At 57.1% G+C, this 56,382-nt stretch carries 56 protein-coding genes (2 of these 56 cut by a window edge); 39 read left to right on the top strand and 17 right to left on the bottom strand.

Going from position 1 to position 56,382, the window contains the following annotated elements:
- The 7 genes from prfB to rimI all read left to right on the top strand — a co-directional run.
- Positions 1-108 (top strand): peptide chain release factor 2 gene (gene prfB / locus ELY25_RS08185; RefSeq protein WP_126950776.1); it begins 991 nt to the left of the window's first position. Within the gene, positions 1-108 belong to an annotated coding region that runs on past the window's edge; the region does not span the whole gene.
- Positions 109-142: 34 nt separating this feature from the next.
- Positions 143-1,654: a lysine--tRNA ligase gene (gene lysS, locus ELY25_RS08180; protein ID WP_126950775.1), complete on the top strand. Its 1,512-nt coding sequence runs from the start codon at positions 143-145 to the stop codon at positions 1,652-1,654.
- A gap of 63 nt (positions 1,655-1,717) precedes the next feature.
- Entirely contained in the window at positions 1,718-2,104 is a 387-nt protein-coding gene (locus tag ELY25_RS08175; protein WP_126950774.1) for a hypothetical protein, read from the top strand.
- A gap of 132 nt (positions 2,105-2,236) precedes the next feature.
- Positions 2,237-3,640: an MFS transporter gene (locus ELY25_RS08170; RefSeq protein WP_126950773.1), complete on the top strand. Its 1,404-nt coding sequence runs from the start codon at positions 2,237-2,239 to the stop codon at positions 3,638-3,640.
- 40 nt (positions 3,641-3,680) lie between these two features.
- Positions 3,681-3,989 carry a BolA family protein gene (locus tag ELY25_RS08165; protein WP_126950772.1) on the top strand — a complete coding sequence of 103 codons (309 nt, stop codon included), beginning with the start codon at positions 3,681-3,683 and terminating at the stop codon, positions 3,987-3,989.
- Positions 3,986-4,834: a hypothetical protein gene (locus ELY25_RS08160; RefSeq protein WP_126950771.1), complete on the top strand. Its 849-nt coding sequence runs from the start codon at positions 3,986-3,988 to the stop codon at positions 4,832-4,834. Before ELY25_RS08165 ends, ELY25_RS08160 begins: the two co-directional genes overlap by 4 nt.
- Positions 4,824-5,282 carry a ribosomal protein S18-alanine N-acetyltransferase gene (gene rimI / locus ELY25_RS08155; RefSeq protein ID WP_126950770.1) on the top strand — a complete coding sequence of 153 codons (459 nt, stop codon included), beginning with the start codon at positions 4,824-4,826 and terminating at the stop codon, positions 5,280-5,282. Before ELY25_RS08160 ends, rimI begins: the two co-directional genes overlap by 11 nt.
- On the opposite strand, the gene zapB is transcribed toward rimI, so the two are convergent.
- Together zapB and rsmD are read right to left on the bottom strand one after the other, a co-directional pair.
- Entirely contained in the window at positions 5,275-5,457 is a 183-nt protein-coding gene (gene zapB, locus ELY25_RS08150; protein WP_126950769.1) for a cell division protein ZapB, read from the bottom strand. The two genes, rimI and zapB, sit on opposite strands and share 8 nt — an antisense overlap.
- A gap of 94 nt (positions 5,458-5,551) precedes the next feature.
- Entirely contained in the window at positions 5,552-6,172 is a 621-nt protein-coding gene (gene rsmD / locus ELY25_RS08145) for a 16S rRNA (guanine(966)-N(2))-methyltransferase RsmD (protein WP_126950768.1), read from the bottom strand.
- Between the two features lie 90 nt (positions 6,173-6,262).
- On the opposite strand from rsmD, the gene ftsY reads away from it, so the two are divergent.
- The 4 genes from ftsY (at position 6,263) to rpoH (ending at position 10,507) form a co-directional block, all read left to right on the top strand.
- Positions 6,263-7,720 (top strand): signal recognition particle-docking protein FtsY, encoded by a 1,458-nt coding sequence (ftsY, locus tag ELY25_RS08140; RefSeq protein WP_126950767.1) that lies wholly within the window; start codon positions 6,263-6,265, stop codon positions 7,718-7,720.
- Complete coding sequence (ftsE, locus tag ELY25_RS08135; RefSeq protein ID WP_126950766.1) at positions 7,717-8,385, top strand: cell division ATP-binding protein FtsE; 669 nt, start codon at positions 7,717-7,719, stop codon at positions 8,383-8,385. The genes ftsY and ftsE overlap by 4 nt, the downstream gene beginning before the upstream one ends.
- Positions 8,382-9,431, top strand: a complete 1,050-nt coding sequence (gene ftsX, locus ELY25_RS08130; protein WP_126950765.1) for a permease-like cell division protein FtsX — start codon at positions 8,382-8,384, stop codon at positions 9,429-9,431. Before ftsE ends, ftsX begins: the two co-directional genes overlap by 4 nt.
- A gap of 209 nt (positions 9,432-9,640) precedes the next feature.
- The gene (rpoH, locus tag ELY25_RS08125; RefSeq protein ID WP_126950764.1) at positions 9,641-10,507 is read left to right on the top strand and encodes an RNA polymerase sigma factor RpoH; all 867 of its coding nucleotides are present in this window, start codon (positions 9,641-9,643) and stop codon (positions 10,505-10,507) included.
- Positions 10,508-10,587: 80 nt separating this feature from the next.
- Here rpoH and ELY25_RS08120 read toward each other — a convergent pair whose 3' ends face one another.
- The 6 genes from ELY25_RS08120 to coaBC all read right to left on the bottom strand — a co-directional run bounded on the left by ELY25_RS08120 (position 10,588) and on the right by coaBC (position 15,735).
- Positions 10,588-10,887, bottom strand: a complete 300-nt coding sequence (locus ELY25_RS08120) for a hypothetical protein (RefSeq protein WP_126950763.1) — start codon at positions 10,885-10,887, stop codon at positions 10,588-10,590.
- A gap of 73 nt (positions 10,888-10,960) precedes the next feature.
- On the bottom strand, positions 10,961-11,569 hold the full coding sequence (gene slmA / locus ELY25_RS08115) for a nucleoid occlusion factor SlmA (RefSeq protein WP_126950762.1): 609 nt from the start codon (positions 11,567-11,569) through the stop codon (positions 10,961-10,963).
- 21 nt (positions 11,570-11,590) lie between these two features.
- The gene (gene argB, locus ELY25_RS08110; RefSeq protein ID WP_126950761.1) at positions 11,591-12,490 is read right to left on the bottom strand and encodes an acetylglutamate kinase; all 900 of its coding nucleotides are present in this window, start codon (positions 12,488-12,490) and stop codon (positions 11,591-11,593) included.
- 79 nt (positions 12,491-12,569) lie between these two features.
- Positions 12,570-13,955, bottom strand: coding sequence for a phosphomannomutase/phosphoglucomutase (locus ELY25_RS08105; RefSeq protein WP_126950760.1), 1,386 nt, complete (start codon positions 13,953-13,955; stop codon positions 12,570-12,572).
- 36 nt (positions 13,956-13,991) lie between these two features.
- Positions 13,992-14,450 carry a dUTP diphosphatase gene (dut, locus tag ELY25_RS08100; RefSeq protein WP_126950759.1) on the bottom strand — a complete coding sequence of 153 codons (459 nt, stop codon included), beginning with the start codon at positions 14,448-14,450 and terminating at the stop codon, positions 13,992-13,994.
- A 34-nt stretch (positions 14,451-14,484) separates the two neighbouring features.
- On the bottom strand, positions 14,485-15,735 hold the full coding sequence (coaBC, locus tag ELY25_RS08095; protein ID WP_126950758.1) for a bifunctional phosphopantothenoylcysteine decarboxylase/phosphopantothenate--cysteine ligase CoaBC: 1,251 nt from the start codon (positions 15,733-15,735) through the stop codon (positions 14,485-14,487).
- A gap of 185 nt (positions 15,736-15,920) precedes the next feature.
- On the opposite strand from coaBC, the gene radC reads away from it, so the two are divergent.
- The 7 genes from radC to ald all read left to right on the top strand — a co-directional run bounded on the left by radC (position 15,921) and on the right by ald (position 21,319).
- Complete coding sequence (radC, locus tag ELY25_RS08090; RefSeq protein WP_126950757.1) at positions 15,921-16,595, top strand: RadC family protein; 675 nt, start codon at positions 15,921-15,923, stop codon at positions 16,593-16,595.
- 256 nt (positions 16,596-16,851) lie between these two features.
- On the top strand, positions 16,852-17,088 hold the full coding sequence (gene rpmB, locus ELY25_RS08085; protein WP_126950756.1) for a 50S ribosomal protein L28: 237 nt from the start codon (positions 16,852-16,854) through the stop codon (positions 17,086-17,088).
- A 26-nt stretch (positions 17,089-17,114) separates the two neighbouring features.
- Positions 17,115-17,270, top strand: a complete 156-nt coding sequence (gene rpmG, locus ELY25_RS08080) for a 50S ribosomal protein L33 (RefSeq protein WP_009098622.1) — start codon at positions 17,115-17,117, stop codon at positions 17,268-17,270.
- Between the two features lie 177 nt (positions 17,271-17,447).
- Positions 17,448-18,275, top strand: a complete 828-nt coding sequence (gene mutM / locus ELY25_RS08075; RefSeq protein ID WP_126950755.1) for a bifunctional DNA-formamidopyrimidine glycosylase/DNA-(apurinic or apyrimidinic site) lyase — start codon at positions 17,448-17,450, stop codon at positions 18,273-18,275.
- Between the two features lie 48 nt (positions 18,276-18,323).
- Positions 18,324-19,514, top strand: coding sequence for a class I SAM-dependent rRNA methyltransferase (locus ELY25_RS08070; protein ID WP_126950754.1), 1,191 nt, complete (start codon positions 18,324-18,326; stop codon positions 19,512-19,514).
- A 75-nt stretch (positions 19,515-19,589) separates the two neighbouring features.
- Positions 19,590-20,024, top strand: a complete 435-nt coding sequence (locus tag ELY25_RS08065; protein ID WP_126950753.1) for an acyl-CoA thioesterase — start codon at positions 19,590-19,592, stop codon at positions 20,022-20,024.
- A 176-nt stretch (positions 20,025-20,200) separates the two neighbouring features.
- Positions 20,201-21,319, top strand: a complete 1,119-nt coding sequence (ald, locus tag ELY25_RS08060) for an alanine dehydrogenase (protein ID WP_126950752.1) — start codon at positions 20,201-20,203, stop codon at positions 21,317-21,319.
- A 119-nt stretch (positions 21,320-21,438) separates the two neighbouring features.
- Here the strand turns inward: ald and ELY25_RS08055 are convergent, their stop codons facing one another.
- Positions 21,439-21,687, bottom strand: a complete 249-nt coding sequence (locus ELY25_RS08055) for a SlyX family protein (protein ID WP_126950751.1) — start codon at positions 21,685-21,687, stop codon at positions 21,439-21,441.
- A 110-nt stretch (positions 21,688-21,797) separates the two neighbouring features.
- On the opposite strand from ELY25_RS08055, the gene ELY25_RS18100 reads away from it, so the two are divergent.
- The gene (locus ELY25_RS18100) at positions 21,798-22,352 is read left to right on the top strand and encodes a cold-shock protein (protein WP_126950750.1); all 555 of its coding nucleotides are present in this window, start codon (positions 21,798-21,800) and stop codon (positions 22,350-22,352) included.
- A 121-nt stretch (positions 22,353-22,473) separates the two neighbouring features.
- On the opposite strand, the gene ELY25_RS08045 is transcribed toward ELY25_RS18100, so the two are convergent.
- The 7 genes from ELY25_RS08045 to map form a co-directional block, all read right to left on the bottom strand.
- Positions 22,474-22,863: a hypothetical protein gene (locus ELY25_RS08045; RefSeq protein WP_126950749.1), complete on the bottom strand. Its 390-nt coding sequence runs from the start codon at positions 22,861-22,863 to the stop codon at positions 22,474-22,476.
- On the bottom strand, positions 22,860-24,032 hold the full coding sequence (dapE, locus tag ELY25_RS08040) for a succinyl-diaminopimelate desuccinylase (protein ID WP_126950748.1): 1,173 nt from the start codon (positions 24,030-24,032) through the stop codon (positions 22,860-22,862). The genes ELY25_RS08045 and dapE overlap by 4 nt, the downstream gene beginning before the upstream one ends.
- A complete protein-coding gene (gene dapD, locus ELY25_RS08035) occupies positions 24,019-25,044 on the bottom strand; it encodes a 2,3,4,5-tetrahydropyridine-2,6-dicarboxylate N-succinyltransferase (protein WP_126950747.1) in 1,026 nt (341 codons plus the stop codon). The genes dapE and dapD overlap by 14 nt, the downstream gene beginning before the upstream one ends.
- 88 nt (positions 25,045-25,132) lie before the next feature.
- Positions 25,133-25,480, bottom strand: coding sequence for a Spx/MgsR family RNA polymerase-binding regulatory protein (locus tag ELY25_RS08030; RefSeq protein WP_126950746.1), 348 nt, complete (start codon positions 25,478-25,480; stop codon positions 25,133-25,135).
- Positions 25,481-25,521: 41 nt separating this feature from the next.
- Positions 25,522-26,718 carry a succinyldiaminopimelate transaminase gene (gene dapC / locus ELY25_RS08025; protein ID WP_126950745.1) on the bottom strand — a complete coding sequence of 399 codons (1,197 nt, stop codon included), beginning with the start codon at positions 26,716-26,718 and terminating at the stop codon, positions 25,522-25,524.
- 131 nt (positions 26,719-26,849) lie between these two features.
- A complete protein-coding gene (locus ELY25_RS08020; RefSeq protein ID WP_126950744.1) occupies positions 26,850-29,525 on the bottom strand; it encodes a [protein-PII] uridylyltransferase in 2,676 nt (891 codons plus the stop codon).
- Positions 29,525-30,316 (bottom strand): type I methionyl aminopeptidase, encoded by a 792-nt coding sequence (gene map, locus ELY25_RS08015; protein ID WP_126950743.1) that lies wholly within the window; start codon positions 30,314-30,316, stop codon positions 29,525-29,527. The genes ELY25_RS08020 and map overlap by 1 nt, the downstream gene beginning before the upstream one ends.
- A gap of 360 nt (positions 30,317-30,676) precedes the next feature.
- Between map and rpsB the strand changes: the two genes are divergently transcribed.
- From rpsB to tilS, 18 genes are all read left to right on the top strand, one after another.
- Positions 30,677-31,426: a 30S ribosomal protein S2 gene (rpsB, locus tag ELY25_RS08010; protein WP_126950742.1), complete on the top strand. Its 750-nt coding sequence runs from the start codon at positions 30,677-30,679 to the stop codon at positions 31,424-31,426.
- A 218-nt stretch (positions 31,427-31,644) separates the two neighbouring features.
- On the top strand, positions 31,645-32,514 hold the full coding sequence (gene tsf / locus ELY25_RS08005; RefSeq protein ID WP_126950741.1) for a translation elongation factor Ts: 870 nt from the start codon (positions 31,645-31,647) through the stop codon (positions 32,512-32,514).
- Positions 32,515-32,635: 121 nt separating this feature from the next.
- Entirely contained in the window at positions 32,636-33,412 is a 777-nt protein-coding gene (gene pyrH, locus ELY25_RS08000) for a UMP kinase (RefSeq protein ID WP_126950740.1), read from the top strand.
- Between the two features lies 1 nt (position 33,413).
- Positions 33,414-33,971, top strand: a complete 558-nt coding sequence (frr, locus tag ELY25_RS07995; RefSeq protein ID WP_126950739.1) for a ribosome recycling factor — start codon at positions 33,414-33,416, stop codon at positions 33,969-33,971.
- An 85-nt stretch (positions 33,972-34,056) separates the two neighbouring features.
- On the top strand, positions 34,057-34,848 hold the full coding sequence (gene uppS, locus ELY25_RS07990) for a polyprenyl diphosphate synthase (protein ID WP_126950738.1): 792 nt from the start codon (positions 34,057-34,059) through the stop codon (positions 34,846-34,848).
- Complete coding sequence (locus tag ELY25_RS07985; RefSeq protein WP_126950737.1) at positions 34,841-35,662, top strand: phosphatidate cytidylyltransferase; 822 nt, start codon at positions 34,841-34,843, stop codon at positions 35,660-35,662. Before uppS ends, ELY25_RS07985 begins: the two co-directional genes overlap by 8 nt.
- Positions 35,659-36,855: a 1-deoxy-D-xylulose-5-phosphate reductoisomerase gene (ispC, locus tag ELY25_RS07980; RefSeq protein WP_126950736.1), complete on the top strand. Its 1,197-nt coding sequence runs from the start codon at positions 35,659-35,661 to the stop codon at positions 36,853-36,855. Before ELY25_RS07985 ends, ispC begins: the two co-directional genes overlap by 4 nt.
- An 81-nt stretch (positions 36,856-36,936) precedes the next feature.
- A complete protein-coding gene (gene rseP / locus ELY25_RS07975; RefSeq protein WP_126950735.1) occupies positions 36,937-38,295 on the top strand; it encodes an RIP metalloprotease RseP in 1,359 nt (452 codons plus the stop codon).
- A gap of 100 nt (positions 38,296-38,395) precedes the next feature.
- Positions 38,396-40,747 (top strand): outer membrane protein assembly factor BamA, encoded by a 2,352-nt coding sequence (bamA, locus tag ELY25_RS07970; RefSeq protein WP_422822376.1) that lies wholly within the window; start codon positions 38,396-38,398, stop codon positions 40,745-40,747.
- Positions 40,748-40,807: 60 nt separating this feature from the next.
- Entirely contained in the window at positions 40,808-41,314 is a 507-nt protein-coding gene (locus tag ELY25_RS07965) for an OmpH/Skp family outer membrane protein (protein WP_126950734.1), read from the top strand.
- Positions 41,315-41,370: 56 nt separating this feature from the next.
- Positions 41,371-42,408 (top strand): UDP-3-O-(3-hydroxymyristoyl)glucosamine N-acyltransferase, encoded by a 1,038-nt coding sequence (gene lpxD, locus ELY25_RS07960; protein ID WP_126950733.1) that lies wholly within the window; start codon positions 41,371-41,373, stop codon positions 42,406-42,408.
- 134 nt (positions 42,409-42,542) lie between these two features.
- Positions 42,543-42,986 (top strand): 3-hydroxyacyl-ACP dehydratase FabZ, encoded by a 444-nt coding sequence (gene fabZ / locus ELY25_RS07955; RefSeq protein WP_126950732.1) that lies wholly within the window; start codon positions 42,543-42,545, stop codon positions 42,984-42,986.
- The gene (gene lpxA, locus ELY25_RS07950; RefSeq protein WP_126950731.1) at positions 42,983-43,750 is read left to right on the top strand and encodes an acyl-ACP--UDP-N-acetylglucosamine O-acyltransferase; all 768 of its coding nucleotides are present in this window, start codon (positions 42,983-42,985) and stop codon (positions 43,748-43,750) included. Before fabZ ends, lpxA begins: the two co-directional genes overlap by 4 nt.
- Positions 43,751-43,763: 13 nt before the next feature.
- Positions 43,764-44,936 (top strand): lipid-A-disaccharide synthase, encoded by a 1,173-nt coding sequence (lpxB, locus tag ELY25_RS07945; RefSeq protein WP_126950730.1) that lies wholly within the window; start codon positions 43,764-43,766, stop codon positions 44,934-44,936.
- Entirely contained in the window at positions 44,926-45,543 is a 618-nt protein-coding gene (rnhB, locus tag ELY25_RS07940; RefSeq protein WP_126950729.1) for a ribonuclease HII, read from the top strand. The genes lpxB and rnhB overlap by 11 nt, the downstream gene beginning before the upstream one ends.
- Positions 45,544-45,587: 44 nt before the next feature.
- Complete coding sequence (gene dnaE, locus ELY25_RS07935) at positions 45,588-49,094, top strand: DNA polymerase III subunit alpha (protein ID WP_126950728.1); 3,507 nt, start codon at positions 45,588-45,590, stop codon at positions 49,092-49,094.
- A gap of 142 nt (positions 49,095-49,236) precedes the next feature.
- Positions 49,237-50,190: an acetyl-CoA carboxylase carboxyl transferase subunit alpha gene (gene accA / locus ELY25_RS07930; protein WP_126950727.1), complete on the top strand. Its 954-nt coding sequence runs from the start codon at positions 49,237-49,239 to the stop codon at positions 50,188-50,190.
- Positions 50,171-51,451: a tRNA lysidine(34) synthetase TilS gene (tilS, locus tag ELY25_RS07925; protein ID WP_126950726.1), complete on the top strand. Its 1,281-nt coding sequence runs from the start codon at positions 50,171-50,173 to the stop codon at positions 51,449-51,451. Before accA ends, tilS begins: the two co-directional genes overlap by 20 nt.
- Before the next feature lie 18 nt (positions 51,452-51,469).
- Here tilS and ppx read toward each other — a convergent pair whose 3' ends face one another.
- A complete protein-coding gene (gene ppx, locus ELY25_RS07920; RefSeq protein WP_126950725.1) occupies positions 51,470-53,011 on the bottom strand; it encodes an exopolyphosphatase in 1,542 nt (513 codons plus the stop codon).
- A gap of 639 nt (positions 53,012-53,650) precedes the next feature.
- Here ppx and rho point away from each other — a divergent pair.
- A complete protein-coding gene (rho, locus tag ELY25_RS07915) occupies positions 53,651-54,910 on the top strand; it encodes a transcription termination factor Rho (protein ID WP_126950838.1) in 1,260 nt (419 codons plus the stop codon).
- A 42-nt stretch (positions 54,911-54,952) separates the two neighbouring features.
- Positions 54,953-56,382: the 5' portion of a 4-hydroxy-3-polyprenylbenzoate decarboxylase gene (ubiD, locus tag ELY25_RS07910; RefSeq protein ID WP_126950724.1), read on the top strand. Its footprint extends 67 nt past the window's final position; 1,430 of the gene's 1,497 nt are visible here — the first part of the coding sequence; its start codon is at positions 54,953-54,955; its stop codon lies beyond the right edge, outside the window.

Below are 56,382 nucleotides of genomic sequence, written 5' to 3'. Positions count from 1 at the left end.
CAGCGCATTAAAGATCTGCGCACCGGCGTACAGTCCAGCAACTGCGACAAGGTGCTCGACGGTGATTTAGATCAGTTTATCGTCGCCAGCCTCAAGCAAGGTTTGTAATCTCTTTAGCGTTCGAACATGAATAGGGTGCCCCATGGCTAACCAAGACGCGTCTTCTCCTGAAAACGAAAATCATCTTATTGCCGAGCGTCGTGCCAAGCTCACCGCGCGTCGTGAGCTGGCAGCAGAGCAAGGGAAGAGCGCTTTCCCGAATGACTTTCGCCGCGACAGCTTAACCGTCGAACTGCAGGACCTGTTGGGCGATAAAGACAAAGCTGAGCTTGAGGCGCTTGATCACCAGGCCTCAGTGGCGGGCCGTATCATGCGCCAGCGTGGCCCGTTTATCGTTATTCAGGACGTAGCGGGGCAGATCCAGCTGTACGTGGATAAGAAAGGCCTGCCGGAAGAGGTGCTGGGCGACGTCAAGGGTTGGGATATCGGCGATATCGTGGCGGCGCGTGGCCCGGTGCATAAATCCGGCAAGGGCGACCTGTACGTGATGATGGTCGATGCCCAGCTTTTGACCAAGAGCCTGCGTCCGCTGCCGGACAAGTTCCACGGCCTGACCGATCAGGAAGCCCGCTATCGCCAGCGTTATGTGGATCTGATCATGAACCCGCAGTCGCGTAAGGCGTTTGAGACACGGGCGGCCGTTATCAGCTCCATGCGACGTTTCTTTGAAACGCGTGGTTTCATGGAAGTGGAGACGCCCATGCTCCAGGCGATTCCCGGTGGTGCCACGGCGCGTCCGTTCGTGACCCATCACAACGCGCTGGGTATGGATATGTACCTGCGTATTGCGCCTGAGCTTTATCTGAAGCGCCTGGTGGTGGGTGGTTTTGAGAAGGTCTTCGAAATCAACCGCAACTTCCGCAACGAAGGTCTTTCCACGCGGCATAACCCTGAATTCACCATGGTCGAGTTCTACTGGGCGTATGCCGATTACAATGACCTGATGGACATGACCGAGGCCATGCTGCGTACGGCGGCCGAGGAAGTGCTGGGCACTACCACTCTTGAGTACCAGGGCGCCAGCTACGACTTCGGTCAGCCGTTCAAGCGTTTGACGCTCAAGCAGTCGATTCTGGATCACGGCGACGGGATTACCGATGTTGATCTGGATAGCCTTGATGCAGCGCGCGCGACGGCCCAGAAATTGGGCATCAAGGTCAAAGATAGCTGGGGCCTGGGCAAGATCCAGACGGAAATCTTCGAAGAAGTAGCCGAGCACAAGCTCGACCAGCCGACGTTCATTACCGAGTATCCGGCTGAAGTCAGCCCGCTTGCGCGGCGCAACGATGCCAATCCGTTCGTCACCGACCGTTTTGAGTTCTTTGTCGGCGGGCGTGAAATCGCCAACGGCTTCTCGGAGCTTAATGACGCTGAAGACCAGGCCGAGCGCTTTCGTGAACAGGCTGCCGAGAAGGACGCGGGCGACCTGGAAGCCATGTACTATGATGCGGATTACGTGCGGGCGCTTGAGTACGGCATGCCGCCCACCGCTGGCGAGGGCATCGGTATCGACCGGTTGGTGATGCTGTTTACCAACAGCGCTTCCATCCGTGATGTGTTGCTGTTTCCGGCGATGCGCCCCGAAGTAGACTAAAAATTGGTAAGGGCGCGTTTTAGCGCCCATAATGGTCAACGTTTCGACGGCGAGGAGAATCCCATGAAACTGCTTAACCGCTCCGCTCTGAGCGTCAGGCCGACCCAGCCCTTCGTGGACTGGATCAATGCGCTGGAACCCACCATGGGAGACGACGACCTGACACTGGACGACGTCGAACGTGAAAGTACCATTTACTTGATTCCTGAGATGGACACCCCGGAAGCGCTTGAAACCTTCGTGCGCGACCGTCATGTCGAAATCCTTGAAACTGAGCTGCGTGCCTGGGAAGAGGATGAACGCCAATGGCCAGAGTCTCTTGACTGGTCGCTGTTTCAGCAATTTCTACGCGTTGAGCATAGCTATCTCGCCATCGATCTGGATGATGAGACGGCACTGGAAATTTCTGATGTTGATGATGCGTTGCTGCTCGACAGCGAGCAGGACTAACGTACAGCGCTACCTAGTGCGTCCTGCCTGGCAAGCTCCTTGAGGGCTTCACGGCATGAGCGCTTGTTGACGTTAAAACCGGCTTAGGCCGGTTTTAACGCGTTAGTGGTTTCGTTTAGGAACACCCCACCCATGCGACTGTTTGAAACTCGTCCTGGTGATGACGGCTTGCCTGGGCCGGAACGTGCCTTGGCCGTGCTGGCACTGATTACCGGCACACTGATGGCGGTGGTGGATACCACCATGATCAATCTTGCCCTGCCCACCATCGCCGCGGATTTGGACGCATCGGCGTCTCGCGCGGTATGGATCACCAATATGTTTCAGGTGGTGTGTGCCGCTTTCCTGCTAGTGTTCGCCGGGATTAGCGAGCTTGTGACGCGGCGGCGCATTTACCTGTTTGGCCTGACTACCTTTATGGTAGGGGCGCTGGGCGCGGCCCTTTCCCGTAATCTGGAAATGTTGTTAGTGTTTCGCGCGCTGCAAGGCCTGGGGGCGGCCGCGACTCTGTCGATCGGTCCCTCGCTTTACCGGGCCATCTTTCCTTCGCGCCTGCTGGGTAGCGCGCTGGGGTTAAGCGCCTTGGTCGTGGCAGGTGGTTATGCCGCTGGGCCGACGCTCAGTGGGGTGACTCTTTCCTTTGTGGATTGGCCGTGGCTGTTTGCGCTCAATCTGCCGTTGGGGCTGTGCTCGCTATGGCTGGCTAACCGCGCACTGCCGCGAGACAAACCCCGCCAAGGCAGCTTTGATTTTCTGGGCGCGCTGCTCTCCATGCTGATGCTGGCAAGCTTCTTTTTGGCCATGGATGCCGTAGGACACGCAGCACCTTTCTGGCAGGTGAGTGCCTGGGTCGTTCTCTCCATCGCAAGCGGTGCTGGCTTTATTGCGCGTCAGCGTCGTGCGCCTTACCCTTTACTGCCACTGAGCGTGTTCGCAGAAAAACGCTTTACCCTAGCCGTCTCCGCCTCAGGACTTGCGTTTATCGGACAGGGTCTGACGTTTGTGGCGCTGTCGTTTTTCTACCAGGAGCAGATGGGCTTTACCCCTCTGGAAACTGCCTGGCTGTTTACGCCCTGGCCGCTGGCCATTATGTTGGTGGGGCCGCTGGCAGGTCGGCTTGCCGATCGCATCAACCCCAGCGTGCTTTCCAGTACTGGGCTTGGGCTATTGATCGTTGGACTAGTGGCGCTGGCGCTGGTGGATGAGACGATGGGCGTGGCGGAAAGCCTGTGGCGCACGGCGCTATGCGGGATCGGTTTTGGCCTGTTTCAGCCACCTAACAACCGTGAAATGATGTCGAGCCTACCGCCTGAACGCAGCGCCAACGTCTCGGGGGTGATGAGTACCGTGCGCACCGTTGGTCAGTCGATTGGTGTCGCCTTGGTGGGCGCGGCCTTGGCCCTTGGCCTGGCGATCCAGGTCACCCTGTGGCTGGGTGCGGCTACGTCCTTTCTTGCGCTGCTGGCGAGTCTTTCAAGAATGTCGTATGCCCGGCGCGCGCTCGTTGAGCGACGGGCATCGTCGGATGGCGAGTAAGCGCGTACAATAAAAACGTTGAATGTCGAGGAGAGCCTGCATGACAGTACAAGCACAAATCGAGCAGAAGTTGACGGCGCTAACGCCTGACGTACTGCGTGTGGAAAACGAAAGCCATATGCATAATGTGCCCGCCAACTCCGAAACCCATTTTAAAGTGACGCTGGTAAGCGACAGCTTTGATGGCCTGATGCCGGTTAAACGCCATCAGAAAATCTATGCCCTGCTGGCCGACGAACTGTCGGGCCCGGTGCATGCCCTGGCATTACATCTCTATACGCCGAAGGAGTGGCAGGCACGGGGCGGCGAACGCCCAGACTCCCCCAACTGCCGTGGCGGCGGCCAGTGACACCCGAGGTTGCCAGACGCCACTATCTGGACGCTATGGGTATTACCACCTGGGCATCGCGTTACCAGCTGCCTAATGCCCTGGCTACCGAAGCCTGTGAATGGGACGATACGCCGCCGGAAAAAACGCCCCCGCGTGAGCGTCTGCAAGCCCTGCTTGACGACGCGTCAGCCGCGCGTGTAGAACCCGTTAGGCAGGCTCAGGAAGCCGTGCCAGTGGCGTCACCTTCAGCAGTGCGTGCTCTGCTTGGCCAGACAGCGCAGGATGAGCTTGCCCCTAAGGCAGCAGTTGAAACAGTTGAAAAAACCGTTGAGCCAGAGCCTAATTCGCCACCTGCCGCGCCTGCCAAACCGCTGCACTTTACGCTTTCCTGCGTGTGTATCGCCAACCGCTGGCTGAGCCTGCACCCCGGTGAGATAACGCCTCAGGCGCAGCGCCTGCTTGGCAATATCTTGTACGCGTTAGGTATTGATCAGGGCACGCTACCTGACATCATGCGTTTTAAATGGCCGCCCATGGACAATGCCTTTGCCGTGGAAGAGCCGCTTGAAGAGGCCAGAGAAGGGCTTTTCGCGTTTATTGCGGGTAGCGGAAGCCGAAACCAGTGGGCGCTGGAGCGCGTTCTCTGGTGGGGGGATGAGCACGATCAGAGCGCTGCAGATACGCTGCGCGTATTGGACATTCAGGGCATACACAGTCAAACGCTGGCGCTACCGGTATGGCAAGGGCCGACGCTTGAAAGCCTGTTGCGAAATGGTGATGCCAAGCGCGACCTTTGGCCTTCATTAACCGAGTTGGCCCAACAGCGGCAGCGCCGTGACAAAGGCCAGCCAAGTGACAACTGAACTGCAGGCAAGCGACTACGCCGCGCTGGTAGCGCTTGAAGCACAGGCGCAGAGTGGCGTAAGCGATGCCTTGCTGAAAGAGGCGCTAGCCGGCGCTGAGACGGGCAGTCACAGCTGTGTTCTGGGACGTTTTCAGGAAGAGGTGCTGATAGGCTATGCGGTGCTTGTCCGCCTGCCTTTTGATGCGGAGCTTCAGGCCATTGGCGTACTGCCTGCTTGTCGTCATCAAGGTGTGGGGCGCGAACTCATACATTCGGTGCTGGCAAAGGCTAGCGAATGGCAAAGCGAGCGTGTGCTGCTTGAAGTGCGTGCAAGCAATGGGGCCGCTATCGGCCTCTATCAACGCTTGGGGTTTAGCCAGGATGGGCAGCGCAAAAACTACTACCCGGCAGTGCAAGGCGCTACCGGGCGTGAAGACGCGCTATTAATGTCGCGGGCGCTTAGCTAGCGCTGCCTTCAAACTTGCTCAGCAGGCTGTTCAGGCGACGTTCCCACTCTTCGCGTTCCTGCTTGAGCTTGGCGTTTTCATCGCGCAGCTCTTCATTTTCCAGCTTCATCATTTCCAGTGCTTCCACTGTATCGGTAACTTTCTGTTCGAGCTGATTGAACAGTTCCAGACTCATGTAAACCTCCAGGGTTAAAAAACGAACGACAGGCGTGCCAACAGGGGCGAATGAGGCGAGCGTAACGCTCGCAGGCGCTGTCGGCAAGCGCTGTTTAGGGTGTTTGTCGTTGGTAGAGCCGAGCGGTGCTTTCTCCTGCCTGGGTTTCGCGGTGTAGCTGCCAGTTAGCCGGAACGGCAGGCGTAAGGGTGCGTTCGGTCTCCAGGTAAATCATGGCATCTTTTGAGAGCCAGCCAGCCTGTTCCAGCGCGTTGCAGCAGGGGGAAGCTAGCGTCTGGTGAAAGGGCGGGTCCAGAAACACCAGGTCATAGGGGCTGGCTGGCTGGTCGAGAAACAGCAGCGCATCGCGCGGGGTAACGTACCCGCGAGTAGCCCCAAGCGTGGCCAGGTTTTGAGTAATATACGCCGCCACGGTGCTGTCACGTTCGACAAAGTCCACATGAGCGGCACCACGTGAAAGCGCTTCGATGCCTAACGCGCCGGTGCCTGCAAAAAGGTCCAGCACGCGTTGGCCGTATAGCTGCTGGCCTAACCAGTTGAACAGCGTTTCGCGTACCCGGTCCGGGGTGGGCCGAAGTCCTGGCCGGTCGAGTACGGGTAACTGGCGGCGCCGATAGTCGCCGCCGATAATACGTAACTTACCCGTCTGCCGGGAAGGCGCGCCACGGGAAGCCGATGAGCGTGAACGTGAGATAGAAGAGCGTTGTCGTGTCATATCGGGGATTGTAGCGGGCTACTTATCCAAAGTCTTGGTTGGCGGTGGTAGGATGGTCACAATGTTCACCTTTCAAGTTGGATGACAACCATGTTTGGTTTTTTCAAGCGTAAGAAAAAGCATGACTCCCAGGAGTTGCCGCAGGAGGAGTTGCGTCAAGAAGAGCCGCAGCCGGAGTCCGAAATCAAACCAGTGCCTGATGTCGATCCGGTTAAACCGGAACCCGAGATCAAGCCGGAGCCTGCTGATGAGCCCGAAATCGATCCGATTAAGCCAGAGCCCGAGATCGACCCGGAACCTGCTGATGAGCCTGAAATTGACCCGATTAAACCGGAACCCGAGATCGAGCCGGAGCCTGCCCCTGAGCCCGAAATCGATCCGATTAAACCGGAACCCGAGATCAAGCCAGAGCCTATTCCTGAGCCGGAGCTTATTCCTGAGCCAGAACCCATCCCTGAGCCGGAGCCCGTCCCAGAGCCAGAGCCTATTCCTGAGCCAGATCCTATCCCTGAGCCAGAACCCATCCCAGAGCCTGAACCCGTACAGGCACCTTCGGAGCCCAAACCAGCACTCCAAGAGAAGCCGGTGGCCGCAAAAGGTGAAAAGCAGGGCTGGTTTGCACGGATCAAGTCAGGCCTGGGCAAGACCCGCGCCAATCTGACCGACGGTATCGCCGATCTGTTTTTAGGCAAAAAGCAGATTGATGACGAGCTTCTGGAAGACCTGGAAACCCAGCTGCTGATGGCCGATGTGGGTATTGATGCCACCAGCGAGATTATCGAGCGCCTTGAAGCGCGAGTATCACGCAAGGAGCTTAATAACCCAGAAGCGCTGTACCGGGGCTTGCAGGAGGAACTTGCTTCCATGCTAGGGCCGGTGGCAACGCCGCTGGACCTGAACCGGCAGGCGGACGGCCCCTTTGTCATTTTAGTTGTCGGCGTTAACGGGGTGGGGAAAACCACCACCATCGGCAAGCTGACCCAGCGTTTTCAGCGCGAAGGTAAAAGCGTCATGCTGGCGGCCGGGGACACCTTCCGGGCGGCGGCGGTCGAGCAGCTTAAAGTGTGGGGCGAACGCAACAGCGTGCCGGTGATTGCCCAGCACACCGGTGCCGACAGCGCATCAGTGATTTATGACGCCGTGGCTGCTGCCAAAGCGCGTGGCGTGGATGTGCTGATTGCCGATACGGCGGGCCGTTTGCACAACAAGAGCCACTTGATGGAAGAGCTGAAAAAAGTCCATCGGGTGATGAAAAAAGTGGACGCCACCGCGCCCCATGAAGTCATGCTGGTACTGGATGCAGGCACCGGACAAAACGCCATTGCTCAGGCGAGCACGTTCAATGAAGCCGTGCCGGTCACGGGTATTACGCTCACCAAGCTGGATGGCACGGCAAAGGGAGGCATTATCTTTGCCCTGGCCAAGCAGCTAAAAACGCCTATCCGCTTTATTGGTGTAGGAGAGGGGCTGGATGACCTGCGTCCCTTCGAAGCCGAGGACTTTGTCAACGCCCTGTTTGACCGCCAAGGGGATGACGGCCGCGCATGATCGCTTTCGAGCACGTCGGGAAGCGCTATGGTGGCCGTTTTGAAGCCCTGGCCCATCTGGATTTTCGTGTAGAACGCGGTGAAATGGTGTTTCTGACCGGGCATTCCGGGGCAGGCAAGAGCTCATTGCTGCGCTTGATCATGCGCCTTGAAAAGCCCAGCCGCGGGCGGGTCATGGTCGCTGGGCACGATATTGCCCAGCTGCACGCAAGCCAAGTGCCGTTTTATCGCCGCCAGATAGGCGTGGTCTTTCAGGATCACCAACTGCTATTTGATCGAAGCGTGTTTCACAATGTGTCGTTGCCGCTTGAAATTCAGGGCATCGAGCCACGAGAAACGGCGCGCCGTGTGCGTGCTGCCTTGGATAAAGTTGGCTTGCTGCACCGTGAAAAGGCGCTGCCCGTGGAGCTTTCCGGCGGCGAGCAGCAGCGGGTGGGCATTGCCCGCGCGGTGGTCAACAAACCTTCGCTACTGCTTGCCGATGAGCCGACGGGAAATCTGGATCCGCAGCTCTCGGCCGACATCATGGCGCTTTTTGAAGACTTCAACCGCATCGGTACCACGGTCATGATTGCAAGCCACGACTTGGCGCTGATTGCCCGCCTGCGTCACCGCATTCTGCGCTTGCGTGAAGGGCGCCTAGTGGCCGATGAGGGAGCTGTATGAAGCCGTCAACAACGCCCAGGCGCCCCAGAGGAGCTGCGCCTAAAACGCCCAAGACGAAAAGCAAGGCGACGCCGTCACGCCAGGAGCCACCCAAGCGGCGTGGAGCCAACTCCCAGCAGGCCCGGTTTTCAAGCCGCTTGCGCGCCTGGGGGCGTCACCACCGGGCAATGAGTTGGGACAGCTTTTATCGCCTGGTACGCCATCCGGTGGGCAACCTCCTTACTATGCTCGCGATTGCGATTGCGCTGGTGCTTCCCGCCGCCTTATGGCTGACCCTGGACAGCGCCCGTTTGCTGGATGCTGAGCTGGATGAAAGCGCCACGCTTACCGTATATCTACAGCCCGCCGTAGACCCGGCTCAGGCCGAGCGTATTGAGCAGGCGGTCAGCGCGGAGCAGGCGGTGCTCGATACCCGCATGATCAGCGCTGAGCAGGGTATGGCCGAGTTTCAACGGTCGCTGGGCCTGGATGACGCGCTAGCAGGGCTTGACGATAACCCGCTGCCGGCCAGCATTGTGGTGCGACCACAAGACGTGGAACCCGCCGCCATGCAACAGCTGGCAAGCACCCTGGAAGCCCTGGCGGGGGTTGATGAAGTGCGGGTTGATTTGGCATGGGTAGAGCGGTTGCGGCATTTGGCAGCCCTTGGGCGGCGGGTAGCGCTGGCGCTTGGCGTGCTGTTTGGACTTGGGGTGCTTCTAGTCGTCGGCAACACCATTCGCCTGGCGGTGGAGAGTCGGCGCCGGGAAATTGAGGTGGTCATGCTGATTGGGGCGACTCACGCCTTTGTACGTCGGCCGTTTCTGTACAGCGGCGCTTGGTATGGCTTGGGCGGCGGGTTCCTGGCGCTGGGCCTGCTTGGGCTGGGGAATCACTGGCTATCGTTGCCTGTCGCGGCACTAGCGGCAAGTTATGGCGCCAGCTTTTCACTACCACAGTTGGATATGACTGGCGCTACAATTTTGCTATCCTGCAGCACACTACTAGGCTGGTTAGGGGCTTGGCTGGCAGTTACCCGTCATCTCACCAGCATTCGGCCACGTTAAGGATTAAATGCAGTATCCGCTAACGGTAACAATGGTTGATTACTCTGGGCGCCGTCGTAGTAGAGTTAAGAGTAGCAGACAAGCGTAACAGACCTGCATCCAAGTGAACCTTGTCAGGCAGGTAGAGTCTTAGGGATTAATTGAGGCGTATTGTGTGATTTCAACCACGTACGCCAACCACGATAGAGTGATAGGGAGACCGTTTGCATATGAGCACTAGTCTTCTACCGGTAGGACAGCTTTCTCCAGGCCATGATCTGGGCGGCTATATTCGAGCGGTTAACGGCATTTCGGTGCTGAGTGTTGAAGAAGAGCGCGAGCTTGCGTTCCGGTTGTACGATGAAGGCGACTTGGAAGCAGCGCGCCGTCTGGTACTGTCGCATCTGCGTTTTGTGGTGCATATTGCCCGCAGTTATTCAGGTTACGGGCTACCTCAGGCTGACTTGATTCAGGAAGGTAACGTTGGCTTGATGAAAGCCGTCAAGCGTTTTGACCCTAATCAAGGGGTACGCCTGGTATCGTTTGCAGTGCACTGGATCAAGGCTGAAATTCACGAGTTTGTGCTGCGTAACTGGCGAATCGTTAAAATTGCCACGACCAAAGCCCAGCGCAAGCTGTTCTTCAATTTGCGCAGTGCTAAAAAACGTCTGGCGTGGTTGAACAACGACGAAGTCGACGCCATCGCCAAGGACCTCGACGTTAAGCCGGAAGTCGTGCGTGATATGGAAGGGCGCCTTTCTGCCTATGACGCAGGCTATGATGCCTCGCCAAGCGATGACGAAGAGAGCACTTATCAGGCGCCAGCTTATTTTCTGGACGACGCTTCGGCAGACCCAGCCACGCAGCTTGAAGACAGCGATTTTGAGGAAGACTCAACGCGTCGTTTGCAGCTTGCATTGAAAGGCCTGGACGAGCGCTCGCGAGATATTCTACAGCGCCGCTGGCTGACCGATAACAAGGCCACGCTGCATGATCTGGCCGATGTTTACGGTGTCAGCGCCGAGCGTATCCGCCAGCTGGAAAAGAACGCGATGAAAAAACTGCGTCTGAAGATGGGCGATGCTTTGGCGGCTTAAACGCCATTAGCTTACAGAAAACCGGCGCTGCCAAAACACGCCGGTTTTTTATACCTGCCAGTCAGGTGTTTGACGCTGATCTATTGGCGCTTGGCAAACTGCTTCCAGAGCCAACTGCCCGGCATGGCTAACGCGACAACGGCGCATGCTACGGCAGGGGCCACGAAATCTAAAAATGAATCCAGCGACCAGTGGTTGAAAAGCCCATAAAGATACCATACCTCGTTAGGGCCTCCCCCGGCATATTCGTGCTGGGCAATCTCCCGACCTAAAAAGACCGCGACAATTAGCGAGCCCGCCACCCAGCGGCCCACAAACGGCCAAAGCAGGGCTTGAAAGAGCAGGGCAATAACGGTGTGTTCCAGGTGAGTAATATTCAAAAGCGCCTTCCTTTGGCAGATGGTCAAGATATCAAGCGGCCGACTACCCTGTCGGCCGCCTTGCAGTCGTTTTTCAGGCTGCCTGGGTTGCTTCGCGCAGTAACTGCCCGGCAAGCAGTGCCCACTGGTCTTCCCAGTACTCGGTTGGCAGGCGTTTGAAATCGCTGCGTACATATTGCGAAATGCGCCCCTCGGCCTGGGCAATCAATAGATTGGCGGCCGCTGATGCATGAATGCGGGGGCGGCGCCCTTCGCGAAGTTCGGCTTCACGAATAACCTGTCTGAGCTGCATTTCCATGCGTTCAAACAGCTGGTGGACCCGCAGGCGCAGGCGGGCGGTTTCGCCGGTCAGGACATCGCCCCCCATTACTCGGGCAAGCCCAGGGTTCTTTTCGGCAAAGCCCAGCAGCAGCGCTAGAATCTTGCCACAGCGCGCGGTGGCGTCGGGGACTTCTTCTAAAATCCGCGTAATGCGCGCAAAGAGGCTCTCTTCGATAAAATCAATCAGGCCCTCGAACATCCGCGCCTTACTGGGAAAGTGGCGATAAAGCGCTGCCTCGGAAACGCCTACCTGGCGCGCCAGTGCTGCTGTGGTGATGCGTTTTCCGCTGTCCTCTTCAAGCATCAAGGCAAGCGCCTGAAGAATCTGCTCGCGGCGGCGAGGTTTACGGTCGTCACTCATGACGTTAGCCCTCCGTCGCGGTTAGCTCGCGTCAGTGATAAGAGTACCTACCCCAGCGTTGGTGAAAATTTCCAGCAACACTGCGTGAGGAACGCGCCCATCAATAATGTGCGCACTGTTAACACCGCCTTTCACCGCGTCCAGCGCGCAGCGTATTTTGGGCAGCATCCCGCCGTAAATTGTGCCGTCGGCAATCAGCGCATCCACTTGAAGCGTACTTAGCCCGGTTAGCACTTCGCCTTCGCCGTTCATCAGGCCTGCCACGTTGGTCAGCAGCATCAGCTTTTCAGCGTTTAGCGCCTCGGCCAGCTTGCCGGCTACCAGGTCGGCATTGATGTTATAGCTATGGCCTTCGCCATCTACACCGATCGGGGCAATCACGGGAATAAAGTCGCGGGCGGCCAGCATCTCAATCAGGTCTGTCGAGATCGACTCCACTTCCCCTACATGGCCGATATCGATAATTTCGGGCGCGGTCATCTCGGGGCTTTGATGCTCAACCTTGAGCTGGCGGGCGCGTATCTGGGCGCCATCCTTGCCCGTCAGGCCAATGGCCTTGCCGCCGCTCTGATTGATCAGGTTAACGATACTCTTGTTGACCAGGCCGCCCAGCACCATTTCGACGACGTCCATGGTTTGCGAGTCGGTCACTCGCATACCGTTCACAAAGCGCGATTCAATATTCAGCTTTTCCAACAGGCTGCCGATTTGAGGCCCGCCGCCGTGAACCACTACCGGGTTGATACCCACCTCTTTCATCAGCACGATATCGCGTGCAAATGAGTTGATGAGTGTGTCTTCCGTCATTGCGTTACCGCCGTACTTGACCACGACGGTCTTGCCGGAGAACTGCTGAATATAGGGAAGCGCTTCGGAAAGCACTTCCACAACGACCTGTGGGTCGCGACTGGCTGAATTCATGGTGTTGTCCCTTGCTTACTGTTTTCTTTTATCCGGATAGTCGTGGCTAACGGCTATTGTTATGGTACCTGCCGCGTGTTTAAACCGGCGTTACAGGAATCTCAAGCGTTGGCGCAACGCGTGCAAGTGCTTTGGCAAAGCATTCCCTTATACGCGCCAAAGCCTGCCTGTCTTTCCCTTCAAAGCGCAGCACCAGGGCCGGCGTGGTGTTGGAGGCACGGCACAGGCCCCAGCCGTCGGGGTAGTCAACCCGGATACCATCCAGTGTGGTTTTGATACCTTCACCGAAGTCGCCTTCGCGGGCAAGCGCTTCTATCAGGCCAAATTTCTCTTCATCGCTTACGATTATATTGATTTCCGGGGTACTTGGATCCTGAGGAAAGCGGTCAAAAAAGGCGTCTGCATCTTCATTATAAAGTGCCAATATTTCTAACAGACGTGCGGCGGCATAAAGACCATCGTCAAAACCATACCAGCGCTCCTTGAAGAAAATATGCCCGCTCATTTCCCCACCTAGCTGAGCATCGGTTTCCTTCATGCGCGCCTTGATCAGCGAATGGCCGGTGCGCCACATTTCAGGCTCGCCACCGGCCTCGCTGATCACCCGGGCAAGGTTGCCGGTACATTTGATATCAAAGATCACGCGGGCGCCGGGGTGGCGGGTGAGCATGTCGATCGCAAATGCCATCAGTAGATGGTCGGGGTAGATCATTCGACCACGCGGGGTTACTACACCCACCCGGTCGCCGTCGCCGTCAAAGGCAAGCCCGATATCGGCGCCTGTTTCCTGCACCTTGTTGATCAGGTCCTGCAGGTTTTCAGGTTTGCCGGGGTCGGGATGATGGTTGGGGAAGTGGCCATCGATCTCGGCAAACAGGGCGATGGTCGTGACGCCCAGCTGTTCGATCAGCTGCGGCCCCAGCTCGCCTGCCACGCCGTTGCCGCAGTCTACCACCGCTTCTAGAGGCCGCTTAACGTGAACGTCACCAAGGATGCGGGCAAGGTACGCGGCACGTATGTCCAGCGAGCGAACACTGCCCTGGCCGCTGGCTAAATCATTCGACTCGATGCGCTTGAAAAGCGCTGTGATCGCATCGCCAGAAAGCGTTTCGCCAGCCAGTACGATCTTGAAGCCATTGTAATCTGGTGGGTTATGGCTGCCGGTGACCATTACACCCGAGCGGCTTTCGGGCAGGGTATGGGTGGCAAAATACAGAACTGGGGTAGGTACCATGCCTATGTCGATAACATCGCGCCCTGCGGCCATTAAGCCGCGAATCAGCGCCGCCTGCAGGGTCGGGCCGGACAGACGCCCATCGCGGGCGACAATCACGCTTTGCTCACCGCGAGCCGCCGCCTCGGTACCGATGGCGCGGCCTATCCACTCGGCGGTGGATTCACTCAATGTTTTGTCCACAATGCCGCGAACATCGTAGGCGCGAAAAATCGAAGCAGGTACGTTCATGGCTATTTCCTGTCAATACGGAGCGTTACGGCGAAATTACTGGCGGCCGGTGCTGCCAAAGCCGCCGCTGCCCCGGGTAGAGGCAGTAAACGCGTCAACGATAGAAAGCTCAGCCTGTACCACGGGCACGAGTACATATTGCGCCAGCCTCTCGAAGGGCGATAGCGTGAAAGCGCTTTGCCCGCGGTTCCAGACCGATATCATCAGCTCGCCTTGGTAGTCAGAATCGATCAGGCCTACCAGGTTGCCCAATACGATACCGTGCTTGTGACCCAGTCCTGAGCGCGGCAGGATCATGCCGGCAAGGCTTGGGTCTTCAATATAGATGGCAAGCCCTGTCCTCACGAGCTGGCATTCACCGGGCTGCAACGTCAACGGCTCGTCGAGCAGTGCGCGCAGGTCCATACCGGCCGAGCCTTCGGTGGCGTAGTGCGGCATATGGTCATGCAGGCGCTCATCAAGCACTTTGCACTGCAGGCGGGGGCGGGTCGTCATGAATGGCTCCAACATTAAACAGGTAGTTCCAACGTTAAACAGATAGTAACGCCAGCGCCTGGCGAATAATGCCCTGCGCCAGCTGATTCTTGGGTTGAGCGGGCTCGGCACGCTGTTGGGTGCCTTCGATCGTGCGCCAGAGTAGCAGCGCTGCGTTGTCGTCACTTCCAAAGCCCAGGCCCGCTTGAGAGACATCGTTGGCGACAATCATATCAAGCCCTTTACGGCTGAGCTTGTCGCGCGCATAGCGCTCGATCTGTTGGGTTTCTGCGGCAAACCCAACGACTAGCGGGCGCTTTTCAGCCGGCAGGGCTGCAACCTCGGCAATAATATCTGGGTTCTTTGTCAGCGTGAGGGTAAGCGTTTCGCTATCTTCCTGCTTTTTAAGCTTATGCTCGGCAGGGGATGCAAAGCGATAGTCGGCTACCGCCGCGCAGCCGATAAACAGCGCCGCCTCTGGCGCCAGATGCAGGGCCTCTTTATGCATCTGTGCGGCAGATTCAACGTCGATACGTGTTACGCCGTAGGGAGTGGGCAGGCTCACCGGCCCGCTGATAAGCGTGACCCGAGCTCCCTGAGCCACGGCGGCGGCGGCCAGCGCGTAGCCCATCTTTCCTGAGCTGTGGTTAGAGAGATAACGCACCGGGTCCAGCGCTTCACGGGTCGGGCCTGCGGTGATTACCACGTGGGGACCGCAGCCGGGCGCAAAGGCGCGGGCAAGGTGGTTGGCCACCGCTTCAAAGATGGTGTCGGGCTCGCTCATGCGTCCGGGGCCTACATCGCCACACGCCTGGTCGCCTGCGGCGGGGCCAATCAGTTGCCAGCCATCCTGCGCCAGCTGTGCCACGTTGCGCTGGGTCGCTGGGTGGCGCCACATGGTCTGATTCATCGCCGGTGCAATCAGCCTGGGAGCTTCACTGGCCAGGCATAGCGTGGTGAGCAGGTCATCGGCCATACCGTGAACCAGCCTGGCGATCAAATCAGCCGTCGCGGGGGCGATCAGAACGAGATCTGCCCAGCGGGCGAGTTCGATATGCCCCATGCCGGCCTCGGCTTCCGGGTCAAGGAGCGAGGTGTGCACCGGCTCGCCAGAGAGCGCCTGTAGCGTCAGCGGGGTGATAAACGCCTGGGCGCCATCGGTCATAACCACGCGTACCTCGCAGCCTGCCTGCTTGAGCAGGCGTACGATCAACGCGCTTTTATACGCCGCAATGCCCGCGCTTACGCCCAGCAAAATGCGTTTGCCGGCAAGCATCGATACCGTTGAGGGAGTGTCGGAAAGCATGGCAGGAGATCCACATGAGCGTTCTTTGGGAGCCTTACCATACCATCCAGCCTGCCCGTTTTTGTATGAAAACTGTTGTTGCCTTGTGCTTTTGATACAAATTTTAGTTTGGCATGTTGAGCTAAATAACGGGTAAGCTAGGTTTACTGAGCTTTTGGTGAGTATGGGTAAGGCGAGGAGGGTGGATGGGAATCAATCACTGGCCTGAAGGTGAGCGGCCACGGGAAAAGCTTTTAACCATGGGTGCGCAGACGCTTTCAGATGCAGAGCTGCTGGCAATTTTTCTGCGTGTGGGCGTGCAGGGACGCTCAGCGGTCGATTTGGCCCGCGACCTACTGGCGGCATTTGGAGGCCTGCGCCCACTGCTGGAAGCGGACCAGGCAAGCTTCTGTGCCGCCCACGGGTTGGGCAGCGCCAAGTTCGCGCAACTCCAGGCCACGCTTGAAATTTCCAAGCGTCATCTGGCCAGCCAACTGGCCCGGGGCAACGCGCTGACCTCGCCTGAACTGGTACGTCACTACCTGAGTTCGCAGTTGCGCCACCTGGGGCATGAGGAGTTCGCAGTAATTTTTTTAGATACGCAGCACCGAATTATTCGCTATGAATCCCTGTTTCGCGGTACCCTAGACAGCGCATCCGTTTACCCCCGCGAAGTTGCCAAGCGTGCTTTAGAACTTAGCGCTGGCGCCGTTATCCTGGCCCACAATCACCCCTCCGGTGTGGCTGAGCCAAGCGATGCTGATCGTCGTATCACCGAACGCTTGAGAGAGGCCCTTGGTCTCTTTGACGTGCGCGTACTGGATCATTTTGTGGTGGGGGATGGAGACGTGGTCTCGTTTGCCGAGCGCGGCTGGCTATAGGCAGCAAATGAAAAGCAAGCGTGTAGCGCTGGCTATTCAACGGAAATCACTCAAAAACGGCTTTTTTTAGCCTTTTTGGGCAGTTTTGCTTGCCGGTAGTTGGGTGCTCTGGTATAAAGTGCCACCTTTAAACTTGGGTTGAATAACGGATTTGGGTACAGCTAGGCGGTTAACGGCGTCGACTCCCTCTCTTCCGGTTTGCCCGACAGTTTTGAACACTCAGGCTTATACCCTGGCCAAGCGGTTGGAGGCTCTCATGTCCAAAGTATGTCAGGTTACCGGCAAGCGTCCGGTAACTGGTAATAACGTTTCACACTCCCAGCGTAAGACACGTCGTCGTTTCTTGCCGAACCTGCACACCCATCGTTTCTGGGTTGAGTCTGAAAACCGCTTCGTCAAGCTGCGCGTTTCCTCTAAGGGTATGCGTATCATTGACAAGAAAGGTATCGATACGGTTCTGGCCGATATCCGTAAGCGCGACAAGGCTATCTAAGACAGCATTTTTGGGAGAGTTAAACCATGCGCGATAAGATCAAGCTGGTGTCTAGTGCCGGTACAGGCCACTTCTACACCACTGATAAAAACAAGCGGAATACGCCGGATAAGTTCGAATTCAAGAAATACGACCCGGTGGTCCGTAAGCACGTTATCTACAAGGAAGCCAAGATCAAGTAATCGCGTAAGCGATGATGATCGGCTTCCACTGCAGGCGAGCGCCTGTTGAAAAACCCGGCCCATGCCGGGTTTTTGCATGTATGGGCTTTGCGTACGGCGGCTTTATTAAGTACCTTTTCAAGAGCTTGATGTGCCTGCTTGCCCTGCACGTACCGATATCGTTACCAGGTCCCCTTCATGCCCGAACTGCCCGAAGTCGAAACCACCAAGCGCGGCGTCGCTCCCTATCTTGAAGACCAGGAAATCACCGAGGTGCTTGTTCGCCAGCCACGGCTGCGCATTCCCGTACCTGACGATCTGGCCGAGCGCCTGATTGGCGCGCGCATCGGTACCCTGACCCGGCGCGCCAAGTATCTTCAGGTGCCGGTGCGTCAGGCAACCGGTGACGCCACGCTCTTGTGGCATCTGGGCATGTCGGGCAGCCTGCGGATTGCCCAGGTAGGCGATATTCCCAAGAAGCACGACCATATTGATGTGGTAACCGCCGGCGGCCACGTGCTGCGCTACCATGACCCCAGGCGCTTTGGCTTTGTGGATTGGCAGCTGGGTGATGGAACGGCGGATAGGCGCCTGGTTCACTTGGGTCCGGAGCCGTTTGATGAAGCCTTCAACGGCAAGTGGCTCTACCAACTGTCGCGCGGTAAACGTGTTGCGGTGAAACCCTTTCTGATGGATAACCGGGTGGTCGTCGGGGCAGGAAATATTTACGCGACCGAGGCGCTATTCATGGCGGGCATTGACCCGCGGCGTGCTGCTGGGCGTATTTCTCTGGCACGCTATGAGATGCTTGCCGCTGCTGTCAAAGAGGTGCTGGCAGCCGCCATTACTCAGGGGGGCACTACGCTGCGCGACTTTGTCAGTGGCCAGGGCGAGCCCGGCTACTTTGCCCAGCGGCTGAATGTATATGGGCGCCAAGGCCAGCCTTGCCTGCACTGTGGTGTTGAGCTTCGGCGTATTACACTGGGCCAACGTGCCAGTGTCTATTGCCCCGGCTGTCAGCGTTGAGAGCTGCCCACACCCACTTTTTTGTTGTCTACGCTTTTGGAGACTGTTGTGACCCAACGCCTGCGCTTGAATAAAAACGCCGATCGCCGCTTGAAAGCCGGCCATCTGTGGATCTACTCCAACGAAGTGGATATTAAAGAAACACCGCTGAAAAACTTTACCGCAGGCGAGGCCGCGCTGGTTGAAGCCTCCAATGGTAAGACCCTGGGAGTGGCGTATATCAACCCGCATTCGCTGATTGCCGGCCGCGTGATGTCCCGCGACCCGGAAATGCGCCTGGACCGGTCGCTGTTCGTACACCGCTTCAACCAGGCATTGGCTCTGCGCCAACGTCTTTATGCCAAGCCTTTTTATCGCCTGATTCATGGCGAGGGCGATCTGCTACCGGGGCTGGTGATTGACCGGTTTGGCGACGTACTGGTGGTACAGCTGAACACGGCGGGTATGCAGGCCTTGGCCGAAGAGATCGTGGATGCGCTTGAGAAAGTGATCAAGCCTGAAGTGATTGTCTTCCGTAATGATACCGGTGGGCGTCGTCAGGAAGGCCTGGAAGCGCATGTAGAGGTAGCAAAGGGTACGTTGCCCGATGAAGTCGTCATCGAAGAGAACGGCACGCAGTTTGTTGTACCGGTGCTTAACGGCCAGAAGACCGGCTGGTTCTTCGATCACCGTGAAAACCGCGCATGGCTTAATAACCATGTGGCTGGCAAGCGCGTACTCGACGTGTTCAGCTATATAGGCGGCTGGGGCGTTCAAGCGGCAGCAAGTGGTGCCTCTGAAGTGTTGTGTATCGATGCTTCTGGCCCGGCGCTTGAACAAGTGGCGCGTAATGCCGAGCTTAATAGTGTTCAGGAGCAGATAGCGATTGGCGAAGGCGATGCCTTTGAAGCGCTGACGGCGCTGAAAGCCGACGGCGAACAGTTTGATGTGGTAATTCTTGATCCACCTGCGTTTATCAAAAAGCGCAAGGACATTCCCAATGGCGAGCGGGCCTATGCGCGTCTGAACCGGGAAGCCATGCGCCTGCTGGGCCGCGATGGCCTGCTGCTGTCCGCATCGTGCTCCATGCACCTGGCCACAGACCGCCTGGTCGATGTGGTGCGCGGGGCAGTGCGTCATCAGGACCGTCATGGTCAGGTGATTTTCCAGGGCCACCAGGGGCCGGATCACCCGGTGCACCCGGCGATTCCGGAAACGTCTTACCTGAAAGCAATAGGCGTACGGGTATTTCGCGATTAATCCGGTGGGTGTGCCAGATATCATCGCGGCGCGATAGTGATTGGCAAGCAAGAAGTGCGGTGAAGGAGAGGATTTATGGAGTGGGCGCTACCTGATCCCTTTGTGATCGATATTCACGTTAACGAAGCGTCCATTGATGCTTACCAGCATGTGAATAACAGCGAGTACCTGCGCTGGGTCGAGCAGATCAGCTGGGCCCACTCCGAAGCCTTGGGGCTGTCTATCGAACGTTATCGCGAGCTGGACCGTGCCATGGCAGTTCATCGCCACGAGCTAGACTACCTAGCGCCGGCGTTTGACGGTGACGAACTTCAGCTTGCCACCTGGATTGTCGAGTGTGATGGCCGCTTTACCCTGACAAGGCGCTTTCAGCTAAAGCGCCTTGAAGATGGCAAGACCCTGCTAAATGCGCGTACCCGGTTTGCGTGTATCGCCCTTTCCAGCGGGCGGCCTAAAAGGTTGCCCGAGGAATATCAGGCTATTTATGGCGCAGCCCAAGTTACAGAGTGACAAAAAATGTTGAGCAAAGGGCGTTAAAACAGTAAATATTGCTTTCATGAAGCGCCTTGATAGGCGCTTTTTTTGTTTTAGTGGGGGTGGTAACGGCAGCCTCTTGCTGTGCTGTAATGCAGGAAGTGTATCGATTGAAGTGTATCGATTAATTTGCCGCAGCAGGAGACGCCGCTATGCATATTGCCGTTCCCAAGGAAATCAAGAATCACGAGTACCGCGTGGCGTTGACGCCCACCGGGGCACGTGAGCTTACTGGTCGTGGTCATACGGTGAGCGTGCAGGCAGGCGCGGGTGAAGGTGCCGGTTTTAACGATAGCGCCTATGAAGCTGCCGGGGCGCGCATTGAGGGTGATGTTAAGACGCTGTGGCAAGATGCCCAGCTGGTGTTAAAGGTCAAAGAGCCTCAGGCGGAGGAGGTGGCTCGGCTCACATCTGGGCATGTGCTGTTTACCTACCTGCACCTGGCCGCTGAAGAGACGCTGACGCGCGGGCTTATGCAAAGTGGCGCTACCTGTATTGCCTACGAAACGATTACCGATGCCCAAGGCGGGCTACCGCTACTTGCCCCAATGAGCACCGTGGCCGGGCGCATGGCCATTCAGGCGGGCGCCCATAGCTTGGAAAAAGCCCAGGGCGGCTCGGGCGTGCTGCTGCCGGGCGTGCCCGGTGTGGCGCCAGGCAAGGTAACCGTGATTGGCGGTGGCGTGGTGGGGGAAAACGCCGCCCGCATGGCCTTGGGGCTGGGGGCTGATGTAACGGTTCTGGATAAGTCGCTGGCGCGCCTGGACGTCTTGGATGACCGCTACCAGGGGCGCATTAAAACGGTTTACTCCACGGCGGATGCATTGGATCACGCCGTGCGCGAGTCCGATATGATTGTAGGCGCTGTGCTGATTCCTGGAGCCGCAGCGCCCAAGCTCATCACGCGCGCGATGCTTGCCGATATGAAGCCCGGCAGCGTGCTGGTGGATGTGGCGATTGATCAGGGCGGTTGCTTTGAAACCAGCAAGCCCACTACCCATGCAGAGCCTACCTACATGGTGGATGGCATTGTGCACTACTGTGTGGCCAACATGCCGGGAGGCGTGGCACGCACCTCAACGCTTGGATTAACCAACGCCACGCTGCCGTTTGTGCTCGCGCTTGCCGATAAGGGCTGGCGTGAGGCGCTAAGCAATGACAGCCACTTTTTACCCGGGCTTAATGTACATGCAGGAAAAATAACCTATCCTGCCGTAGCGGATGCCTTTGGGCTCGAGCGTGTTGATTCGGCGGACGTTGTAGGCGACTAGTTAATTAGCCGCCACTAGCAGCATTTTACCTCAAAGCCATTCACCACAAGGTCATCCACCACAGAGCAATGCTGCTTGATAGTAGAAAAGTGGGATGGAAAGCGTGTGGATAAATGCTTCTAATAGTGAGGGGGCACCTCGTCTTCCGGGCGGCCCAACCCCTGACTGTCACTGCTTTGCAGGGCCTGATGCTGTTCACGCAGGCGTTCGCGCATCAAGGCGCTGATCTGTTCGAGTTTTTCGAGTCGGCGTTCCTGTTGTGCAACCGCTTGATCAAGGGTATCCAACCAGTGTTCCTGGTAGGCAAGGCGGCTTTCCAGCGTTTCAAGATGTTGGGCTAGCTCAGCAGGAGAAAAGTCTTGTGTCATGGTAACATGGCAACCTTGTGTAGTATGTCCGGTACTGTTAGGAATGGGCCTGATAGTTCGGGTATTGTCCTTCGTCTGTTACCCATACAACAAGAGAGCTTTTATCATCTATGAATCCAAAAGTTGTGTTTCGCTGTTTATTGATCAGTGTATTACTAGCCGCCCCCACGCCGCTTCTGCTGGCGGGGATTATTCATTTAACCAACGCGCCCCTGGCTGAATTATGGCAGGCTGAAATAGCCATTAGCGGTGTAAGCGGTATTTATATCGCCGTTGCCTTGGGTAGTTTTATCGTTTTGTGTATTGGTACGCTGGCTTCTGCTGCGCTGGCTACGCCAGTGGTGGTAACGCCGGGTGTAGAGCGTTCAGATGCTGCACGTGTGAAAGCTGTACCTCGCCAGTCTCAACCTGTCGACGAAATGGACGATGACGAGGAAGATGTCATTGACCCCAACGACGGTCGGGAAGAGGGCGAAGTGAAGTGGTTTAATACCAACAAGGGCTACGGCTTTATTACCCGTGATAACGGCGAAGACGTGTTTGTTCACTTTCGCGCTATTCGTGGCCGCGGCCCGCGTATGCTGGCAGAAGGCCAAATCGTGCGTTACCACGTCATCAAGAATGACCGTGGTTTGCAGGCCGATGATGTGAGTATTATTGAGTAGCAGGTAGTCGCAAACAGGTAGTAGTGAATAGTACGTTCACAAGTGCATTTCTAGCGTAACCTTAATCGACCCCGCCCAGGCGGGGTCGATTGCGTTTAGCACTGCACATAGAACAGTTGAGTTAACGTCCTGAATCCGGCCATTCGATAGCGCCTTCCTTGCCGCCTGGCAGTACTTGCCAGAAACGGTCAGGGTCCGCACCCGGGTGCCAGCCGCCAAGCGAGCAGCGAATTTCCGTTTGCAGCGCTTCAGCGGCGTGCTGCGCGCACTCCTGGTCGGTCATCCACGGCGTAGTAGGGCTATCAAACCACAGGCTGGCAAAGCCGTCGGCCGCATTTTCCACCAGCAGTACGGGTACGTCTTCGCCCTGGTAGATGCCGCGCGTTTTCCATTTGCCCTTGCCTGCCGGGCTAAGCGGCGCCGCCAGGAGCACCTCAGCAAGCCAGGCATTCAGCGTATCGTGGGAAACGCTTGCGACATACACTTCGATATCCGGATAGCGCTCCATCATACGCTTACCTCGTCGGCTGTCAGCAACGCCTGAAGCGTTGCCTCGTAGATCCGGCTTAAATCATCCAGGTCACTGGCGCGTACGCGCTCGTTTACCTTGTGGATGGTGTCGTTAAGCGGGCCTAGCTCGACCACCTGAGCGCCCAGCGTGGCGATAAAGCGCCCGTCGGAGGTGCCGCCGCTGGTAGACAGCGTGGGGCGCTCACCAGTGACCGCTTCTACACCGCGGATGGCTGCATCTACCAGCTCGCCTTCTGCAGTTAAAAACGGCTCGCCATTCAGCGTCCAGTCCAACTGATACTCTAGGCCGTGTTGGTTCAGAAGGGCTTCCGTACGGGCTTTAAGCTGCTCATGAGTCACTTCTGTCGAGAAGCGGAAGTTGAATACCACCTCAACCTCACCGGGAATCACATTGGTGGCCCCGGTGCCCGCCCGCAGGTTGGAGATCTGAAAACTGGTGGCCGGGAAGAAATCGTTGCCTGCATCCCAATGCTCATTGACGAGCGCATCCAGCGCGGGCATTGCCTGGTGGATCGGGTTACGTGCCAGGTGAGGATAGGCCACATGGCCCTGAATCCCATGGATGTGCAGCACGCCGCCCAGAGAACCACGCCGGCCATTCTTGATCACATCACCCAGACGTTCAGTAGAGGAGGGCTCGCCCACGATGCAGTAATCAAGCCGCTCGTTGCGTTCGCGAAGCTGCTCGACCACGGCGCGGGTGCCATCTACCGCTGGGCCTTCCTCGTCAGACGTAATCAAAAAGGCAATACGGCCGTCGTGATCCGGGTAGCGGGCCACAAAGCGCTCAACGGCGGTCAGCATGGCAGCCAGGCTGCCTTTCATGTCCGAGGCGCCCCGCCCACAAAGCATGCCGTGCTCATCGATGCAGGGTGAAAACGGTGGGAACTTCCAACCGGTAGGCGGCCCGCTGGGCACCACATCAGTATGGCCGGCAAACGCGATGACCGGGCCGTGGTGGCCGCGTACGGCCCAGAAGTTCTGCACATCGCCAAACGGCATGGGCTCAATATGAAAACCGAGCGCGGTCAAGCGCTCGATCATGATGTCCTGGCAGCCTTCATCATCTGGCGTCACTGACGGGCGGCTGAGCAGCTCAAAGGCAAGCTGTAGCGTGGGCGACAGTGTGTCAGGCTCAGTTATGGGCATGCAGTGCCTCGTTCAGCGCGATAGCACTTTTATTGGTCAGGCACTCGACGCGGCCATTTTTAGAATTGCGGCGTAGTAGCAGATCGTTTTGGCCTGCCAGTTCGCGTGCCGCTAGGGTTTTAACCTCGTTGCCTTGGTCGTCCAGCAGGGCCACTTTGGTGCCCGCCGTCACATACAGGCCGGACTCTACCGTGCAGCGGTCGCCCAACGGAATGCCGATACCCGCATTGGCGCCGATCAGGCAGCCTTCGCCAACTTTGATAACGATATTGCCACCGCCTGAGAGCGTACCCATGGTGGAGCAACCGCCCCCAAGGTCAGATCCTTTGCCAACCATGACGCCCGCTGAAATGCGGCCTTCAATCATGCCGGGGCCTTCGGTGCCTGCGTTGAAGTTCACGAAGCCTTCATGCATCACCGTGGTGCCTTCACCTAAGTGCGCGCCTAGACGTACCCGTGCGGTATCGGCAATACGCACGCCGGTCGGCACCACGTAGTCAGTCATTTTGGGGAATTTATCCACGCAGTCGACGGACAGCGCGCGACCGGCCATTCGGGCTTTCAGGCGACGCGCAGGCAGCTCTTCGATATCGATGGCGCCTTCGTTGGTCCAGGCAATATTGCGCAGCAGGCCAAACATGCCGGTCAGATCAAGGCCGTGCGGCTTGACCAGACGATGCGAGAGCAGGTGCAGCTTAAGATATACCTCAGGGGCCGTTTGCGGCGCCTGATCGGTTTCCAAGAACATGGCTACCAGCGGTCGCTGACTGGCGGTGAGGGACTCAGCAAGCTCGGCCTGTTCAGGGTGGCCCGCGGCTTCAAGCGCCTTGGCAAGGCGAGTGCAGTCTTCCGGCAAAAAGCTGACGGCTGCATTGCCCTGCGGCGCATCAAGCGCTTCTCTGGCAGCGCTAATCAGGCTTTCCTGCGGGCTGTAGAGCGGTGCCGGGTAATAAATTTCCAGCCAGTCGCCTTGAGTGTTTTGCGTGCCAATTCCAAGCGCAAAGCTCAGCATAAAATATCATCCTATCGTTAATAGCGTCGTTAACCTGGGGTTAACGGAAGGTAGAGTCGTTACCGAAGTAAGCAAAATGAGCGTCGGGTCAGCTGCTTAGCTTATCGTAGTCGCCGGCGCGGTAGCCCACTTTCAAGGCGTCGCCGCCGGTATCCAGCAACGGGCGTTTAAGTAGCGTAGGGTGCTCCAGCAGCAGCTGGCGGGCAGAGGTGGCATTCAGGCTGTCTTTATCTTCCTGAGGAAGGTTACGCCATGTCGTGCTGCGCTTATTGACGGCGTCCTGAAGCGGTACCCGCTCCAGAATATGCTCAAGCAGCTCCGCGGATACACCATCTTTGCGTAAATCGTGGGTTTTGAAGGGCACACCGTTGTCTTCAAGCGCCTTGCGCGCCTTACGACACGTATCGCAGGTATCAATGACATAGAGTGTAAGCATGTAATCTCCATTCGAGCTGTGCGTGTCGTAAACGGTAAGCATCAACCACGTTCAATCAACCGGCGGATACGTTGGGCTGCCTCAAGCGTTGGGGCAAGTTCGGCCACCAGAGCAAGACGCAGCCGGCCCGCACCAGGGTTAATGCCCTGCGAGTCAGGGCGGCCCATCAAGCTACCGGGCAGCACGCTTACGCTCTGGTCGGTATATAGCCGCTGGGTAAACGTAATGTCATCGCCACCCGGCACGGCGGGCCATAAATAGAAGCTTGCTTCAGGCGTGGGAAAATCCATGACGGGTGCAAGCACATCGACCACCGCGCTGAATTTTTCGCGGTATGCATCACGGTTGGCTCGCACATGGGTTTCATCCTGCCAGGCGGCAATGGAAGCGTGCTGTACCGGTAGCGACATGGCGCAGCCGTGATAGGTGCGGTAACGCTTGAAGGGCGTCAGAATATCCGCATCGCCCGCGACAAAACCCGAGCGCAGGCCCGGCAGGTTGGAGCGCTTGGAAAGCGAGTGGAACACCACGCAGCGGCGGTAATCATCGCGACCAAGCTCAGCGCAAGCCTGTAACAGACCGGGCGGTGGCGCGCTTTCATCCAGGTAAAGCTCGGAGTAGCACTCGTCAGACGCAATGATGAAATCGTGCTCGTCAGCCAGCGCAATCAGCTGCTTGAACTCGCTTAATGGCGTCACCGCGCCGGTGGGATTGCCGGGCGAACAGATAAACACGATTTGCACATCACGCCAGGTATCCGGGCTGATGGCCGCGAAATTCGGCCGAAAGCCGTTTTCAGCGGTACAGTTCAAATAAACCGGTTCGCCACCGGCCAGGAGTGTCGCGCCTTCATAAATTTGATAGAACGGGTTGGGGACGGCCACCTTGGCGGGGCGGGTGCGGTCAAGCGCTGCCTGCACAAACGCAAAAATGGCTTCACGCGTGCCGTTAACCGGCAGTACCTGCCGTTCGGCATCAAGCCCTGGAAGTTTAAAGCGTCCGGTTGCCCATTGGGCCAGAGTTTCACGAAATGCCGGCAGGCCGTTGGTGGCCGGGTAGCGGGCCATTTCCAACTGGTGCTTAACCAGTGCCTCAAGTGCCGCTGGGTAGGGCGCATGCTGGGGCTCACCAATGGTCAGCGGAATATGCGCCAAATCAGAGCGCGGCGTTAACTCGGCTTTAAGCGCGGCCAGCTTCTCAAACGGATAGGGGTGAAGGGCAGAAAGATCAGAGTTCATGGCGTATCCGTTGAGAGCGTTTTGTTGAGCGTGCCCTGCCAGCGTATTAAAACGGCAGGTTTAAGGCGTCGATTATAGCAAGCCCCGGTGTGGGCTCAAACTTAAGCGCCATGCACGCTGTATTTAAGCGCTTAAACCCCTAAAACCTCAATCAACCGCTCGCGCAGCTGCTGCTGGCGCAAGGGGTCGGTTAACGGTTCGCCCGCTTTGGTCGTGATAAAGAACACGTCTTCCACGCGCTCGCCAAGCGTTGCAATCTTGGCGGTTGAGAGGGCAATATTCTGCTCCATGAAAATACGCCCGACCCGGGCCAGTAGCCCCGGCCTGTCAGGGGCGGTAAGTTCCAGCAGGGTGCGCTCGTTGGCCGGGTCCTGTTCAATCAGCACTTCGGTGGGCACCTTGAAGTGCTTTAACTGGCGCGGCGTGTGGCGGGTAACGATTTCTGGATAGTCGTCCGGGTCATCCAGCTCTTCGACAAGGTGGCTTCGCATCTCCTCGATACGGTCCGGGTCGCGGATGGGCTGACCCTGGCTATCCAGCACGATAAACGTGTTCAGCGTCCAGTTATTGTGCGAGGTAACGATGCGCGCATCGTGAATCGAGAGCCCCAGTTGCTCCATGGCGGCCGCGGTGGCGGCAAACAGATCATCCACCGAGCGGGTGTGGATAAACACCTTGGTGCCGCCTTCGGCCATATCCAGGGTGGGCGCGCTGATCAGCACCAGCGGCAAGTGCGATGCGTTATGCGCCACAATGCCCTGGGTCTGCCAGACGATTTCGCTGGGCGCATACTGCAGGAAGTAGTCTTCCCCCAATGACTCCCACAGCGTATCGATCTGGGTGCGGCCAATGCCGATGGTTTGCAGTAACGATCGGGCCTCATTGCGCGTTTCCCGCACCCAATCATCGCGGTCTGGCGGGTTTTTAAGCCCGCGGCGCAGGGCGCGTTTGGTCTCGGCGTAGAGCTGGCGCAACAGTGACGCCCGCCAGCCGTTCCATAGCGTGGGGTTGGTGGCGTTGATATCCGCAACGGTCAGCACGTACAGATAGTCGAGACGGGCTTCGTTGCGCACTATCAGCGCGAAATCACGGATCACGTCCGGGTCGCTGATATCACGCTTTTGGGCGGTCATTGACATCAACAGGTGATGCTCCACCAGCCAGCTGACAAGCTTTGTATCGTGAGTGGAGATATGGTGGCGCTGGCAAAACTGCTCTACGTCCCGAGCGCCAATTTCGGAGTGATCGCCACCCCGGCCCTTGCCAATATCGTGAAACAGGCCTGCTATCCATAAAAGATCCAGCTTGGGCAGCTGGTGAATCAGCCCGGCTGCCACCGGGAACTCATCCTTGGCATCGGGTCTGCGAAATCCGTGGAGAAACTTCAAAAGGCGCAGGGTATGGGCGTCCACCGTGTAGATGTGGAATAGGTCATGCTGCATCAGCCCTACGGCACGGCCAAACTCCGGCAGGTACTTGCCCAAAATGCCGTAGCGGTTCATGCGTCGCAGTTGGCGCGGCACGTTGCCGGGCGCGCGCAGGATTTCCATGAAGAGTCGCTGATGGTGAGGATCTTCACGGTAGTGGTCATCAATCTGATGGCGATGATCACGGATCAGGCGGATAGTATCGGCGCGTACGCCTTCAATTTCCGGATGCCGCGCCATAAGCAGGAAAAGCTCCAGCATGGCGGCAGGCTGTTCGCGAAACAGCGAGCGTGAGCGGACCTGAATATAGCCACCCATGGTTTCAAAGCGTTCGTTGAGCCCAATGGTTTCCAGCGCTTGCTTACCGCGCAGAATGACTTCATCAAAATGCTGAAGCAGCATGTCGTTAAGCCCGGCAAGTGCGGTGACATGGCGATAGTAGCGCTTCATGAACTGCTCGACGGCCAGCCGCTCGGGCGTGTCCTTGAAGCCAAACAGCTCGGCAATCGTGCGCTGGTGATCAAACAGCAGGCGGTCTTCGGCGCGGTCCGTCAGCATATGCAGGGCGTAGCGCACCTGCCATAAAAATGCCTGGCCCTGGCTTAGAATGCGCAGCTCGGCGTCATTCATAAAGCCGTTGGCCACAATATCGGCGTACTGCTCGGTGCCGAAGTGGCGCTTGGCCACCCAGCCAATCATCTGAATATCGCGCAGCCCGCCGGGCGAGCTCTTGAGATTGGGTTCAAGGTGGTATTCAGAGTTGTTGTAGCGGTAGTGGCGGGTAATCTGTTCCTGCCACTTGGCTTCAAAGAAGCGATCGGCCGGCCACACATGCTCGGCGCTCAGGCGCTCGCGCATTTTTTCCCGCAGTGCCTCTGGGCCGGCAATCAGGCGCGATTCAAGCAGGTTGGTAATTACCGTCACGTCTGCCAGCGCTTCTCGTTCGCAGTCATTCAGCGAACGCACGCTGTGGCCGATCTCAAGGCCAATATCCCATAGAAAGGTAATAAAGGCGGTGAGTGGCTCGCGATAAGCGGTGTCATCATCATCTTCAAGCAGCAGTAAGAGATCGACATCCGAGTGAGGGTGTAACTCCCCCCGGCCATAGCCGCCTACGGCAACCAGGGCAATGCCGTCATCCGGCCAGGCATGCCGCGCCCAGGCTATCGCCAGAAGTTGATCCAGGTACCAGGCCCGCCCACGCACCAGGTCGCGTATATCCGCGCCTGCCCGAAACCGGTCATCCAGGCGTGCCTGAAGCTCACGCAGCGCCGTTTTAAACGGCGCAATGGGCGAACGCGAACCGGCAAGCTCGGTGCGAAACGCCTCGAGGTCATAAAGCGACGTGTCCGGTTCGAACCGGTGATGGTGGAGGAGCATCAGTTAGTTAAAAAACTGAAGTCTTCATCGCTACGCGCGGTAAGTACTTCAACACCGGTCTCGGTGACCAGTAAGGTATGTTCCCACTGTGCTGACAGGCTCTTGTCCTTGGTGACGGCCGTCCAGCCATCGCGCAGCACCTTGGTCTTGTAGCCGCCCACGTTAATCATCGGTTCGATAGTGAAGCACATGCCCGCTTCCAGGGTGATATCGGCATTCGGTGCGTAACCATCGTAGTGCAAGATCTGAGGGTCTTCATGGAAGCCCGCGCCAATACCGTGACCGCAGAAATCGCGAACCACCGAGTAGCCGTTTCCTTCCGCGTGTTTTTGAATGACTCGGGCAAGTTCTGAAAGGCGCACGCCAGGTTTTACCAGGGCGATGCTTTTATATAGGCACTCTTGGGTAATGCGGCATAGACGTTCACCCTGAATGGTTTCGCCGATGATAAACATCATGCTGGAATCGCCGTGGTAGCCATCTGGTGTCTTGACCGTGACATCCAAATTCATGATGTCACCATTTTTGAGCTTTTTATTGAAGTCTGGAAAGCCATGGCAGACCACATGATTCAGGGAAGTACAGGTGGCGTGGGTATAGCCGTGGTAGTTAAGCGGGGCAGGGGTAGAACCCAGTTCATTGACAATATATTCATGACACAGTCGGTCGATCTCGCCGGTGCTGACGCCCGATTGTATATGAGGCGTGATCATTTCGAACACGCTGACGGCTTGGCGCCCGGCTTCGCGCATTTTCTCGATTTCTGAAGGTGTCTTGATAGGAACGTTCATGAATTCTCGATATGGGTTCAGGCTGTAGTAGTAAATAAACGTGTAACAGTAAATAGCCGTATTGAGCAGCAAATAACGATCATAACATGAGCTGCGACTTCATCTTGGCAATGATCTATGGTATAAAGCCGCGCGCTTTCCTGCAATCGCTCGCTCGCTTCTTTAACTCGAGTAGGCGATCATGGAGAGGCGAATAACCCGCAGCGCGTTCCTCTATTTGGATGTGCTGCTTAATAGCAAGCCTTGAAAACACACATGCACCGGCACATGGTCCCGGGTGCCGCTGGCCGCGTCTGACGCAGCCACCGGTCGGATCCATGGGGTGCGTGGAGGCCTAACCCGAGTTTCAGGAGTTTTACCATGTCTCACGTTAATATGCGTGACCTGCTTAAAGCAGGCGCTCACTTCGGTCACCAGACCAAATACTGGAACCCGAAGATGAGCAAGTTCATCTTCGGCGCGCGCAACAAGATTCACATCATCAACCTCGAGCACACCCTGCCGGCGCTGAACGAAGCGATCGACGTGGTCGAGAAGATGTCGGCATCCAACAACAAGATCCTGTTTGTTGGCACCAAGCGCAGCGCTAGCAAGATCATCAAAGAAGAAGCGAATCGCGTTAATCAGCCGTTCGTCAACCATCGCTGGTTGGGCGGTATGCTGACTAACTTCAAGACCATCCGTCAGTCCATCAAGCGTCTGCGCGAACTTGAAACCATGCGCGAAGACGGCACGTTCGACAAGCTGACCAAGAAAGAAGTCCTGATGGCAACTCGCGAGCAAGAGAAGCTCGAGCGTTCTATCGGTGGTATCAAGAACATGGGCGGCCTGCCGGACGCACTGTTCGTTATCGACGTTGACCACGAGCGCATCGCGATCAACGAAGCCAACAAACTGGGTATCCCGGTTATTGGTGTGGTTGATACCAACTCCAACCCCGATGGCGTTGATTATGTTATCCCGGGTAACGATGACTCCATTCGTGCTATCCAGATCTATGTGAAAGCCATTGCTGACGCATGTGGTCGCGCTAAAGAAGGTCGTCCGGACGAGTTTGTTGAAGTGACCGACGAGGCTGCTTCCGCCGAGACTGACGCTGCCGCCGAGTAAGGCTGCAGTGGGTGCGGCGGGCAGTTGGGCCGCATCGTGACAAGAGGGGGCCTATGCCCCCTTTTTCCCGCCTTGGATGAACATCCGGGTGGGCCGATTATGCCGGGCACCAGTTGCCGGCAAGCGACCTTCAAAGTGATACATGATGGTCATCTATCGTGTTTATACTCTGTAGGGCGTTTAACTCTCAGCTAGAACCATTTCCGAGGTGAATTCTCATGGCAGCTATCAGCGCCTCTCAGGTCAAGGAACTGCGCGAACGTACTGGTCTCGGCATGATGGAGTGTAAAAAAGCACTCACCGAAACCGACGGTGATATTGAAGTCGCGATCGAAAACCTGCGTAAAAATTCAGGATTAAAAGCCGCGAAGAAAGCCGATCGTATCGCTGCAGAGGGTGTTGTTGTTACCCGTGTAGCAGAAGACGGTAGCTACGGCATAATGGTTGAAATCAACTCCGAGACTGACTTTGTTGCGCGCGATGACAACTTCATTGCGTTCGCTGACAAAATCGCTGCGGCTTTCTTTGCTGCGAAAAGCGAAGATGTTGCTGCCGTTATGGCAGGCGACCTTGAAGCTGCCCGCGAGCAGCTGGTTCAGAAAATCGGCGAGAACATCGGCGTGCGTCGTGCTGTCGTTATCAACGCAGTTGACGGTGGTCTGGTTGGAGAATACGTTCACGGTGGCCGCATTGGCGTTCTGACCGTGCTTAATGGCGGTACTGCAGAAGCGGCGAAAGACGTTGCTATGCACGTAGCGGCCATTAATCCAGCGGTTGCTCACCCGGCCGATATGCCGCAAGAGCAGTTGGACCAAGAGAAAGCCATCATCCTGGGTCAGCCGGACATGGCAGGCAAGCCCGAGCAGATTGCTGAGAAAATGGTTCAAGGCCGCCTGAAGAAGTATCTGGCCGAGAACAGCCTGACCGAGCAGTCGTTCGTTAAAGACCCGAACCAGACCGTTGCTGAATTCGTTAAAGCAGCCGGTGGCGAAGTGGTTAGCTTCACGCGCTTTGAAGTGGGTGAAGGTATCGAGAAAGAAGAAGTCGACTTCGCTAAAGAAGTTATGGAACAGGCTGGCCGTCGTTAAGGTCAGACGTTTCAGTCAGAAGATGGCGTGCGCGTAAGCGCACGCCTTCGTGTATCCGGCCCCTGCTAAACGAGGGGTTGCTTCGCCCACCTGTGTCCAGGTCTGCCTCAGGAGAAATGCCATGTCACGTGATATTCAAGAGTCTACCCCCCTTGTAACCCCCAGCACGATTGGAAAGTCCAAGTCGAAATACAAGCGTATTTTGCTGAAGCTTTCCGGGGAAGCGCTGATGGGCGAACATGAATTTGGTATCGACCCTAAAGTGCTGGACCGCATGGCGCTGGAAATTGGCCAGCTGGTGGGTATCGGTGTACAGGTTGGCATCGTGATTGGTGGGGGAAACCTGTTCCGGGGAGCGGCCTTAAGTGAGGCCGGAATGGATCGGGTCACAGGCGACCACATGGGAATGCTGGCAACCGTGATGAATGCACTTGCTATGCGTGATGCGTTGGAGCGTTCCAATATACGCTCGCGGGTCATGTCAGCGATTCCCATGAGCGGTGTGGTAGAGCATTACGATCGCCGTACGGCGATCCGCTATTTAACGTCGGGCGACGTGGTACTTTTTTCAGCAGGTACGGGTAATCCTTTCTTCACGACCGACTCCGCTGCCTGTTTACGCGGCATTGAAGTTGACGTTGACGTGGTCATCAAGGCGACCAAGGTAGACGGTGTTTATGATAAGGACCCGGTGAAGCATGCAGACGCTGTAAAATACGACCAGCTCACCTACGATGATGCCCTGGACCAAAAGCTGGGCATAATGGATTTGACCGCTATCTGCCTGGTGCGTGACCATGATATGCCGGTGCGGGTATTTGATATGAACAAGCCTGGTGCCCTGCTGAATCTGGTAGTAGGGGGCAAGGAAGGCACGCTGATAGACAAAGGGGAATAACGTGATCAACGATATTAAGAAAGATGCTGAATCTCGCATGAAGAAAAGCGTTGAAGCGCTGAATGGCAACTTCAACAAGATTCGTACCGGGCGTGCACACCCAAGCATTCTGGATGCCGTCACCGTTGATTATTACGGTAGCCAGGTGCCGCTTAGCCAGGTGGCGTCGGTCAATGTTGAAGATGCGCGTACGCTTGCAGTGGCTCCTTGGGAGCAGGGCATGGTGCCTAAGGTTGAAAAGGCCATCATGACCTCTGATCTGGGTCTGAACCCGTCAAGTGCGGGTAACGTCATTCGTGTCCCTATGCCGATGCTGACGGAAGAAACCCGTAAGGGTTACATCAAGCAGGCGCGTAGCGAAGCTGAAAACGCTCGCGTGGCCGTGCGTAACGTGCGCCGCGACGCCAACGGCGATTTCAAGTCCCTGCTCAAGGATAAAGAGATCACTGAAGACGATCAGCGCCAGGGTGAAGATGAGATCCAGAAGCTGACCGACAAATATATCGCCGAGATCGACAAGGCGCTCGCTGCAAAAGAACAGGATCTGATGCAGGTATAAATTCTGCTTTTCATTTAGCCGCGGGTAGCTTGGCTGCCCGCCAGGCCTATGGCTTTATTATGACTGAGCTTTTGTGCGAGACCCCATGACGTCACCGCAGCTTCCCGAAGAACAGCCGAGCGACGCCAGCACGTCACCTTTCTTTCCAGGTGAAGTAATGCCGTCGCATGTGGCTATCATTATGGACGGCAATAACCGTTGGGCACGGGGCCGCGGGCTATCCGGTATACGTGGCCATCGCGCCGGCGTAGAAGCCGTTAGAGCGGTTATTCAGCGCGCGGCAGAGCGTCAGGTGCAGACGCTGAGCCTGTTCGCCTTTTCAAGTGAAAACTGGAAGCGTCCTGCCGCTGAAGTTAATGCGCTGATGGAGCTTTTCTTGATGGCGCTTAAACGCGAAGTCAAAAAGCTTAACGAGCGTAATATTCGGCTGACCATTATTGGCGAGCAGCGCGGTTTTTCCCACGCTATTCAAAAATATATTCATCGTGCAGAGGCGCTGACGGCTAATAACACCGGTATGCATCTAGTGATCGCTGCCAACTACGGTGGGCAGTGGGATATCGCACGTGCTGCACGGCAGTTGGCCGAGCAGGTATCGGAGGGCAAACTGCATCCTGACGATATTGACGAAGCCTGTTTTGACAAGGCAATGGGAAGTGTCGAGGTGCCACCCGTTGACCTGTGTATTCGAACAAGCGGCGAGCAGCGACTGTCTAATTTTATGCTATGGCAGCTGGCATACGCTGAACTGCATTTCTCGCCCTTGCTCTGGCCCGATTTCGGTGCCGAAGCGCTGGATGTTGCGTTAAACGATTTCTGCAAGCGCCGCCGACGCTTTGGTATGACCGACCAACAAATAGAGGCGCAAGGTGCTTAAACAGCGGATTATCACCGCAGCTTGGCTGGCACCTCTGGTGCTGGCTGGGCTGTTTGGATTGCAAGGGAGTGCATTTGCACTTTTCACCGCTTTGATGGTGCTGTTGGGTGCCTGGGAGTGGACAAACCTGGCCGGCATCATTCGACAGAATCAGCGTATTATGCTGGTCGCCGGCCTTGCCGTTGTAATGCTGTTGATGTGGCTAACCGGCGCCGCGTTTGCGGTATGGCCGTTATGGTGCGCTGCCCTTGGCTGGTTGCTTAACCTCTACTGGGTAACACAGTATCCGGATAAGGGCGCCCAGTGGCAGGCAACGCCACGCCGTCTGGCCATGGGGCTATGGGTGCTGCTGCCGTGCTGGGTAGGCTTCAATATTCTGCGCGACAGCGGCGCGGTATGGCTCTTATTTGTACTGCTGCTGGTGTGGTCGGCCGATATCGGCGCCTACTTTGCCGGGCGCCGCTTTGGCAAGCGCAAGCTGGCGCCGCGAGTCAGCCCTGGCAAGTCCTGGGAAGGTGTTATTGGCGGGCTTGTTGCCACCACGCTGCTGGCGGTTATTTTTGCCCTGGGCCAGTCGCTAACCTTCGGTATGGGTGTTGGGCTGGTGATTGTCACCATCGTCGTAACGCTCATTTCCGTGTTGGGTGATCTGCTGGAAAGCATGCTCAAGCGCTATCGGGATATCAAGGATTCAAGCCAGCTGTTGCCAGGTCACGGTGGCGTTCTGGACCGTATTGATAGCCTGACGGCGGCGATCCCGCTGTTTGCGCTGCTTTATTTGCCCGTTCTTCAGGGACAGGTACCTTCCTTATGAGCCAATCGTCCTGTCAGTGGGTTACCGTGCTTGGCTCAACCGGCTCTATCGGCATCAGCACGCTGGATGTGATTGCCCGCCACCCGTCGCGCTACCGGGTGTATGCGCTGACCGCGCATACCTCCAAAGAAGCGCTTCTGGATCAGTGCCTGGCGCATCATCCCCGTGTTGCAGTGCTTGATCGCGAAAACGATGCCGATTGGCTGCGCCGGGCCCTTGATGATGCCGGTCAGCCGACAGAGGTATTGGCGGGTCGCGAAGCGCTTTGCCAGGTTGCCCGTGAAGCCTGTGTGGATGCCGTGATGGCCGCGATTGTAGGGGCGGCCGGGCTGCTGCCTTCGCTTGCCGCCGCAGAAGCGGGCAAGCGCGTGCTCCTGGCTAATAAAGAAGCATTGGTAATGAGCGGGGCGCTGTTCATGCAGGCGGTTGAGCGCTCTGGTGCCACGCTTTTGCCCATCGATTCCGAGCATAACGCTATTTACCAGTGCCTGCCGGCGGCTCATCGTGGGGGACTTAAGCGTTACGGAGTCCGCCAGTTGCTGCTAACGGCATCGGGCGGTCCTTTTCGCACCTGGAGCGAGGTGGAGGTTGCCAATGCCTCGCCCGATCAGGCCTGCGCCCACCCTAACTGGTCGATGGGACGCAAGATTTCGGTTGATAGCGCCACCATGATGAACAAGGGCCTTGAGCTGATTGAAGCGTGCTGGCTGTTTGATGCAGCGCCCGAGCAAATTCAGGTGGTAGTTCATCCGCAGAGTGTGATTCACTCCATGGCGGCGTACATTGATGGCTCGGTCATCGCCCAGTTGGGGAATCCGGATATGCGTATCCCGATTGCCTATGGACTGGCTTGGCCCGAACGCATTGAGGCAGGTGTGGAAACCCTGGATCTGTTTCAAATCGCACAGTTGGATTTTGAAGCGCCCGATGAAACGCGTTTTCCCTGCCTGCGCCTGGCGCGTGAAGCCATGCAGAAGGGCGGCGCAGCCCCGGCCATTCTCAATGCAGCCAACGAGGTCGCTGTCGAAGCGTTTCTGGCTGAAAAGCTCAGCTTTGGAGAAATAGCCAAAGTGGTGGAGGATGTCGTGTCAAAGCCCTATGCAGGCAACGCTGATACTATCGATAACGTATTGGCAGCAGACCAGTGGGCACGCCAGCAGGCGGCACAAAGGGTCATGCAACAAGCAGGTTAGGCAATTATGTACCGAATAATGGAAGGCAAGTAGGTCGCTTAAGCATCAGCGGCTGGTGTGCATGGTGCTAAGGAGTTCATTGTGGGCCTGTTACAAAACGTTTTAGCGGTAATCGTCGTGTTGGGGTTGTTGATCACCTTCCACGAATTTGGCCACTTCTGGGTGGCGCGTCGCTGCGGCGTCAAGGTGCTGCGCTTTTCCGTCGGCTTCGGCAAGCCTCTATGGTCGACCGTGGACCGCCAGGGTACGGAGTACGCCGTGGCGGCCATTCCGCTGGGCGGCTACGTCAAGATGCTGGATGAGCGCGAAGCGCCCGTACCCGAAGATCAGCTTGACCAAGCCTTTAACCGTAAAAATGTATGGCAGCGCATTGCCATTGTCGCGGCCGGACCACTGGCAAACTTTCTGCTGGCCATCGTTGCCTACTGGGCACTGTTCGTATACGGAACAACAACGGTCGCCCCGATGGTTGGTGATGTGCTGCCCGATTCCCCGGCGGCAGAAGCAGGCCTTGCTCATGGCGATGAAATTACTGCCATCCAGAATGACCCCGTTCGCTCCTGGGAAGAGGTCAATTTAAAGCTTATCTCGATGATTGGCTTTAGCGGCACGCTGACCATCAATGCCCTCTCTGAGGGCAGCAACAGTGAACGTGCTTACGCGCTTGAAGTCGATAATTACCTAACTCGCCAGGACCCGCCGCAGCCGCTGCAGTCGTTGGGTATGACGCCATGGCAGCCAGAGTTTCCGGCCGTACTGGGGCAGGTGGTAGAGGGCGAAGCGGCGGCTAATGCAGGCCTGCAGACTGGTGATCGCATTGTTGCTATTGATGAAACCCCAGTGGCAGACTGGATGCAGTTTGTCACCATGATCCGCCGCAGCGCCGGTGAAACGCTGAGTATTACCTACCAGCGCGGTGACGAGCAGGGCGAGCTTTCGCTGACGCCAGGTAGCAATCAACTGGAGAGTGGCGGCGAGGTTGGGTACATTGGTGCAGGCGTCGAGCCTGTTTCGTGGCCTGAGTCGCTTCAGCGTGAAATTCGCTACGGACCCATTGAAGCCGTAGGGCAGGCGCTGGCTCGGACGGGTGACATGGTGCTGCTAACGGTAGATGCCATTCGCAAAATGCTGGTCGGGCTTATTTCGCCTTCCAACCTGTCAGGCCCGATTACGATTGCCCAGATTTCAGGTGATTCAGCTCGGGCAGGCGTTGAAGCGTTTGTCGGCTTTCTCGCCTATCTCTCCATCAGCCTCGGCGTGCTTAATTTATTGCCTATTCCGGTGCTCGATGGAGGGCACTTACTTTACTATTTTGTCGAAATCGTGCGTGGGCGGCCGGTCTCTGAACAAACCCAGGCAATCGGGCTACGTATTGGGCTTGCCATGGTGGGCGGCCTGATGGCGATGGCCCTGTATTTTGATCTGATGCGCCTTTGGTAATGACGCGTGTAGCGCGCAGGATGCCTTGTCATCTGCCTGCACAAATGTATATGGTGCTTATCTGGAACGATAGGCAGACCAACGCGAGCGAACTGACTGCATGAAAATCAAGACCCTTGGAATGGCGGCACTCTTGCTGGCAGGCGCCAGCGGCGCCCAGGCACAATCCTTTGATGTTTCGGACATTCGTGTGGAAGGACTACAGCGGGTATCCGCCGCCTCGGTCTTTAATGCGTTTCCTGTCAGTGCTAACGACCGGGTTAGCGAACAGCAGCTAGCGTCAGCTGCCCGCGACCTGTTTGCCACTGGCCTGTTTGAAGACGTGTCACTTGCCCGTGAAGGCGACGTCCTGGTTATCCAGGTGGTTGAACGGCCGACGATTGCCCGTCTTAACCTCACCGGTAACCAGCAGCTCAAAGAAGAGGACCTGCGCAACGGGTTGCGCGAATCCGGTCTTTCAGAAGGCCAGGTGCTGCAACTTTCAACGCTTGAAGAGATTCAGCGTGAGCTGGAAGGCGTCTATCAGTCTCAAGGACGTTACAGTGCTCGAATTTCCACCGACGTCGAGCAGATTGATGAAGGTCGCGTTCAGGTCAATATCAATATCAATGAAGGCGAAGTTGCCAAGATTCGGCAAATCAATATCGTCGGCAATGAAGACTTTGACGATGAAACACTGCGTGAAGTGTTTGAGCTAAACGACCGTCCAGGGCGTTTCTTTGGCTGGTTCTCAAGCGATGAGTATTCCCGTGAGGCACTGTCGGGTGATATCGAGCGGCTGCGCTCTTTCTACCTTGACCGTGGCTACGTCAACTTCGACGTGACCTCCACGCAGGTTTCCATCGGCCCTGAAAAGTCCGAGATCTTCGTGACGCTCAATATCGATGAAGGCAACCAGTACCGCGTAGGCAACGTGCGCTTTGCAGGCGATCTTCAGATCAATGAAAGCGAAGCGCGCGAGCTACTTGAGATCAATAGTGGCGATATCTTCTCGCGCGGGCAGGTTAACGCTTCCACTGAAGCGCTGCGTCAACGCCTGGGCGCTGAAGGGTTTGCATTTGCCGACATCCAGGGCATCCCAGAAATGGCCGGCGATGGTGAGACCGTTGATCTGGTCATCGCCGTTGACCCAGGTCAGCGTACCTACGTGCGACGTATCGAGTTCTACGGTAATACCACGACCCAGGATGAAGTGCTGCGTCGTGAAATGATCCAGATGGAAGGTGCCCCGGCATCGACCGAATCGATTACCCAGTCGCGTCAGCGCCTGGAGCGGCTTGGCTTCTTTAGCCAGGTAGAAGTGAATACCCAGCCTGTTCCCGGCGAGCCCGACCAGCTGGACGTTACCTATAACGTTGAAGAGCAACCCTCGGGCTCGGTATCGGCAAGTGTCGGTTTTTCACAAAGCGCCGGGGTTATTTACGGCGTTGGGCTTGCCCAGAACAACTTCCTGGGAACCGGTAACCGCGTCAATATTGGCGCCCAGCGCAGTGACACCTTTACCAGCGTCAACTTTGCCTTTACCGATCCTTATTGGACACTTGACGGTATTTCCCGCGGTTATAACGTGTTTTATCGTGAAACCGATTACGCCGACTCGGATATTTCTACCTATTCAACCGATGCTTACGGCGCGGGTATCAACTTTGGCTACCCGATCAGTGAGCTGTCGCGGCTGAATTTCGGGGCGAGCATCGAAGATATCTCGGTCAAAACCTATAACGATACGGCCTCGGAAATTCGCCGCTATGTTGATGATGAGGGTGAAGATGCGCAGGCCCTTAAGCTGACCGCCAGCTGGACGCGCAACAACCTTAATCGGGGAATCATGCCCACGGCCGGTAACTATCAGCGCTTGTCGCTTGAAACGGGCGTGCCGGGTAGCGATGCCGAGTACTACAAGCTGCGCGCCCGTGCCCAGCAGCTGTTCCCGATCAATGATGATGAAACCTGGGCGCTCAAGTTCAGCGGTAACCTGGGCTATGCCAATACGCTGAATTCCAACGATCCTTACCCTTTCTATGAAAATTTTTACTCGGGTGGTCTGGGCTCGGTACGTGGTTTTACCTCCAACACGCTGGGTCAGCGGACAACGCCGTCTGTTGAAGGTGGCCGCGACCGTACCCTGGGGGGTAACGTACAGGTAGAAGGTAGCGCTGAAATTATCTTCCCCATGCCGTTTGTGGAAAACCAGCGCTCCGTTCAGCCATCGCTGTTCGTAGATGCGGGTAATACCTTCCTGAGTTCCTGCTACGATGTGCTGGAAGAGGATCAGGCGCGCCAGCAGTGTAGCTCTGGCGTGGATCTGGGCGATTTGCGTTATAGTGTGGGCGTCGGTCTTTCTTGGCTAACGCCTGTCGGGCCACTGACCTTTAGCATCGCCGAGCCGCTTAACGATAAAAGCGGCGACGATACGCAGTTCTTCCAGTTCTCTCTGGGACAAACGTTCTAATATTGCGACGGAGCGCACTTGCGAGGTGCGCGCTAGCCTGAATGACAAGGAGTTGACTCGATGCGTAAACTGACAGCGGCGGCGTGCCTGTTTGGTGCAATGATTTTGCCGGCTCATGCAGCACAAGCCGCAGAAGTGGCCGTGCTGGATTGGCGGGCAGCTTTGATGAATACTCAGTCAGCCCAAACCTCACTGAGCCAGCTGGAAGGCCAGATTGGCAGCCAGCAGCGTGAAGCCCAGGGCCTGGGTAACGAGCTACAGCAGTTGCAGGAGCGCCTGCAGCGCGATGGTGAAACCATGGCGCAGTCCGAGCGCGACTCATTGATCGCCGAGCTTCAGCAAAAGGGCAGTCGTTTTGAACAGTTGCGTCGTGAAGTGATCCAGGCGCAGCAGCGTTCCGAGCAGCAGTTCCTGGAAAGTGCTGAAGCCAAGCTCGAGCAGGCGGTTGAGCAGGTGCTGGCACGCCATAATATTGACGTGCTGGTTGAGCCTCAAGGGGTGCTGCACTCGTCAGTTGATTTGCCAAACGTAACCGAAGAGGTTACGCAGATCTTTAACTCCATGTAATTCATCTTTAATGACTGCCGGTGCAGCCTTGCTGCACCACTGTTTCCTGGGCTCCCATGACGCACGCTTTGAATCACCTCACCCTTGCGGACATCGCTCGCCATTTAGGCGTTACCTTTGAAGGTGATGCCGAACAACCCATTCGCGGCCTAGCGACTCTTAAGGAGGCCAAGCCCGATCAAGTAGCTTTTCTGGCGAACCGGGCCTACCTGAAAGATTTGGCCACGACCCAGGCAGCCGCTGTACTGCTGCATCCTGAGCATGGCAAACACTGTCCGGTGCCTCGTCTGGAGACGAATAACCCTTACCTGGGCTACGCCAAACTTTCCCAGCTATTTGACCCGCTTCCTGCCCGCGATAAGCCTGGTATCCATCCAACCGCCGTTGTCGCCGACAATGTAGCGTTGGGTAAGGATGTTTCCATTCAGGCTCATGCCGTGGTGGAAGAAGGGGTAACGTTGGGAGATTACGTGGTGGTTGGCGCGGGAAGCGTCGTTGGGGCGGATAGCGTCATCGGCGAGCGCACCCGGCTGCACGCCAATGTAACTGTATGCCATGGCGTCGTAATTGGTAAGCGGGTGATCCTGCAAAGCGGCTGTGTGATTGGCGGTGATGGTTTTGGGTTTGCCCACGATGGAGAAGGCTGGCACAAGATTGCTCAGCTGGGTGGCGTTGTGCTGGGTGATGATGTTGAAGTGGGCAGTTGCTCGAGTATTGACCGTGGCGCTCTTGGCGATACGGTAATTGGCGATGACGTCAAGATCGATAGCCAAGTGCAGATCGCGCATAACGTCACTATTGGCGCCCATAGTGCGCTGGCTGGCTGTGTAGGCATTGCCGGGTCTACCAAAGTGGGCAAGCACTGCATGCTGGGCGGCGGCGTCGGCTTATCTGGCCATCTGACGATCTGTGATGGGGTTCAGGTGACGGGCATGAGTCTGGTCACCAATTCGATTCACAAGCCTGGCGTGTACTCCTCCGGTACCGGCGCCATGGGTAACACCCAGTGGCGTAAAAATGCGGTACGTTTTAAACAGCTGGACGATATCGCCAAGCGCTTGTCGCGGCTTGAAAAAAACACACGTGATACATAAAGGTCACATTATTTGCTGGGAAAGTGACTTGAGGCTTAATCACTGCGGGGTATAATCCTTTGCCCTTTGACCAGCCGGGGCGCTGGTATTTGCCTGATGATTATCAGGCGTTTTTCATTTTTGAGGTCGTTACGATGGTTATGGATATTAACGAAATTCGCGAATACTTGCCCCACCGCTATCCCTTTTTGCTGGTGGATCGAGTAACGGAATTGACCGTAGGTGAATCCATCGTTGCGTTTAAAAACGTTAGCATTAACGAACCTTTTTTCAACGGACATTTCCCTCATCATCCTATTATGCCGGGTGTGCTGGTCGTTGAAGCGCTCGCTCAGGTTTGCGGTATCCTGGGCTTTAAAACGGTCAACAAGCTGCCGGCCGATGGCTATGTTTACTATCTGGTAGGTAGTGACAATGTTCGCTTCAAGCGTCCCGTGATGCCAGGCGACAAGCTCACACTGGAAGCTAATGTAATCCGCGGCAAGCGCGGCATCTGGAAGTTTGCCTGTCGTGCGACGGTGGATGGTGAGCTTGCCTGTGAAGCGGAAATTATTTGCGCTGAGAGGAAGGTTGCTTGATACACCCTACTGCACTGATCGACCCGGCAGCCCAGCTTGCCGATGACGTTGAGGTTGGCGCCTTTAGCGTTATTGGGCCTGACGTCACGATCGGCGAAGGCTCTATCATTGGCCCGCATGTGGTGGTTAAGGGCCCCACGGTGCTGGGTAAGCGCACGCGTATTTTCCAGTTCGCCTCGGTAGGCGAGGATTGTCAGGACAAGAAGTATGCAGGCGAGCCTACCCGGCTGGTGATGGGTGACGACAACGTGGTACGCGAAGGCGTTACACTTCACCGCGGCACCGTGCAGGATCGCAGTGAAACCACTATCGGCTCGCGTAACCTGTTCATGGCGTATGTCCATGTCGGCCATGACTGTGTAATCGGCAACGACTGCATTCTCGCCAACCAGGTAACGCTTGCAGGCCATGTGACGCTAGGCGATCACGCCATTTTAGGTGGATTGTCTGCTGTGCATCAGTTCTGTCATTTTGGCGAGCATGCCATGGCAGGCGGTGGCTCAATCATTACCAAGGATACGCCCGCCTATATCATGATCAACGGTAACCCTGCCGAAGCGCGCGGGCTTAATCTGGTGGGCTTGAAGCGGCGCGGCTTTAGCCGTGAGGCCATCAATGCGCTCAGTGCTTCCTACAAGCTGGTCTATCGCCAGGGGTTAACGGTAGAGCAGGCGCTTGAAGAGATGCGCACACGCTTTGATCTAGACGAAGTGGCCCATTTTGCCGCCTCTATCGAGCGTTCAACCCGCGGTATTACCCGCTAAGCATGTTTTCCTTATGACGTTGAAGCGCGTTTATCTCGTCGCAGGCGAGCTTTCGGGAGATATTCTCGGGGCTGGCCTGATGCGTGCACTAAAGGCGCGCCATTCACAGGTTGAGTTTCGGGGCATCGGCGGCCCGCGCATGATAGCTGAAGGCATGGAGAGCCGCTTTCCGCTCGAAACGCTTTCTGTGATGGGGCTTGTCGAGGTAATCAAACACCTGCCCGAACTGGTGAGCGTGCGCCGCACGCTGCGTCGCGAAGCGCTTGCTTGGCAACCCGATATCATGGTGGGCATTGATGCACCGGACTTTACGCTTGGCCTGGAAAAGCAATTGCGCCGTGCGGGTATCAAAACGGCGCACTATGTCAGCCCTTCCGTATGGGCATGGCGACAAGGCCGGGTGAAGGGGATTGCCCAATCGGTGGATGGCATGCTCACGCTGCTGCCCTTTGAGGCCGACTTCTATCGCGAGCATCAGGTGCCCGTTGCCTTTGTTGGCCACCCGCTTGCTGATGAGCTGCCGCTTGAAAACGATCGCGTCGCAACGCGCCAGGCGCTCGGCTTTGATGAAGACGCGCCGGTGCTTGCGTTATTGCCAGGCTCGCGGGGCAATGAAATACGTTTCCTGGGTCATACGTTTTTAGCCGCCGCTGAGCTGCTGTGCCAGCGTCACGCCACGCTAAAGGTTGTGGTTCCGGCTGCTTCAGCGCTGCGTCATGACGAAATCCAGGCGCTCTTGTCTCACTATCCAACGCTTGTCGAGCGTGTACAGCTGCTGAATGGTCAGGCGCGAGAGGCGATGGTCGCCAGTGATGCCGTACTTCTGGCGTCCGGGACCGCCGCGCTTGAAGCCATGCTGTGTCACCGGGCGATGCTGGTCGCGTACAAGATGGCGCCCGCTACGCATTGGCTTGCCAAGCGTATGGTGAAAACCCAGTGGGTATCGCTACCTAATCTGATCGCTCAGCAAAGCGTAGTGCCCGAACTTATCCAGGATGCGGCGACGCCTGAGGCCATTGCGGACCAGCTTCATGAGCTGCTTAGCGATCACGAAGCACGCCTGGCGCTAGAGGCCCTCTTTGCCACGATGCATGCCAACTTGCAGCGCGATGCCAGTCGACGCGCCGCTGAGGCGATAACCGCCATCGCGCTCGGCCAGCCATTGGAGAATGACCATGCCAGCTAAACCAAGCAACTTTCCGCCGCTTGAAATCGCCTATATGGGTGAGCGCTTGGCCGGGGTCGATGAAGTCGGGCGTGGGCCATTAATCGGTAGCGTCGTGGCCGCAGCGGTGATTCTTGACCCTACGCGCCCCATTGACGGGCTGGCCGACTCTAAAAAGCTGACCGCCCGCAAGCGTGAAGCGTTAGATGTGCAGATTCGCGAGCAGGCGTTGGCGTTTGTGGTGGCCGAGGCCAGCGCCGCCGAAGTCGACCAGCTCAATATCTACCACGCCACGCATCTGGCGATGCGCCGCGCCATTGACGGTTTAGCCCCTGCTGCCGAGTATTTGCTGGTAGATGGCAACCGGTTGCCGGGGCACGTTTTACCGGGTCAGGCAGTGGTCAAAGGCGATGCGCGTCATCCAGCGATTGCCGCGGCATCGATTCTTGCCAAGGTAGCGCGCGATGCCCAAATGGTCGAGTTGGATATGCGCTATCCTGAGTATGGTTTTGCGCGCCACAAGGGTTATCCAACCCAACAACACCTTGAGGCGCTGGCGGCCCATGGGCCGCTCGCCGAGCACCGCCGCAGCTTTGCGCCTGTGCAGCGTCAGCTAGCTCTGTTGTAAGCCATAAGCCCGTTTCTTTTTACCGAGATTTTACCGAGAGTGTCATGACGGTACCGTTTGTTCATCTACGTTTGCACAGTGAATACTCCCTGGTCGACGGCTTGGTAAAACTTAAGTCCCTGGTCAGCACCACCGCTGAGCGCGGCATGCCTGCGTTGGCGCTAACTGACGAGACAAATCTGTTTGGCCTGGTAAAGTTTTATAAAGCCGCACAGGGGGCCGGTCTAAAGCCGATTATCGGCAGCGATCTGTGGCTCACCAACCCGCATGACGACGCCCACCCTTATCGCATCACACTTTTGGCGATGAACGCCGATGGCTATCGCAACCTGACCGAGCTGATCTCCAAGGGCTGGACCCACGGCCAGCGTCAGGGGCGGGCCATTTTGGACAAGCGCTGGGTGCTTGAACAAAGTGACGGCCTGATTGCGCTGTCCGGTGGGCGGGAGGGCGATATAGGCCGCCACCTGCTCTCGGATCACGAGCGCGAAGCGCGCATGCTCCTTGAGGAGTGGCAGGCCGCATTCCCGGAGCGCTTCTATCTGGAGCTGACCCGCACCGGCCGGCCGTTGGAAGAAGCTTGCGTTCATGCCAGCGTCAAGCTGGCCCTAGATACCGGCACCCCGGTGGTAGCCACCAACGATGTACGCTTTCTTGAGCGCGACGACTTCTGGGCCCACGAAACGCGCGTTGCTATCGGTGAAGGCAAGGCGCTGGATGACCCGCGCCGCGAGCGCCGCTACACCGAAGAGCAGTACCTGAAAAGCCCTGAGGAAATGGCCGCACTGTTCTCGGATATCCCCGAGGCGCTGGAAAACAGCGTGATGATTGCCGAGCGCTGCAGCGTGGATGTGCGTCTGGGCGAGATATTCTTGCCCGAGTTCGAAATTCCCGAGGGCATGACCCAGGATGAGTTTTTCCGTAAGGTTTCCCACGATGGCCTGACGGATCGTCTCGACTTTCTGTTCCCGGCCGAACGCTACCCCCGTGATAGCGATGAGTATAAAGCCATCGACCAGCGCTACCGCGAGCGGCTGGAGTTCGAGCTTAACGTTATCATCCAGATGGGCTTTCCCGGCTACTTCCTGATCGTGATGGACTTTATCCAGTGGGCCAAGGATAACGACGTACCGGTGGGCCCTGGGCGGGGTTCCGGTGCCGGGTCGCTGGTGGCCTACGCGCAAAAGATTACCGACCTTGATCCGATTGGCTATGACCTGCTGTTCGAGCGGTTCCTGAATCCCGAACGTGTTTCCATGCCCGACTTTGACGTCGATTTCTGCATGGAAAAGCGCGACAAGGTGATTGAGTACGTGGCCGAGCGCTACGGGCGCGATGCGGTATCCCAGATCGTCACCTTCGGCACCATGGCGGCAAAAGCGGTGGTGCGTGATGTGGCGCGTGCCCAGGGGCGGCCCTATTCGCTGGGCGACAAGCTCTCCAAGCTGATTCCCTTTGAAGTGGGCATGACCCTTAGCAAGGCGATCGAGCAGGAGCCTGCGCTCAAGGAGTTCATCGAGAACGATGACGAGGCCGAAGAGATCTGGGAGATGGCGCTCAAGCTTGAGGGCACGACGCGCGGCACCGGCAAGCACGCGGGGGGCGTGGTCATTGCGCCCACCAAGCTGACTGATTTCTCGCCGCTTCTGTGCGATGAAAACGGTAACGGGCTGGTCGTTCAGTTTGATAAAAACGATATCGAAGACGCGGGGCTGGTCAAGTTCGACTTCCTGGGCCTGCGTACCTTGACCATTATCGATTGGGCGCTGGAAATGGTCGATAAGGTGCGTGCAGTGCACGACCAGGCACCGCTCAATATCGACGCCATTCCGCTGGATGATGGCAAGACGTTCGAGATGCTCAAGCGCGCCGAAACTACCGCTGTATTCCAGCTTGAATCCCGCGGTATGAAGGAACTGATCAAACGCCTATTGCCTGATTCGCTGGATGACATGATCGCTTTGGTGGCGTTGTTCCGCCCCGGGCCCTTGCAGTCCGGCATGGTGGACGACTTTATCAACCGGAAGCACGGCCGCGCAGAAGTCTCTTATCCACACCCGGATTACCAGCACGAGCTGTTGAAGCCGGTACTTGCGCCGACCTACGGGATTATCCTGTACCAGGAGCAGGTCATGCAGATCGCTCAGGTGATGGCAGGCTATACCCTGGGCCAGGCCGATATGCTGCGTCGGGCGATGGGTAAGAAAAAACCCGAAGAGATGGCCAAGCAGCGCGACGGCTTCATGGAGGGTTGCGCGGCAAACGGTATTGATAAAGACCTTGCCGGTAACATCTTCGACCTAGTGGAAAAATTCGCCGGCTACGGTTTTAACAAGTCACACTCGGCCGCCTACGCCCTGGTCTCCTACCAGACGGCGTGGCTCAAGGCGCACTACCCCGGGCCCTTTATGGCTGCGGTAATGTCCACTGAAATGGACAACCTGGACAAGGTAGTGCCGTTAATCGAGGAGTGTCGAAATCTCAAGCTGACCGTCACTCCTCCGGACGTAAACGTAGGTGGCTACAAGTTTACCGTGGATACCGAAGGCCGCGTGGTTTACGGCCTGGGGGCGATTCGTGGCGTAGGTGAAGGCCCCATTGGGGCGATTGTTGAAGCGCGGGAAACCGGTGGACCTTTTACCGACCTATTCGATTTCTGCCGTCGGCTTGACCCCAAGCGCATGAACAAGCGCACGCTTGAGGCGCTGATTCGCTCAGGCGCCCTGGACAACCTTGGCCCTAACCGGGCAGTGCTGGCGGCCTCCATGGAAGACGCACTAAAAGCCGCCGCCCAGAACCACACCAACCAGAGCCTTGGCATGCTGGACATGTTCGGCGAGGCGTTTGCCGACCCCGAGGATGAACAGGCCAACGTGTATGCGGACTACCTGGGGGCACGCGAATGGACCGATCGCGAGCGTCTTTCCGGTGAAAAAGACACTCTCGGGTTGTATCTGACCGGGCACCCCATTGACGAGTACGAGCGGGAGCTGAAACGTTTCGTATCAACCCGGATCAGCGATCTAAAGCCCTCCCGCGAGCCTCAGCGAGTAGCCGGGTTGGTGGTGGCGATGCGCACCATGAAATCTAAGCGCGGCGATACCATGGCGTTTATCACCCTGGATGATCGCACCGGTCGCATTGAAGCATCGCTTTTTGGTGAAATGTTCGAGCAGCTGCGCGGTCAGATCGAGTCTGACCAGGTGCTGATCGTTGAAGGCGAGGTGTCCAGTGACGACTTCTCCGGCGGCCTCAGGCTGCGGGGCAAAGATGTCACGCCCATGGTCACCGCGCGTATCCGCTACGGCCAGGCGGTAGAGCTTGCGCTGAACGCCGAGCATATCAACGGGCGTCTGGTGGAAAGTCTGCGCGATAGCCTGACGCCCTACCGCAGCAGCGACGGTTTGCCGGTACGGGTACAGTATCGCCATGTTGACGCGGTTGGCTGGCTAGAGCTTTCTGATGAGTGGAAAGTCGCGCCCAGCGATGGCCTGTTGCTCGCGCTGCGCGACGTGGAGGGGCAGGCGGGCGTTCAGCTTCGCTATCGCTAAGCCCGGTCGTGAATAGCGGCGGGCAATTTAATTGAGCGGGCATTACCTTGCGTGGCAGGGTCAGGGTGCGATAATAGCCCCATCAGATGCTCGTTTCGACAAGGCTTCTTTTTTTTTAATAGGCAGCTTATAGGCAAAGCCGATGAATCCTAATTATCTCGATTTTGAACAGCCCATTGCCGAACTTCAGGCAAAAATTGAGGAGCTGCGTTTGGTCAGCTCCGACAGCGTTAATCTCTCCGACGAGATATCCCGGTTGGAGGAGAAAAGTCGCAAGCAGACAGAATCGATCTTCAAGGATTTGACTCCCTGGCAGGTCTCTCAGCTGTCGCGTCATCCTCAGCGCCCCTATACGCTGGATTATCTTGAGTACGTGTTCAGCGATTTTGACGAGCTGCATGGCGACCGTAATTTCGCCGACGATGCCGCCCTGGTAGGCGGTGTGGCACGCTTGAACGACAAGCCTGTGATGGTGATTGGCCATCAGAAAGGGCGCGATGTTAAAGAGAAGGTGCGCCGCAACTTTGGCATGCCGCGCCCGGAAGGCTATCGCAAGGCGTGCCGCCTGATGGAAATGGCCGAGCGCTTTAAAATGCCGATTCTGACCTTTATCGATACCCCCGGCGCCTACCCGGGTATCGATGCGGAAGAGCGTGGACAAAGCGAGGCTATCGCTTATAACCTCGCGGTCATGTCGCGTCTGAAAACGCCGATTATCTCCACCGTAGTGGGTGAGGGCGGTTCGGGCGGAGCACTGGCAATTGGCGTGTGCGACGAACTGAACATGCTGCAGTACTCCACCTACTCGGTTATTTCGCCGGAAGGTTGCGCCTCTATCTTGTGGAAAAGCGCCGAGAAAGCTTCCGATGCGGCGCAGGCCATGGGCATCACCGCCGAGCGCCTTAAAGAGCTGGGCTTTGTGGATACCCTGATCAAAGAGCCGCTGGGCGGCGCACACCGCCACCCGCAGGCCACCGCCGAGCGGGTCAAAGAGACGCTGACCGCGAGTCTCGAGCGCCTGCAGGCGCTGGATACCGACGCGCTCTTGGAGCGTCGCTACAAACGTCTGATGAGCTATGGCGCCCCAGCGGCTTGAACCGCTTGAACGCTTGCTGAACGGCGCCCTGGCGGTAACCCCGCCGGGGCGCTCTGTTTGGGTGGCCCTTTCAGGCGGGCTTGATTCATCGCTGCTGGTGCATCTGGCAAGCCGTGTATGCCGCCGAGCAGAGCGCTCGCTTCGGGCCATCCATATCCATCACGGATTACAAACCGCAGCAGACAACTTTGAACAGCATTGCCAGGCGCTGTGTAAGAGCCTTGACGTGCCTCTGGCGGTGGTACATGTATCGGTTAACCCGTGTGATGGCGGCATTGAAGCGGCGGCACGTCAGGCGCGTTACGCGGCGTTTTACGAGCATATCCCGGCAGGTGATTGTGTCTGGCTGGCGCAACATCAGGATGATCAGGCGGAAACGCTGCTGCTAGCCGCGCTGCGCGGCAGCGGCATTCGGGGCTTGGCAGGTATGCCTTACCGTCGTGAAGCGCAAGGTCTTTGCTTTATTCGCCCTTGGCTATCGGTTAGCCGTAAACACCTTGAAGCCTGCGCCCATGCGTTAGCCCTTCGGTGGTGTGAAGACCCTACCAACCGTGATCTGGCGATTGATCGTAACCGATTACGCCATGCGGTAATCCCAACCCTTGAAGGCCGCTGGCCGCATGCAAGCGGGGCGCTTGCCCAAAGTGCTGCCCATGCCGGTGAGGCGGACGCGCTGTTGATTGAATATGCAAAGGCGGAGCTTGATACGCTGCGGTTAAGTGCCGGGTGTATTGACGCCGCTGTGCTCGCCACGCGCTCGCGGCCGCGTCAGCGGTTATTGGTGCGTACCCTGTGTCAGCAACAGCACTTGCCAACGCCGCCAAAACGGCGCCTGGAAGCCCTTTTGGAGCAGTTGTCGGCGGCGGTTGACGCCAATGTGCAGGTTAGCTGGCCGGGTGCCGAGGCTCGTGTGTGGCGCAAGCAACTCTATATTATGGCGCCGCTGCAACCCTTGCCTCCATGGCAGCATACATGGGATGGCCTGCCAGGCCTTGAGACGCCATTAGGCGTCCTTGAACTTGCCGTGCCGACGCAAACGCCCCTGACGCTTCGCTGGCGCCAGGGAGGGGAGGTGATTGCGCTGACCCAACGAGGGCGTCGTGATGTCAAACGCCTTCTCCAGGAAGCGAATATACCGCCTTGGGAGCGCGAACGGCTCATCATGGTCATGCGAGATGATACCTGCCTGGGCGTGATCGGACCGCCCGCCAGAGTGCTCTGGCAGGCGGCAGATGTCACCATCACACGGATAGCGATGTAGCCGCGTCGCTTTTCTGAGTTACGCCTGAATCACGTTCAGGGTAAACCCGGCTGCCGCCATATAAGCTTGTTCCTGCTCGATGTCGGTGCTGAACAGGGTAGGTTCTTCGCCTGCCGGCAGTGTCAGCGTCAGGCCCGTTGCGTTAGCGCTGATCTTGGGCAGCGGTGGCGCGCTTTCCGGGCGCGAATGGTTGAGCAGCACCGCCAGGCGCAGAAGCTGTGCAAGCTTGGCACTATGGGGCTGCTGCGCTTTGGGGAGCGCCTGCCACTCTTTGAGCGGAAATTTGCGCCGGTGAGCGCGCACCAGAAAGGCTAGCTGGTACTGCTCTGGGCGTGAAAAACCGGCCAGATCGGAGTGTTCCAACAGATACGCGCCGTGGCGGTGAAACTGGCTATGGGAAATTGCCAGGCCAATTTCATGCATGTGGCTGGCCCACTGCAGGTAGTGGCCATGCTCATGGGTTAACGACCAGGGGCGCTTGACCTGCTGAAACAGGCGCAGGGCGGTATCGGCGACGTTATCCGCCTGACGGGTATCTACATCGTAGATTCGCTTGAGAACCTCCAGGCTTTTGGAGCGGGTATCCTCGGCGCTGTTGCGTCCGGCCATATCGTAAAGCACGCCTTCGCGCAGGGCGCCGTCGGCGTAGCGCATCTGCTCAAGCTCGAATGCCTCGAAAACGGCGCCTAAAATCGCGATCCCTGCCGGGAATACCCTGGCGCGGTCCGGCTTCAATCCCTCCAGCTCCACCTTATCCAAGTGTTTGCATTTAAGTAGCCGTTCACGCAGTTTTTTCAAGCCGCTGCGGGTAATCACACCTTCATTAGGCGTATCGCCGTAGGCCAACAGAACGCTGGCAGCCGCCTTGATCGTGCCGCTGGAGCCAACCGGGTCTTCCCAGCCCAGACGTTGGTAAGGGCGCTGGATATGGGCAAGTTCTGATAACGCGGCAAGCTCTGCACGGCGCATGCGTTTTTCGCTAAGCTCGCCATCAGGGAAAAAGCGGCTGGTAAAGGTGACACAGCCCATGCGCAGACTTTCAAGCGCCTTGGGTTCGAACTCTTCGCCAATGATAAACTCTGTGGAGCCACCACCAATATCGACGATCAATCGACGACCTGTCTCGGCCAGGGCATGTGCAGCACCCAGATAGATAAGCCGGGCTTCTTCGCGACCAGCAATAATCTCGATGGCATGGCCTAGCTGGGCTTCAGCACGCTCAATAAATGCCTGACTGTTCTGAGCGTCACGAAGTGCATTGGTGCCCACGATACGCAGATTGGGGCTCTCGATATCGCTTAAAAACGGGGCAAACCGGCTCAGGCAGTCCAAAGCACGCTGCATGGCGGCTTCGTTAAGCTTACCGTCTTCCTCCAGACCGGCCGCCAGCTGGACTTTTTCGCCTAGACGGGCGACAACCTGCAGGCGCTCATTCTGATAGTTGGCGACTAGCAGGTGAAAACTGTTGGAGCCGAGGTCTATGGCGGCTAAGCGCTGGGGTGCCGCGCTTTCCAGCTCGCTGGCAGGAGCAGTAAGGGGGGACGAAATATCCTTGGGCATAAGCAATCCTTCGTATTGGCTATGCCAAGGTTGCGGTGCAGGGTAGTTATTGTCAATTGGCAAACGCTTGCGTTTATGGCGGGCCTTGACTACCATCGGACTACTGGCTCGATCCAACATGGCGTGTAGCCATATTGCCATTTTACGATCACCTCTTTTAAAATGGCATCGCTGTAAGGGTTCAGGCGCTGTTGCCTCAGACGTATCCCGGTTCTTGAAAGTTCTATTCACTTAATACTATGCTTCTCCAACGCTTGTTAGAATGCTTTTTATAACGCGTATTGATTAGTTTATTCGTATTGACTAAATAGCACTTGTCCAGAATAGTACGGATGCTGACTAAAGTACTTGTCCAGATAGCGTCAGCCAGAATTCCAAGTCGTCAGATTACCTACTGACTGGTTCTTTTCTTATACTGGTCAGAGCACACAGCTGCTAGCACCCTCGAACCGAGCAATAACTCATCGCCTCACTGTATTGCCGCCATGAGTTAGCATTCGCTTAGTAATTCATTCGAGCATGTGCCTTATCGGGGTCTGAACGCATCACACGGTGCTTAGCCCTATCATTAAACGCTACGCCTCCTGTCTTATTTCGGCGCTTGCGCCTAGCTTCCATGAGCAATTTTCTAACACACCGATGAATCTCACTGAACTCAAGCAAAAATCCGTTCCCGAGCTGCTCGATATCGCCCGCGAAATGGGTATCGATAACCTCGCCCGTTCGCGCAAGCAGGACATCATTTTCGCCATCCTCAAGAAACACGCCAAAAGCGGTGAGGACATCTATGGTGATGGTGTGCTGGAAATTCTTCAGGATGGCTTTGGCTTCCTGCGCAGCGCTGACAGCTCCTATCTCGCCGGTCCGGACGATATTTACGTATCGCCCTCGCAGATCCGCCGCTTCAATTTGCGCAAAGGCGACTCCATTTCCGGCAAGATTCGCCCGCCCAAAGAAGGCGAACGCTACTTTGCCCTGCTCAAGGTTAGCCAGATCAACTTTGACCGTCCGGAAAATGCCAAGCATAAGATTCTCTTTGAGAACCTGACGCCGCTTTTCCCGGATGAGCGTCTGCGTATGGAGATCGGTAACGGCTCCACGGAAGATCTGACGGCCCGTATCATCGACTTGACCGCGCCCATCGGTAAAGGTCAGCGTGGTCTGCTGGTGTCTCCGCCCAAGGCGGGTAAGACCCTGATGCTGCAGAACATCGCCACCTCTATCACGCGCAACAGCCCTGAGTGTCATCTGATCGTGCTGCTGATCGATGAGCGCCCGGAGGAAGTGACCGAAATGTCGCGCACCGTGCGTGGCGAAGTGGTTGCCTCTACCTTTGACGAGCCGCCGGCACGCCACGTTCAGGTGGCCGAAATGGTTATCGAGAAGGCCAAACGTCTGGTTGAGCACAAGAAAGACGTGGTCATCCTGCTGGACTCGATTACCCGCTTAGCGCGTGCCTACAACACCGTGGTTCCAAGCTCCGGCAAGGTACTCACCGGTGGTGTTGACGCCCATGCCCTTGAGAAGCCCAAACGCTTCTTCGGTGCAGCGCGTAATATCGAAGAGGGCGGCAGCCTGACGATCATCGCCACGGCACTCGTCGATACCGGCTCCAAGATGGACGAAGTCATCTTCGAGGAGTTCAAGGGTACCGGCAACATGGAAGCGCACCTTGACCGTAAGCTGGCCGAAAAGCGCGTTTTCCCGGCGATTAACATTCGCCGCAGCGGTACACGCCGTGAAGATTTGCTGGCGTCCGAGGACGAGATGCAGCGCATGTGGATTCTGCGCAAGCTGCTCAACCCCATGGAAGACACAGCAGCGACAGAATTCCTGATCGATCGTCTGAAGGATACCAAGACGAACCTTGAGTTCTTTGATGCGATGAAGCGTCGCTAACGCCAATCGGCGTGGCGGCGCAGGCCCACCGGGGAGTATGTCTTGAAGTATAACGACTTGCGCGAGTTCATAGCGGCGCTGGAAGCGCGCGGTGAACTCAAGCGTATCCAAGCCGAAGTCGATCCTTACCTGGAAATCACCGAAATCTGCGACCGCACACTGCGTGCCGGTGGCCCGGCACTTCTTTTTGAGAATGTGAAGGGTCACGATATGCCGCTTCTGGGCAATCTTTTCGGTACGCCCAAGCGTGTGGCGCTGGGGATGGGCCAGGAGTCGGTCGAGGCGCTGCGTGAAGTAGGCAAGCTCCTGGCGTTTCTGAAAGAGCCGGACCCGCCCAAGGGCTTGAAAGACGCCTGGGATAAGCTGCCCATCTTCAAGCAGGTGCTCAGCATGGGGCCCAAAAGCGTCAAGCGCGCCCCAGTGCAGGAAGTCGTGTATGAAGGTGACGAGGTCGACCTTGGCCTGCTGCCCATTCAGCACTGCTGGCCGGGTGACGCCGCGCCGCTGGTTACCTGGCCTCTGGTGATTACCCGAGGGCCGCATAAAAAGCGCCAGAACCTGGGTATTTACCGTCAGCAGAAGATCGGCAAGAACCGACTGATCATGCGCTGGCTCTCGCACCGTGGCGGGGCGCTGGACTTCCTCGAATTTCAGAAAGCTCACCCCGGCGAGCCGTTCCCGGTGGCCGTGGCCCTCGGTGCGGATCCAGCCACCATTCTGGCCGCCGTTACCCCGGTTCCCGATTCTCTTTCCGAGTACGCGTTTGCCGGGCTATTGCGCGGCTCGCGTACTGAGCTCGTCAAGTGCGGCCATTCAGACCTTGAAGTCCCGGCCTCTAGTGAGATCATTCTGGAAGGCTTTATCCATCCTGATGATATGGCACCGGAAGGCCCCTATGGCGACCACACCGGTTACTACAACGAGGTGGATCACTTCCCGGTCTTCACCGTCACGCGCATGACCATGCGCCGGGATGCGATCTATCACTCCACCTATACCGGAAGGCCTCCGGATGAGCCGGCGGTTCTGGGCTTGGCGCTTAACGAAGTGTTCGTGCCCATTCTCTGCAAGCAGTTCCCGGAGATCGTCGATTTCTACCTTCCCCCGGAAGGGTGCTCGTACCGCATGGCGGTCGTCACCATGAAGAAGCAGTACCCCGGGCACGCCAAGCGCGTGATGATGGGCGTATGGAGCTTTCTGCGTCAGTTCATGTACACCAAGTTCGTGATCGTGCTGGATGACGATGTGGACGCGCGCAACTGGGAAGACGTGATCTGGGCGATCACTACACGTATGGACCCGGCCCGGGATACGGTTATGGTTGAGAATACGCCTATCGATTATCTGGATTTCGCCTCCCCCGTATCAGGGCTGGGTTCCAAGATGGGTCTGGATGCGACCAATAAGTGGCCGGGAGAGACCGATCGCGAGTGGGGTACTCCCATTGTGATGGACGAAGCGGTAAAAAACCG

Origin of the sequence: Vreelandella populi (assembly GCF_003989825.1) — a bacterium.
Taxonomy (GTDB): Bacteria; Pseudomonadota; Gammaproteobacteria; order Pseudomonadales; family Halomonadaceae; genus Vreelandella; species Vreelandella populi.
Note: the sequence above shows the minus strand (reverse complement) of the source record. Positions and strands in the feature narration are given on the sequence as shown.

What these genes read in the sequence shown, in the direction of transcription:
- rho (WP_126950838.1), top strand. Translation starts at nt 53,651, where the DNA reads ATGAATCTCACTGAACTCAAGCAAAAATCCGTTCCCGAGCTGCTCGAT.
- lysS (WP_126950775.1), top strand. Translation starts at nt 143, where the DNA reads ATGGCTAACCAAGACGCGTCTTCTCCTGAAAACGAAAATCATCTTATT.
- accA (WP_126950727.1), top strand. Translation starts at nt 49,237, where the DNA reads ATGAATCCTAATTATCTCGATTTTGAACAGCCCATTGCCGAACTTCAG.
- ELY25_RS08020 (WP_126950744.1), bottom strand. Translation starts at nt 29,525, where the DNA reads ATGCTCCTCCACCATCACCGGTTCGAACCGGACACGTCGCTTTATGAC.
- tsf (WP_126950741.1), top strand. Translation starts at nt 31,645, where the DNA reads ATGGCAGCTATCAGCGCCTCTCAGGTCAAGGAACTGCGCGAACGTACT.
- argB (WP_126950761.1), bottom strand. Translation starts at nt 12,490, where the DNA reads ATGAATTCAGCCAGTCGCGACCCACAGGTCGTTGTGGAAGTGCTTTCC.
- fabZ (WP_126950732.1), top strand. Translation starts at nt 42,543, where the DNA reads ATGGTTATGGATATTAACGAAATTCGCGAATACTTGCCCCACCGCTAT.
- rpsB (WP_126950742.1), top strand. Translation starts at nt 30,677, where the DNA reads ATGTCTCACGTTAATATGCGTGACCTGCTTAAAGCAGGCGCTCACTTC.
- lpxB (WP_126950730.1), top strand. Translation starts at nt 43,764, where the DNA reads ATGACGTTGAAGCGCGTTTATCTCGTCGCAGGCGAGCTTTCGGGAGAT.
- uppS (WP_126950738.1), top strand. Translation starts at nt 34,057, where the DNA reads ATGACGTCACCGCAGCTTCCCGAAGAACAGCCGAGCGACGCCAGCACG.
- ELY25_RS08045 (WP_126950749.1), bottom strand. Translation starts at nt 22,863, where the DNA reads ATGATGGAGCGCTATCCGGATATCGAAGTGTATGTCGCAAGCGTTTCC.
- radC (WP_126950757.1), top strand. Translation starts at nt 15,921, where the DNA reads ATGGGAATCAATCACTGGCCTGAAGGTGAGCGGCCACGGGAAAAGCTT.
- ELY25_RS08165 (WP_126950772.1), top strand. Translation starts at nt 3,681, where the DNA reads ATGACAGTACAAGCACAAATCGAGCAGAAGTTGACGGCGCTAACGCCT.
- ftsY (WP_126950767.1), top strand. Translation starts at nt 6,263, where the DNA reads ATGTTTGGTTTTTTCAAGCGTAAGAAAAAGCATGACTCCCAGGAGTTG.
- pyrH (WP_126950740.1), top strand. Translation starts at nt 32,636, where the DNA reads ATGTCACGTGATATTCAAGAGTCTACCCCCCTTGTAACCCCCAGCACG.
- ELY25_RS18100 (WP_126950750.1), top strand. Translation starts at nt 21,798, where the DNA reads ATGAATCCAAAAGTTGTGTTTCGCTGTTTATTGATCAGTGTATTACTA.
- ELY25_RS07965 (WP_126950734.1), top strand. Translation starts at nt 40,808, where the DNA reads ATGCGTAAACTGACAGCGGCGGCGTGCCTGTTTGGTGCAATGATTTTG.
- ELY25_RS08170 (WP_126950773.1), top strand. Translation starts at nt 2,237, where the DNA reads ATGCGACTGTTTGAAACTCGTCCTGGTGATGACGGCTTGCCTGGGCCG.
- ELY25_RS08030 (WP_126950746.1), bottom strand. Translation starts at nt 25,480, where the DNA reads ATGCTTACACTCTATGTCATTGATACCTGCGATACGTGTCGTAAGGCG.
- rnhB (WP_126950729.1), top strand. Translation starts at nt 44,926, where the DNA reads ATGCCAGCTAAACCAAGCAACTTTCCGCCGCTTGAAATCGCCTATATG.
- zapB (WP_126950769.1), bottom strand. Translation starts at nt 5,457, where the DNA reads ATGAGTCTGGAACTGTTCAATCAGCTCGAACAGAAAGTTACCGATACA.
- ELY25_RS08065 (WP_126950753.1), top strand. Translation starts at nt 19,590, where the DNA reads ATGGAGTGGGCGCTACCTGATCCCTTTGTGATCGATATTCACGTTAAC.
- ald (WP_126950752.1), top strand. Translation starts at nt 20,201, where the DNA reads ATGCATATTGCCGTTCCCAAGGAAATCAAGAATCACGAGTACCGCGTG.
- ispC (WP_126950736.1), top strand. Translation starts at nt 35,659, where the DNA reads ATGAGCCAATCGTCCTGTCAGTGGGTTACCGTGCTTGGCTCAACCGGC.
- ELY25_RS08175 (WP_126950774.1), top strand. Translation starts at nt 1,718, where the DNA reads ATGAAACTGCTTAACCGCTCCGCTCTGAGCGTCAGGCCGACCCAGCCC.
- ftsE (WP_126950766.1), top strand. Translation starts at nt 7,717, where the DNA reads ATGATCGCTTTCGAGCACGTCGGGAAGCGCTATGGTGGCCGTTTTGAA.
- ELY25_RS08105 (WP_126950760.1), bottom strand. Translation starts at nt 13,955, where the DNA reads ATGAACGTACCTGCTTCGATTTTTCGCGCCTACGATGTTCGCGGCATT.
- map (WP_126950743.1), bottom strand. Translation starts at nt 30,316, where the DNA reads ATGAACGTTCCTATCAAGACACCTTCAGAAATCGAGAAAATGCGCGAA.
- ftsX (WP_126950765.1), top strand. Translation starts at nt 8,382, where the DNA reads ATGAAGCCGTCAACAACGCCCAGGCGCCCCAGAGGAGCTGCGCCTAAA.
- rpmB (WP_126950756.1), top strand. Translation starts at nt 16,852, where the DNA reads ATGTCCAAAGTATGTCAGGTTACCGGCAAGCGTCCGGTAACTGGTAAT.
- mutM (WP_126950755.1), top strand. Translation starts at nt 17,448, where the DNA reads ATGCCCGAACTGCCCGAAGTCGAAACCACCAAGCGCGGCGTCGCTCCC.
- coaBC (WP_126950758.1), bottom strand. Translation starts at nt 15,735, where the DNA reads ATGCTTTCCGACACTCCCTCAACGGTATCGATGCTTGCCGGCAAACGC.
- dut (WP_126950759.1), bottom strand. Translation starts at nt 14,450, where the DNA reads ATGACGACCCGCCCCCGCCTGCAGTGCAAAGTGCTTGATGAGCGCCTG.
- slmA (WP_126950762.1), bottom strand. Translation starts at nt 11,569, where the DNA reads ATGAGTGACGACCGTAAACCTCGCCGCCGCGAGCAGATTCTTCAGGCG.
- tilS (WP_126950726.1), top strand. Translation starts at nt 50,171, where the DNA reads ATGGCGCCCCAGCGGCTTGAACCGCTTGAACGCTTGCTGAACGGCGCC.
- dapE (WP_126950748.1), bottom strand. Translation starts at nt 24,032, where the DNA reads ATGCCCATAACTGAGCCTGACACACTGTCGCCCACGCTACAGCTTGCC.
- rsmD (WP_126950768.1), bottom strand. Translation starts at nt 6,172, where the DNA reads ATGACACGACAACGCTCTTCTATCTCACGTTCACGCTCATCGGCTTCC.
- ppx (WP_126950725.1), bottom strand. Translation starts at nt 53,011, where the DNA reads ATGCCCAAGGATATTTCGTCCCCCCTTACTGCTCCTGCCAGCGAGCTG.
- bamA (WP_422822376.1), top strand. Translation starts at nt 38,396, where the DNA reads ATGAAAATCAAGACCCTTGGAATGGCGGCACTCTTGCTGGCAGGCGCC.
- lpxD (WP_126950733.1), top strand. Translation starts at nt 41,371, where the DNA reads ATGACGCACGCTTTGAATCACCTCACCCTTGCGGACATCGCTCGCCAT.
- dnaE (WP_126950728.1), top strand. Translation starts at nt 45,588, where the DNA reads ATGACGGTACCGTTTGTTCATCTACGTTTGCACAGTGAATACTCCCTG.
- rpoH (WP_126950764.1), top strand. Translation starts at nt 9,641, where the DNA reads ATGAGCACTAGTCTTCTACCGGTAGGACAGCTTTCTCCAGGCCATGAT.
- ELY25_RS08055 (WP_126950751.1), bottom strand. Translation starts at nt 21,687, where the DNA reads ATGACACAAGACTTTTCTCCTGCTGAGCTAGCCCAACATCTTGAAACG.
- rpmG (WP_009098622.1), top strand. Translation starts at nt 17,115, where the DNA reads ATGCGCGATAAGATCAAGCTGGTGTCTAGTGCCGGTACAGGCCACTTC.
- dapD (WP_126950747.1), bottom strand. Translation starts at nt 25,044, where the DNA reads ATGCTGAGCTTTGCGCTTGGAATTGGCACGCAAAACACTCAAGGCGAC.
- dapC (WP_126950745.1), bottom strand. Translation starts at nt 26,718, where the DNA reads ATGAACTCTGATCTTTCTGCCCTTCACCCCTATCCGTTTGAGAAGCTG.